Source organism: Flavobacterium hibisci (genome assembly GCF_020026925.1).
Classification (GTDB): domain Bacteria; phylum Bacteroidota; class Bacteroidia; order Flavobacteriales; family Flavobacteriaceae; genus Flavobacterium; species Flavobacterium hibisci.
The window spans coordinates 57672-115342 of sequence record NZ_JAIQDW010000011.1; the positions used below are offsets into that span (position 1 = coordinate 57672).

A 57671-nucleotide genomic window follows, 5' to 3' on the forward strand; every position below is an offset into this window, starting at 1 on the left:
TTCGGCTGGTCCTGAATAATTTTCAATGGCTTTTTTAAGCAGGTTTTGTTTCTGAATTAATTTTTCATCCATAACGCCTGTTCCTTTTCCCACGCATTCTTCAATAGGAAAACCGGTTAAAATACTCATCAGGACTGAAGCTGTTGAGGTATTTCCAATTCCCATTTCACCAAAACCAATGCAGTTAGAACCGGTTTTTGTAATAGTTTCAACTATGGCTTTTCCTTTTTCAAAGCACAACCTCAGTTCGGTATCACTCATTGCCGGAGCATGTAAAAAAGATTGGGTTCCTTTGGCGATTTTAGCATCGATGAGGTTAGCATTCGTAGGGAAATCATAATTGACCCCCGAGTCTACAATGGAAAGTTTGATATCATGCTGATTGCAAAAAACATTAATCGCCGCACCGCCTTCCAGAAAGTTATTGACCATTTGTCTGGTGACATCCTGCGGATAAGCGCTGACACCATGATTTGCAATTCCGTGATCAGCTGCGAAAACAACAATATTCGGATTTATTATTTTCGGATTTAAAGATTTAAAAACCGTTCCGATTTGAAAAGCCAGCGTTTCTAAAGTCCCTAAAGCACCAACAGGTTTGGTCTTCGAATCTATCTTTTCCTGTAAAAGACTGCTGAAATTTGTTTCGTCCTCAGCTTCAAGTTGCAGTTTTAAAATAAAATCTGAAACAGAATTTTCAATAACATTTTTAATTTCAGTACAATTGGGGGCTTCCGATTTTTGTTTCCAGTTCAATTGCTGCAGCATGGGCTGATTGTTGTAATTGGTTGCCGGTTTCCCAATGCAGAAATAACCCAGAGGCTCAATGTTTTCAGGTAAATCAAGTATTTTTTTGAACTGATAATAATTCAAAATCGAAACCCAGCCCATTCCATAGCCTTGTTCTGTCAGCGAAAGCCAAATATTTTGAGCCGCACAAACTGAGCTGAATTTCACAGCTTCGTTACTGCCAACAGTTCCAATCGTAAATTGATTTAGTACAGATCGGTCATACGCAATGATAAGTCCAATTGGAGCTTCTTCAATCGCTTCCAGTTTCAGGGATTTATAAAGTTCTTTTTGTTCGGGATTGTCAGTAAGTTCTTCAGCCTTTTTATTATAATCCAAAAACAGGTTTTTAACAGCGCTTTTTACTTCTGCCGATTTTATGATGTAATATCTCGTTGCATCCGTTAGTCCTACAGAAGGTGCCCAGTGACCCGCCTGCAAAGCTTTTTCAATCACCTCATCAGGAACTTCATCGGCTGTAAAATGTCGGGTATCACGGCGTGATTTTAATATATCGTCAAGATTTATCATCTTTTAAATTCCAATTTTTTAAATTCCAAATTTCAATATAAGCAGCAATATTGATCTTTACGTAAAGATACTTCGTCTTATTTGAATTTTGACTTTAATATTGAATTTTACTTAAAGATTTGAATTTGGACCCGAGCGACAGCGAACAGGCGAAGCAATTTAATATTTAGAATTTGTTTTTAATTGACTTTTGCCATTGATTTTTGTCATTGCTTATCCTTTTATTTTAACCGGAATCCCAGAAACCATCAGTACAACCTCATCGGCATTTGACGCCAGAAACTGATTCATCCAACCTTGCAGTTCGGTAAATTTTCTGCCAATGTGAGTATCGGCATGAACTCCCATCCCAATTTCGTTTGTTACAATAATCAGGTTCGTATTAGGTTGAAGCGCTATTTTTTTAAATTCAGTCTTTGCTTCTTCAAGTGATAATGAAACATCATTTTTGGTGTCAACAAAAAAATTGGTCAGCCAAAGTGTTACGCAGTCAATCAAAGCTGTTTTTCCAGAGAAATCAATCTCACTCAAATATTTTTCTTTCTCAATATTGGTCCATCGCTCGTCGCGTTCCTGTTGATGACGGTCAATTCGGTTCTGGAAATCATCATCCCATTTTCTGGCCGTAGCGACATATATTGGAGCATTGGAAAGCTGTAAAGCCAGATTTTGAGCATAGCTGCTTTTGCCTGATCGTTCGCCTCCGGTAATTAAGTAAATCATTTATTAATGTTTTGGGCGTTCCCTCCGGTCGGGCTATTCGTTTCAAGTCCTTGTCCCGTCAAAAGACGGGCCTGTGGGCTTTTCACTACTATCCCTAACGCAATCGGCGCCTTGTTAATTTCTGCTAATGTAGGAAGATTTATTTTTTTCAGGAAATTAGTAAGGGCAATGGCGGCACGCATTTCCGCAGCAGCTTCCCCTTTTTAAATGAAACCATGATTTAAAAACATAATTGCCATTTTCTATATAATAGTCAATGTCTTCAATTATTTTTTCGGTTTTTGGCAGAGATATCGCTTTGTTTTGAAGGGCTTTTTTAGGCGTAATTGTTTCTATATAAGCATCTATTTTGTCTATACATGCTTCTTTAAAACATTCCGGACAAAGACAATCTCCTCCTTCTGCAAGATTGAAAATAGGAGGAAAATCATTGCACCAGCAAGTATTTTCAGCAGCAATATTTCCGCACCCAAAAGAGGATTCACAGCTCGAACAAACTTTTGTTTTTATACTATTCATAATATGTAAAAAAGGGTTTGTTTGAATTTGTAAGAATAAAGGTAAATAAAAAAAATATATAAATTGCGTTACCTTTGTGCTTATTGATAAAGGCAGCAATGATAACGAACAAGAACGATGCCATATTAATTGAAGTAATATAACAATCTATGAAACATTTATTTCCCAAATTTATTTTTATAATCTCTTTTTTTCTTCTGGCGGGATGTAAAAAAAATGAAAATACAGCAATTACAACCTCTGAAATTCCTCAAAACAATATCGAATATGCTTCTGGACTTTCTATCGTAAAACATGAAGGATATTCTGTGGTTACGGTTTCAAATCCCTGGCCAAATGCAGATAAAAGTTTCAAATACATTTTAAAGGAAAAAGATGCTGAAGTACCTGACAGTCTAAACAATTATACTACGATTAAAGTACCGTTGGAGTCTATTGTGGTAACTTCAACAACCAATATTCCATTTCTTGAAATGCTTGATGTAGAAAATAAACTGACAGGTTTTCCGCATACAGATTATATTTCTTCTGAAAAAACAAGAGCTTTAATTGACAAAGGTTCCGTTAAAAATGTTGGGCAGAATGAAAAATTAAACATGGAACAATTAATAGATTTAGCACCGGATTTAATTGTGACTTTTGGCGTAGACAACAATAATCCGATGCTCGATAATTTGAAAAAAAGTGGATTAAATGTGTTGATTCAGGCAGACTGGATGGAACAGTCCCCACTTGGGAAAGCCGAATGGATAAAACTCTACGGCGCTTTGTTTGGTAAAGAAGACAAAGCCAAAGAATTATTCGACAAGATCGTAACCAGTTACAATCAGGCTTTGAAATTAGTGACTGAAAAGCCGGCAGTATCAACAGTTCTATATGGTTCAATGTATGAAGATGTGTGGTATGTTGCCAAAGGAAACAGCTGGGTTGCCAAATTTATGAAAGATGCCCAGGCCAATTATTTATGGTCAGATTTAAAAGGGACGGGAAGTGAAGGTTTGTCATTTGAGAAAGTTCTCGATAAAGCCAAAACCGCCAATTTTTGGATTGTTTCAGGCTCCTTTACGACCTTAGATCAATTGCAGAAAGCGAATCCGCATTATAGTGAATTTGATGCTTTTAAAAATAAGTCGGTTTATTGTCTGGAAAGTAAGTTTGGTGCTACAGGCGGAACCATTTATTATGAAGTATCACCAAGCCGACCTGATTTGGTGCTTAAAGATTATATCAAAATTTTCCATCCGGATTTACTGCCGGGTTATGAGTTTACTTTTGCAACAAAACTGAATTAAATTGGTCAACAAAAAACGAAATACAATTTTATTTGCCCTGTTGGCTTTAGGTTTGCTTCTGATGTTCTTTGCCAGCATTAGTTTAGGTTCTGTAAATATTCCTTTTAGAGATGTTTATACAAGTTTAACAGGCGGACAGGCCAGTAAATCAACCTGGGAGTATATTATAATTAATTACCGTTTGCCAAAAGCTATAACAGCGGTTTTAGTTGGTACAGGACTTTCAATAAGTGGTTTATTGATGCAGACATTATTCAGGAATCCGCTGGCAGGGCCTTATGTTTTAGGATTGAGCTCAGGTGCAAGTTTAGGAGTGGCTTTTGTCATTTTGGGTGCTGGATTTTTACCCGCTTTTTTGAAAATAATTGCATTATCATCATACGGAATTGTTTTGGCCTCTACTTTAGGAAGTACACTCGTATTGCTATTAGTTTTATTAGTCTCACAGCGATTGAGGGATACAATGGCAATTTTGATCGTAGGTTTAATGTTTGGAAGTTTTACCACGGCAATCGTTAGTGTTTTAACCTATTTTAGTACTGCAGAACAGCTTCAGAAATTTACTTTCTGGTCATTAGGGAATCTTGGAAACCTTTCCTGGAAATCCATTACAGTTTTAGCTGTCAGTGTTGTTTTTGGTTTAGTTTTGAGCGCGGGCAGTATCAAGCCTTTAAATGCTTTGCTTTTGGGCGAAAATTATGCAAAAAGTATGGGTTTGAATTTCAAAAAGGCTCGATTGATCATTATTTTTGCAACGAGTATTTTGGCCGGAAGCATAACTGCTTTCGCAGGCCCGATTGCTTTTATTGGTCTTGCGGTTCCACACATTGCAAAACTAACTTTTCAAACCAGTAATCATATGATTTTGTTTTGGAGTACATTGCTTTTTGGTGCTATTATCGTGTTGTTCTGCGATATCGTTTCTCAAATGCCGGGATTTGATGTTACGCTTCCTATAAATGCCATTACGTCTATAATTGGTGCGCCGGTTGTAATTTGGTTATTGGTACGAAAAAATAATTTTAAGTAATTAGTTTAATCAATGACAGAGAATAAAACTATACTTTCAACTTCAAATTTAACGATTGGGTATACCTCCAGGAAAGGAACTGTGCCTATTGCACAGAAGTTAAATCTGACTTTAGACTCGGGAAAACTAATTGCTTTGATCGGCGCAAATGGAATAGGTAAATCGACTTTACTAAGAACGATTACCGGTATTCAAAAGCCTTTGTCAGGAAGTGTTTTTTTGAACGATAAAAATATAAATACCTACAAGCCATTAGATTTAGCACAAAACTTAAGTTTGGTTTTAACCGAAAAACTGCCACCAAGTAATCTTTCCGTATTTGAATTGGTTGCTTTGGGCCGTCAGCCTTATACCAATTGGGTGGGAACTTTAACTCCCGAGGATATCGTAAAAGTAAATGAAGCTTTAGCATTAACGCAAATTGAACATTTAGCCTCAAAAAGGCATTTTGAAATCAGCGACGGGCAATTGCAGAAAGTTTTAATTGCAAGGGCACTGGCACAAGACACACCATTGATTATTTTAGATGAACCCACAACACATCTCGATTTGCTGCACAAAGTTTCACTATTAAAATTGCTGAAAAAGCTAACAGAGGAAACCCAAAAATGCATTTTGTTTTCGACCCATGATATCGATCTGTCCATTCAGCTAAGTGACGAAATGATTATCATGACACCGGAAATGATAATGCAGGATGAACCGTGTAATTTAATTTCAAAAGGAAGCTTTAATGCTTTGTTCAAAGATGAGCATATTGTTTTTGATGCTGAGAAAGGGAAGTTTATTGTGAGTTGATTTCGATTCTTCCTGCAAGGTTTTTAAAACCTTGTAGGTTTAAAAATTTATATTTAGGCGAGAAATAATATACCTACAAGGTTTTAAAAACCTTGTAGGAGGGTAGTTGACTATTTCTTCAATTCAATCTGTCTTTTAGCTTCCCCAACTACAAAAGCCACAGAATTCGCAATATTAAAACTGCGAATCAGAGGAGACATCGGAATAGTCAGGTGGTTTTCGAACCTGGCCATAAATTCCTTGCTCAACCCAACACTTTCTTTTCCGAAAACGAGCCAGTCACCATCCAGAAATTCTGTTTCCAGATACGATTTTTCAGCATTTGAACTCATTAAAAACACTCGCGATTGATCAGGAATCTGCTGAATCCATTCCTCAATATTTTGATATTCAGTTACGTCAAGATGTACCCAGTAATCCAGTCCGGAACGCTTCAGGTTTTTATCATTAATCACAAATCCGAACGGATGAATTAAATGCAATCTGCTTTCGGTGCCTACACATAAGCGTCCTATATTTCCGGTATTATTTGGTATTTCTGGCTCTACGAGAACAACGTTTAGCATTTTTTTTAAAGTTAAATGTTAGAGGTTAAAAGTTAGAAGTTTTCAAAAATAATTATCTAATGCTCAAATTGACTCATTATCTAATTGAAAAGAGGGAACTTCTAAAACCTCACCAGCTTTTAAGTTTTGCAAATATACATTTCCTATTCGAACCCTCACAAGTCTTAAAGTAGGAAAACCAACTGCTGCAGTCATTTTTCGAACCTGTCGAAACTTTCCTTCATTAATGGTTATTGAAGCCCATGATGTCGGACCGTGACGTTCATCCCTGATTTTTTTGGCACGCGGACCAAAATCAGGAATTTCAGTAATAATGAAAGCTTTACAGGGTTTCGTTTTATATTTTCCGCCTTCAAAACCTATTTCTACGCCTTTTTGTAGTTGCTCAATGGCTTCGGGAGTTATGATTCCGTCAACCTGAACATAATATTCTTTTTCGACTTTTTTACTTCTGATCATTTCGCTTACCATTCCGTCAGTAGTGAGTAAAAGCAGTCCTTCAGAGTCTTCATCAAGTCTTCCTATCGCCATTGTTCCTTCGGGGAAATCGTATAATTCTCCTAAAAGCTTTTTCTTTCTTTTCAATTCATAAATAAACTGGCTGAGGTAACCATAAGGTTTAAAAAGAAGGAAGTGTCTGTGCATTTTTAATTTTTTGTAAAGATAGTTTGTTTCATCTTCATTGAAAATTAATCAGCGAATAAACCCAAAGCAATGTTAAACCCTTTAGTTTTAAAATTTAGAATTCGTAATATTATATATGAAGAATATTAAAATTAAAGACTATGGAAACTAATAATTTAGGCTCTAAAAAAATAAACGGAGTACAAAAAAATATAGACGAACAAAAAGGGAAAAATATTTCACACGACGGAAAAACCGATGATGCAAATTTAAAAAAAGAAGTAGTTGCCGATGCCAGTGGTAATGAAAAAGTTGTTGAAAGAGCAAGAAATGAAAACGAGGATATTAGAAAAGTTAAAGGTGATATAAATCCTGATAATCCAAATTCGAACAGAGGAGTTTCTACGGAAGAAGAGGCAAAAAAAACGGTCGAAAACAAAGACCATAATTCGGATATTACAGCAAACCGTTATTCGAATTCAAATCCTGAAAGTCATGAAGACAGAGGGAACATGAAATTAGATGAAGATAAATAATAATGAAAAAATGACAGATTTCACAGGCTTTTTTGGAAAATAACATTTGATTAGCATATGTGGTTAATGTTATGATAAACTCAGGTTTTGTGGAGGTAACTAAAGAATGACTTCGTAAATTTAAAAGACAATTTTAAAATTTATGAATATGGCACTTTTAGAAAATAAGGTAGCTTTTGTTTCAGGAGGTGGTTCAGGAATCGGACGCGCAGTTGCAGAAGCCTACGCTCGAGAAGGAGCAAAAGTAGTAGTTTCAGATATTAATGTTGAGCATGGTGAAGAAACTGTGAAAATTATAAAGGATAACGGAGGAGAAGCTTTTTTCGTAAAAGGAGATTCTTCGAGTGCCGCAGATAATAAGCACATGGTTGAAGTGACAGTTTCAAAATACGGCCGATTGGATATTGCCTGTAACAATGCCGGAATGGGCGGTCCCGCAAAACCAACTGGGGAATATGAACCGGATGCGTGGGATAAGGTAATTGCCCTTAATTTGAGCGGTGTATTTTATGCCTGTCGTTATCAACTGGAACAGATGGAGAAAAACGGAGGAGGCAGCATTGTTAACATTGCTTCGATTCACGGACAAGTTGCAGCTCCAAATAGTCCTGCCTATACAGCTTCAAAACATGGCGTTGTAGGATTAACAAAAAACATAGCGGCAGAATACGCTCAAAAAAATATTCGCTGTAATGCAGTTGGGCCCGGTTATATCGAAACCGCTCTGTTAAAAGACAATTTAGATAAAAGTATGATGGATGCTGTGGCTGCAAAAGCACCAATGAATCGTTTAGGTACATCAGAAGAAATTGCAGAACTGGTTGTATTTCTGAGTTCTGAAAAATCTTCTTTTACTACCGGAAGTTATATAATTGCCGACGGAGGTTATACTGCGGTTTAAGAATTTTGAAAGAAATTATTTAAGGCTGTCTGTTTTTTCAGATGGCCTTTTTTTGTACTGTTTTGTTAAAAAGAAATAGTATTGAAAATGCAGATTTAGCTACTTAATTGTTGTTTTGTTAAAATTATTAAATATAAATTCTTTAAAAATAGTGTTTTGTTGTGAAATCTTCATAAATTTAATGTGTTTAATTTTATAGTTTTATAATATTCGCTTAACTTTAAAGGGTATAAATTTGACTTCTAAAAACTCTATTTTTTTGAATATGAAAAAGATCTACTCGGTACGCCATTTAATGGCTTTTTTAAGTTTTTTTTATTGCTTTTCTTTAAGTGTAAATGCACAGACAATGCCGGAAGCACAGAAACTTCCTTACAAACAGGATTTTAAAGATTTAGGAACAACTTTTCCTTCAGGAATTCAAGGCTGGTCTGCCAGTACTCCTTCAAGCTTACCAACTCCATCAAATTTTACAACCTCGGGTACTATAGTAGGAAATAAAGGTCTAACTGCAGGTTCCGCTAGTTCTACTTCTGGAGATGTTTACAATTTTAATGAAAAAATGGGGATTTTAAATGCAGGAAACTTTCTTGATCAGGCAATTGGTCTTGCAGTAGAAACTACTAATTTGTACGGAATTCAAGTGCAATATGATGCGATGGTGATTCGTAATCCAACAGGAGTAGGAAGCCCGGCAACCACTAGAATTAATGAATTTGTATTACAATACAGAGTCGGGACAACAGCGGCGTTCACAACTTTGCCCACTACGGTTTATGTCAATAATTCAACTCAAAAAATAGGAGCTGGAGATACTTCGGCACAAAATCCTCAAGTAATAAAAGTAACATTGCCTTCAGACTGTGATAATCAGCCGATCGTGCAGCTTAGATGGATTGCAAGACAACTTTCAGGTTCAGGTTCTCGTCCTTCTTTCGCGATTGACAATATTGATGTAAATAGTGATCACACGGCACCGGTAAATGAAACCGGATTTCCACAATCTGCCAATATATCCTCAACCCATTTTGATTTTTCTGATAAGTTGAATGAAATTGGAAAAACTTATTATGTTTTGCTTACTGGCGGAAGCACAACACCAACTCCTGTTCAGGTAAAATCAGGATTGGATGCTAACGGAAATGCTGCTTTACAAGCAGGATTTTTAACTATAGCAGATGCTTCATCGGCTTATACGAAAAATATTGCTGGTTTAACGCTATCAACTGCCTACAGCGTATTTTCTGTTTCTGAGGATGAATATGGAAATTTACAAACAGCAGTAAATAAAGTAGATGTTACAACAGCAGCAACAGCACTACCAGTAGTAACAACTTCTGTAAGTGCCTTAGATTTGGGTGCTAATGAATTAAACTTCGAATCAGCATCTAAAAGTTATCAAATTCAGGCAACAGATCTTCTAAGTGATTTAACGGTTAGTGTTACACCAAATTTTTCAATCTCAAAAGATAATGTAACGTTTGTTTCAACACTTATTTATACTGCGGCTGATTTTGCTTCAAATGCTTCACAGACGGTTTATGTAAGATTTAATCCAAATTTGGCGGGTGCTTTTACAGGTCAGATTACACATGAATCTACTTCTGTTATTAAAAATTTATCTTTAGCAGGAAGAGGATTCAATCCATACGTTCAAAATTTTGATGATCCAAATGTCTTAAGCAACAGTGGCTGGACACAATACGATGTAGCTGGAACTTCCAATAAATGGGCATACACTACAACAGCAAGAAATGTAAATTCTGGAACGGGAGCGGTTCTTATGAATGGCTATTCGGATAGCGGTGCGAGTAAAGACTGGTTGATTTCGCCAAAATTACGTTTAGATACTTTTGACAAATTACCATTGTTATCTTTTTATTCCCGTAAGTACTTTCAGGGACCTGCTTTAAAATTAATGGTTTCTACCAATTATGATGGAGTAAGCAGTCCGGAAACAGCAACATGGACAGAAATCAATGGCAATTTTCCAACTGCAACAGATTCGTATGTTAAATCTCAATATATTGATTTATCAGCATTTAAAACTAATCATACTTATGTAGCCTGGGTTTATGAAACTGCAATTGGAGGTGGTTCAGGAAATGCTGCAGAATGGTCATTTGATGATTATGCCATTACAAACGAATCTGGTTATGTGGCTTCAAACCCTGTTTTAGATTTTGGAACTGTAGATCAAAACGCGATTTCGACTTCACAATCTTTTGCTTTTAAAGCCAAAGGATATGGAGATGTAACGATTATTGCACCTGCAGGTTATCAGATATCCGTAGATAATAGTACATTCCAAAACAGCATTATTTTGACAGAAGCCGATGCTTTTGCTGGAAAAACTTTGTATGCGAGATTCGCGCCGACTGCAAAAGAATTTAAAATTGCCGGTCCGCTAACAGTTACAGGAACTTCTTTAAACAAGCAAGTCGGTTCTTTAACGGGATCTTCACTTCCAAAAGCAGATACTTTTGATGTTGTAACTTATAATTTAGAGTTTTTTGGTGCTCCTACCTCAGCTTACGGACCGAGTAACAAAGCATTACAGCTCGATAACATAGCAACAGTAATGAACAAACTAGATGCGGACGTTTATGTAGTTCAGGAAGTTTCAAGCGATGCTCAAATTGATAATTTGATTCAAAAACTAAATGTAAACGGAAAAACATTCGATAAAGCCATTTCAACATCATGGTCGTATTCTTGGGATCCAAACCCTTCAGATCCAACTTTTCCGCCTCAGAAATTGGTTGTAATTTATAATACTCAAACTACTACGATTAAAAAGACTCGTGTAATGTTTAAAGATTTTTATGATGAATTACGTGCCGGAACCAAAACTTTGGCTAATTATCCAGGAGGTTCTAACAGCAGTTTCTTTTCTTCTGGCCGCCTGCCTTATATGGTGACTTTAGAAACGAATCTTAATGGCGTTAAAAACGAAATCAATTTTATAGATCTTCACGCTCGTGCAAACAGCGGATCAGATCTCTCACGTTACAACATGCGTAAATACGACACACAGGTACTAAAAGACAGCTTAGATGCACATTATGCAAATGCTAATTTGATTCTTTTAGGAGATTATAATGACGATGTAAAAGCATCTGTTATTGCGGGACAGCCATCTTCTTACGAAGCTTTTGTAACAGATACCAATAATTATAAAGCACTAACTTTAGAAATTAGCCAGGCGGGTGCCTATAGCTTTTTAAGTTCAGGCGGATTTTTAGATCATATCACGATTTCAAATGAGTTAGTTAATCAATATATTCAAGGTTCTACGGCAGTTTATGATCCTCGTAATGAAATTGCAGATTATACTGAAACAACTTCAGATCACGGACCTGTAGTTGCTCGTTTTCAGTTGAAGCAGGATTTATTATCAACGCCAGATTTTGCTAAAAACAATTTTTATGTAAAAGCATATCCAAATCCAGTGACCGATGTTGTTCGTTTTGATTTGAAGAATTCAGATAAAAACCTGAAATTGAGATTTTATGATATCAATGGGCATTTGACTGGAAATTCAATTGATGTAAAAGCAACCCAGGATATAAGTACGACCGAAATTCCGGTGAGTCATCTGCAATCGGGAATTTATATTTATACTTTGACAGAAAATAACAAAGTTGTGTTTAAAGGAAAGATTATAAAAAAATAAAGGATACTCATATAAACTAAAGCAGGCAGCTCATTTGGGGCTGCCTGTTTTTTTATTAGGATTATTAAATGTCAAATAATTTTTGTGCTTTTGAAATAATAGATTCATTTTCTGATATTTCTAAAAAATAATCCAGTTGCCATTGCTGCGTTTTTTGAGCTTGTTTGCTGCTAGTAAGATCCCATGGAGGATAGACTCTCATGGCTCTTTTACCTTCTTTGGTTGAGGTAGAGAAAATCCCTTTTTCTAACAGAACAGTTTTTGGAAATATAAATTGCCCAAAATTATTTTCTTTTCGTACACTAATAACGACAAAATCTATCAGGTCCAAATAATCAAATGGTTCAATCGTTCCGGAGCTATTACGTTTCCATAAAGTTACAAATTGCCCTGTTTTTGTTGGCGTAATTTTAGCTTTTCTGTAGCAGATTTTTTTATTGTTGATCTCAAAATGATAAGCGCTATATTCTGCACTTTCGGCTTCTGGGTGCGGTTCAGTGCATGTTAAGTCACAAAGGTCAAAAAACTGTTCTTTTGCACGAATTAAATCATCTGATATTGATGCTGAATTAGTCCATGGATTATGATCTGCCATTAGCTATAACTTAAAAAGAAACATTCAGACCAAAATTGAATGACCATTGAAATTGGTTAAAAGTTTGATTATTCAGCGGATTGATGTAGTAATTCATCCCCGGTTCAACAAAAACATGTGTTTTTTTGTATAATTGGTATTGAAAAGTACTGCTTAACAAAGAACCGTAAATAAAATCATTTGCATTTAAATTTCCTCCTATAGAATTTCCGTTTAAAGTCACATTGTTTGAAATCAGTTTTCCAACAAAACCTCCTGTATTCAGACTAATATTTGTTTTGTTTTTATTGAGTATGGAATAGGAAACTTCAAGAGGCATTTCAATATATTTTAGACTTTGATCCATATTACCAGTTTCTAAATTATCGCTTTTTAATGCGGCTTGCGTATTTTTTGAAACAAAAACATAATTAGAATTACTTGTAATTTGTGGTGCAATTACTGAAGGACTATCGTATGAATAGCTGTTTGTTAATGGGTATGCTGATGTTTCATAATGATTGTAATAAGAAACATTAGCAATACTTTGTCCTAATTCGTTAATTTTTAGACCAGAACTAACAGCCCATTTTTTATTGAGTTTATAGTTGGCTTTTACACCGTATGAATTTGTTTGCTTTGATTCATTAACATTTCCGAGTGTTTTTTGATTATTGTAGTTTTCAGAATTTGCTATTCCTGCAAAAACATCCAAAGACCATTTTTCAGAATCATTGACATTATTGATATCTTTTTCTTTTTCTGTTTTAACTTCGGCAATGCCTTTTTCTAAATTTTGTAATTCTGCTAGTTGAACAGAATCTTTACTGCTTAATGAATTGGCAGATATAGAGCTGTTTTTTTGAAAATTATCAGCAATAATTGATTTATTTGCTGCTGTTGTTGTATGGTCAGTATCTTTTTGAGTATTTTTTGAAGTTACATTGGAAGCATTTAAAGCAACACCAGTATTGTTTATAGAACTCGCTTTATCTTCTAAAACTGAATTTGGTATTTCATTATTTGAAAAAGAACTGAACGAATTTTGTTTTCCCGGAGCAGAAGTTTCTTCAGCCACAGTCTGATTCATATTTGCTTTTTCAGTTGGTATTGAATTATTTAAAAGAGAACTAGGTGAGTGCTGTTTTTCTGGAGAGAAAGTTTTCTCAGCTATATTCTGGTTTATGTTTGTTTTTTTAGTTGGTATTGAATTATTTGAAAGAGAACTGGATGAGTGCTGTTTTTCTGCATCGAAAGTTTTGTCAGCTATATACTGATTTTCATTTGTTTTTTCAGTTGGTATAGAATTGTTTGAAAGAGAATTAAATGAGTTTTGCTTTCCTCCAAGATATGTTTTTTCGGCTACAGCCTTATTCAGATTTTCTGTATCAATGTTGGGATTTTGTTTAGTAATTCCGGAATTAATTTTCTTTTTAGTGTCGATATGAGTAATTGATGTTCTATGCGTATTGGTTATTGGCGCATTATTAAGTGGATTTTCTCCATTTTCTACAGATGGATTTTCAATAATAGCAGGTTTAATTTCGATGTTATTTTTTTCAATAGATCTTGTCTGGTTGTTTAGGTTATTGTTGTTTTCATCAATAACAACACTTTTTTCAGTAGCTCCGTTATTTATTTTTTCAATTCCTGAATTTGAATTAAAATTAGAAATGGTAGGAAGTAGTAATCCTAATAACAGGCATGCAGCAGCTGACCACCAAAGAATTGCTCTTTTTTTCTTTTTAGGTTTATCAAGTTCTTCTTCAATTTTATTCCATAATTCGGGTGGTGGTACACTCGAGAAATTTTCGATTGATGAAAAAATATCTTCTATTTTTTGCTTTTTCATGCCGTTTTAAAATTTTTAATACTCAAAATTCTTTTTTGTAAAATTCTTTTCGCCCTGTTTAAATTGGATTTCGAAGTTCCTTCTGAAATTTTGAGTTTATCCGCGATTTCTCTGTGTTTCATTTTTTCAAAAACATATAAGTTAAAAACCATGCGGTACTGATCTGGTAATTCCCTAATATATTCGAGTAATTTTTCCTGGGGTATCGGAATAATATCTAATTCCTCTTCTTCTACAAAATCAGTATCGGGATCAAAAACATCCAAAAAGAAACTTTCTTTCTTCTTCTTATTTAATGTTTCGATTAATTTATTGATAAAGATTCGTTTTAGCCAGCCTTCAAAGCTGCCTTCAAATTTATACTGATGGATTTTTTGAAAAACAATGACAAACGCTTCCTGAAAAACATCCTTGGCATCGTCTTCGTTTTTCATATATTTTAAGCAAATACCATATAAAACAGGCGAGAACAACTGATAAATTTTCAGTTGTCCTGCTCTGTCATTTTGGATACATTGTTTAATATATATGTCTAAATCGTCTTTCAAAAATGGGGTGGTTGGTTTTGGCAAAAATAACTTTTTTTATACTCTTAACCTATTTTTTATAGATAGGATATGTTTCTTTGGTTATTTTTAGTTTTTGATTATCAAGGTTTTAAGTGATGCGTGTTTGCCTTGATTCGTTTAGACTTTTAAAAGTAAAATTTTGTCTTTAATGGCCTTCTTAAACGCTTTCACTTCTGTACTCTGATCTGCTGTATCAACATTGTCGATATAGATTTTTGTTGTACTGGCACCTTGATGTAGTTCAAAATAAACACCGCCCTGATTTGCCGGGTCAGGAGTTCCGTAGGTTTTGGTCTGACCTTTTAAGCTTAAGATTTCAGTTGGTACACTTTTCAGGAACAGCGTATATTCACCTCTTTTTATTGTAGCAGTATTTTTATACTTACCAAATTCATAATTTCCGGTAGTAACATTTAAGAATTTAAGAATATTATAATCGTTTAACTGGAAAAAGTCATTTGCTGATCCAAAAGTTCCAATTACAATATTGTCTTTGTTTTCTGTAGTTTTGTTAAAATAGATAGGTTTTGTCGTTTTAGGAATCAAAACATAATCAGAAGGATAGTTAGCACCTGGAGTAGTTGTCTCTCCTGTTTGCGGTCCGTACTCATAAAAATTGACAACAATCTGGCAATTGTTTTCTACAATCGAAGTAACCTTTATACCAAAACCAGTGCTTGTTTTTTGCCCTGAGTAAATACCAATCAGAAAATTATTGCTGAAGTTAATAGCCGGATCACTTCCTGGGCATGGATTAGTAGTATTTTGTGTAAAATACTGATTTAATTTTTCCTGTGTGTTTATAATTAAAGCGGCAGGATTAGGAAATTGTTCTTTAAGGTTATAATTACAAGCAAGAGGATAGCCGGTAAAGGAAACATTCGTATATACGCCACAAGTGTCCTGAGGTAAATCATCATTCAGCGAGCAGGCACTGAATCCAAAAGCTATAAATAAGCTTAATATTAACTTTTTCATCATTTTATTTTTAGGTTTATAAATAGTAGATGTAATGATTTTAAAAAGGTTGCGTCGAAAATGTTTTTTTTAAAGTAGCTGAATTGTTTATTTAATTTAGAATGGTTACTAATTCGTGAAATTTTATTTCGAAAGACTAAAACTACGTATTATTGCGTACTTTTACGTAAAAATTAACGTAGTTATGTTGGATATTCTTCCGCTTTTATTAGTTTTTGTAGTGGCTGTATTCTTAGGTGTTTATTTAGGAAGAACAGTGTCTTCGGCTAAATTTGAATCACAAAAAGTAAGTTTGAATGAAAAACTTAATGCAGCAAATTCGCAGCTTTTGCTTCAAAAAGAACAATTTTTAAGTGAAAAAAACAGTTTCGAAAAGCAGCTTCATTTATTAAATTCTGAGAAAGAAAATATCCGAAACGAAAAAGACAGCCTGGCAATCCAGCTTTCTAAAAAAGAAGTTGATTTTGAAAATTTGTGGGAGCGCCATAAAGAACAGAAAGCAGAAATAACGGCACTACAGGAAAAATTTACCAAAGAATTTGAAAATCTTGCCAATAAAATCCTTGAAGAAAAGTCGGCAAAATTTACCGAACAAAATTCTGTGAATATGAAAAATATCCTGCTTCCTTTACAGGATAAAATTCAGGGTTTTGAGCAAAAAGTAGAACAAACCCATAAAGAAAGCATTGATTACCATGCAGCCCTTCGTCAGCAGATTTTAGGTTTAAGCGAAATGAACATGCAAATGAGCAAAGAAACTTTGAATTTGACAAAAGCACTGAAAGGTGACAGTAAAATGCAGGGAAACTGGGGCGAACTGGTCCTGGAACGCGTGCTCGAAAAATCGGGGCTTGAAAAAGGAAGAGAATACGAAGTGCAGCAAAGTTTTATAAATGCAGATGGAAATCGGGTATTTCCGGATGTGGTAATTAATCTGCCTGATGGTAAAAAAATGATTGTGGATTCAAAAGTGTCTTTAACGGCTTACGAAAAATGGTCGAATGAAGAAGATGAAATCTTTAAAAATGAATTCTTAAAAGAACATGTAAGTTCTTTAAAAAGACACGTGGAACAGCTTGGAAGCAAAAACTACCACGATTTGTACCAGATTGAAAGCCCGGATTTTGTTTTATTGTTTGTTCCAATAGAACCTGCCTTTGCTATAGCGCTAAACCAAGATCCGGAATTGTACAATAAAGCTTTTGCACGAAATATCGTGATTGTGACACCAACGACTTTACTGGCTACTTTACGTACCATCGACAGTATGTGGGCCAATCAGAAACAACAGGAAAATGCTTTTGAAATTGCACGTCAGGCTGGCGCATTGTATGATAAATTCGAAGGTTTTGTAACGGATTTGGTAAGAATCGGGAACAAAATAAAAGATACCAAAACAGAATATGAAAATGCGATGAATAAACTGTTTGAAGGAAGAGGAAACCTGATTTCCAGTGTTGAAAAACTAAGAAAAATGGGAGCCAAGGCTAAAAAGACACTTCCGGAAAATATTATTGCCAGAGCTTCTAATTCGGATGAAAACCAATTAGTAAATTAATTTTCATTTTAAATAAAACGAACCAAAACCATAAATTAGAATAGTAAATGACTACAGATTTTAAACCCGTTTCTTCATCAAAGATTAGTATTTCCGAATTAATGCTTCCGTCGCATACCAATTTTAGCGGAAAAATTCATGGAGGCTATATCTTGCAGTTGCTGGATCAGATTGCTTTTGCCTGTGCCTCTAAATTTTGCGGCAATTATTGTGTAACGGCTTCAGTAGATACGGTAAACTTTTTAAAACCTATTGAAGTAGGAGAACTCGTTACCATGAAAGCCTCGGTAAATTATGTCGGAAGAAGCTCTATGGTAGTAGGTATTAGAGTAGAGGCAGAGCATATTCAGACCGGTGTTGTCAAACATTGCAATTCTTCTTATTTTACGATGGTCGCCAAAGATACTGATGGGAAAAGTGTTCAGGTTCCCGGATTAATTTTAACCAATCTGGATGAAGTGCGTCGTTTCAGAAAATGCATCAAACAAATTGAAACTAAAAAAGAAATAGAAGAACATGCAAAAGAAGCCAAAGTAAATTCAATTGAAGATTTGGCAAATTTAGACAAGTACAATGTATTGGTAGAGATTGGATAATAAATAAATAAAAATAAGATGGTAAAGTTTGGCTATACAATTTTATATGTAGAAGATGTGGAGATATCCCTTTCATTTTACGAAAACGCTTTTGGGTTTTCAAGAAAATTTATAACTCCTGAAAATGATTATGGTGAATTAAGCACAGGAGAAACTACAATTTCATTTGCTTCCAAAAAACTGGCCTCTCAAAATTTACCTGAAGGTTTTGTTGAAAGCAGCTTAGAAGATAAACCTTTTGCAATAGAATTAGGTTTTATAACCGATGATGTTGGTGAATTGGTACAAAAGGCAACTTCATTAGGAGCTGTTTTAGTTTCAGAGCCTAAACAGAAACCATGGGGGCAAATTGTGGCTTATGTACGGGATCTGAATGGGTTTTTAATTGAAATCTGTACGGCAGTTGAAAATTAAGCTTTGATTCAATCGTTTTCGTTTTAATTTCACAAAATTTTAGCATAAAATCATCAGACATGCTCCTGAATATTTCGTAAATTTAAGTGTATAATCACTGAATTACACTATTTTTTACGGAGTACGCCATTCGATTTTTAATCTTAGTTTTCTTTCTTAAAAATCAAATGACATAATTGTTTAAATGATGACGATTATGAAAAGAACTATATTTTTTATTTTAATGTTTACCGCCTGCTCAATAATGGGGCAGGAAAAAATTTCAACAAATAAGGCAATAATCAATTTTGAAGCTACTGTACCTTGTTTTGAAGAAATTAAAGCGGTAAACAAATCGGTTATGATTATTTTAGATCCTAAAGCGAGTACTTTTTTATGTACTGTTCCTATGCGTGATTTTCATTTTAAGCTGGATTTGATGGAACAGCATTTTAATGAAAATTATCTTGAAAGTGATCGGTATCCAAAAGCTGTTTTTAAGGGCAAAATCGCAAAATTTGACTTAAAAGATATTGATGAAACCGAAAAAGAATACGTAATCAAAGGAAGGCTGATGATTCGCGGTAAATACAAAGAGATTGAGGTAAAAGCTTTTCTGAAAAAAGTATATGGAGGAATACAAATCAAATCTGATTTCCCAATTGCTGTTGCCGATTTTGATATTGCTATCCCGGATAGGATTTCTTCTAAAATTGCGAAAACAGTCAATACCGAGCTAAACGGTATTATAGGAAATGATGAAACGATGCTGCTGACTTTAAAATAAACATTTTCAGGAAACACAGTTTGATAGTGCCGTTTTCAGATCTTCAAACTGAAAATGGAAACCTTTTTGCTTTATTTTTTCAGCTGATACCCTTTTTCCTGTCAGTACAGCAATGCTCATTTCGCCAAGGACTATTTTAAGTACAAAAGCCGGAACCTTTGGAAGCCAGATAGCATAACCAAGTATGTTTGCAAGTGTTTTAGATAATATCTCATTTGTAGTGTTATCTAAAACAGTTGCATTATATGGACCATTTAATTCTTTATCCTGAATGGCTTTTAAATAGATACCACACAAATCTTCAATGTGGATCCAGGGCAAATATTGTTTCCCTGTTCCTAATATGGTTCCGAAACCCATTTTAAAACCAGGCAGCAGTTTTTTAAGGAAACCTTCGTTTCTCCCTAAAACAATTCCGGTCCTGATTTTTACAGATCTGATGCCTAAAGATTCGATTTTAGTTACTGCATCTTCCCATTTTTGGCAGGTAGTACCTAAAAAGTCATTGGCAAGAGGGCTGTCTTCCGTACAAATTTCATCCGATGTTTCAGCTCCGTAAATCCCAACTGCCGAAGCAGATACAAAAGCTTCAAGGGATTTATTGTGTTTTTGCAAAACCGAATAAATAAGTTCGACAGGTTTTACACGGCTTTCTAAAATGTCTTTTTTACGCTTTTCTGTCCAGCGTTTTTCCACAATTCCTTCTCCTGCAAGGTGAATAATGAAATCTGCATTCAAAACCGCATTTTCGTCAATATAATTTCGGTTAATGTCCCATTGGTAATAGGTAATAAAATCAGTATTGTTTCGTGGGCTTCTGCTTAAAATGGATACCGAAAAATCATTCGCTATCAGTACACTGGTAAGATGTTTACCAATGAATCCGGTTCCTCCTGTCAGTAATACGTTTTTAGCCATAACAGTTTATCATTTATTTAACAGCAGTTATTGTTTAAGTATTCGTAAAGATAGTTAAACATTTCTTACCTTTAAGGCAAATTCTAAATTTAAAAGAAATGGCTCCTAAAAATAAGATAATCAGTAAAGAAGATATTGTTTCAATATACATGAATGAAGTGCTGGAAAAAGGCGAAAAACCAAAATCCGTTTATCATTTTGTTAAAGATAAGGATTTTACAGAGGCCGAATTTTATTCTTTTTTTGGAACGCTCGAAGGTTTGGAAAAAGAAATTTTCAGATTGTTTTTTGATAACACTGTGAAGTTATTGCACCAACACGAGGAATATCCGCAATATGATATGAAAAACAAAATGCTGAGTTTTTATTTTACCTTCTTCGAAATCCTGACAGCCAACAGAAGTTATGTACTGCAATCACTGAAAATAGACAGAAATCCACTGAAAAACTTAACGCAGCTTACTTCGCTCAGGGATAGTTTTAAAGCATATGTTGCTGAAATCCTGACGGATGATTACAGGCTTGAAGTTGAAAAACTGCAGAAGTTTCAGGAGAAAACCATTCAGGAAAGCGCCTGGCTGCAATTGATGCTGACCATAAAATTCTGGAAAGATGATGCATCTCCAGCTTTTGAAAAAACAGATATTTTTATTGAAAAATCGGTTAATGCTTCCTTCGAATTAATGAATGTTGCGCCAATGAACCATCTGATAGATTTAGGGAAATTTCTCTTCAAAGAAAAAATATACAGCAAACAATGAAAACAATCGATTATATCCCAACGTCAAAAATAGAACGAGCGGGAAAACTCGTTCAAACAGGGGCTAAAATTGGCGTAAACTACGTAAAGCATTATGCGGAAAAAATAGTAAATCCCGATTTGACGCGCGATAAACTCAATGAAAATAATGCCGAAGACATTTACGACGGACTAAAAAGCCTGAAAGGAAGTGCCCTTAAAGTTGCTCAGATGCTGAGCATGGACAAAAACTTTCTGCCTCAGGCGTATGTAGAGAAATTTTCGTTATCACAATTTTCTGTTCCGCCGCTTTCGGCTCCGTTGGTTTTAAAGACTTTCAAGAGCAATTTTGGCAAAACACCTTATGAAATTTTTGATGAATTCAATGCGAATTCTGTTAATGCTGCGAGTATCGGGCAAGTGCATCTCGCCAAAAAAGATGGTAAAAAACTCGCGGTTAAAATTCAGTATCCGGGTGTTGCCAATAGCATTTCATCCGATTTGGCTTTGGTAAAACCAATTGCGATCCGAATGTTTAACCTACAGGGGAAAGATTCTGATAAATATTTTAAGGAAGTTGAAGACAAACTCATCGAAGAAACCAATTATTTGCTGGAATTAAAACAAAGCCAGGAAGTGGTTAAAGCCTGCAGTAAAATCGAAAACATTCTTTTTCCGAATTACTATCCGGAATTTTCCTCAGAGAAAATTATTACGATGGACTGGATGACCGGAATTCACCTTTCGGAGTTTACGGCCAAAGATTTTGATCGTGAAACCGGAAATAAAATTGGTCAGGCGCTTTGGGATTTTTATATGTATCAAATTCATGTTTTGCGAAAAGTGCACGCCGATCCGCATCCCGGAAACTTTTTGGTTGACGATCAAAACCGACTGATTGCGTTGGATTTTGGCTGTATGAAACAAATTCCGAATGACTTTTATATTCCGTATTTCGAACTGATCAATAAAAATGTTATTACTGATAAAGATCTTTTCAACGATAAATTATTCGAATTAGAAATCCTTCGCACAGACGATACTCCTGCTGAAATCGAATATTTTACAACAATGTTTCATGATTTGTTATCATTGTTTACGAAACCTTTTCAAAACGAAACTTTCGATTTTGCTGATGAGGAATTTTTCAACGCTATTGCCGAATTAGGAAAACGTTTCTCAGAAGATACCAACTTAAAAAAAATGAACGGAAACCGTGGATCCAAACATTTTATTTACATGAACCGTACGTTCTTTGGGCTGTATAATTTAATGTTTGATCTGAAAGCAAAAATTGTAGTTGACGAATTTCAAAAATACAAATGATAAAAGAAATGACAGATCTGGAAAAAGACAGAATCATAGAAATGGCTTGGGAAGACAGGACTACTTTTGAGGCTATCTTTATGCAATTTGGTTTAAAAGAACAGGAGGTTATCGATTTAATGCGAACCGAAATGAAAGCTTCAAGTTTTAAAATGTGGCGGGAACGTGTTCAGGGTAGGAAAACCAAGCATGCAAAATTGAGGGATTTTAAAGAAGGTCGTTTTAAATGTTCCAGACAAAGAGCTCTAACTCATAATAAAATTTCGAAAAGATGAGAAACATTCTAATGGTTGGTGGAAGCAAAGGTATTGGAAGAACTATTTTAATGCAGCAGTTAGAAAATAACAAAGTATTAAATATCAGTCGGACAGAACCCGATTTTTTCCATTCAAACCTGACTCATTTTAGTCTGGATGTTTTGAAGGACGAACTTCCTCCTGTCGAAAATATAGATACACTAATTTATTGTCCCGGATCGATTACTTTAAAACCTATCTCAGGTCTTAGTGTTGATGATTTCAGAAATGACTTCGAAATTAATGTGATAGGTGCCGTAAAAGCAATCCAGAAATATTTGCCTGTTTTAAAAAAAGGCAACCAGCCTTCAATCGTTTTATTTAGCACCGTTGCGGCTAAATTAGGAATGCCTTTTCACGCTAGTATTGCAACTGCAAAAGCAGGAGTTGAGGGTTTGGTGAAATCACTAGGAGCAGAATTGGCTCCCACAATACGTGTCAATGCAATTGCACCCACAATCACCGAAACTTCACTTTCAGCTTCCATACTCCGAAACGATCGCATGAAAGAAAATATGATCGAACGACATCCGATGAAAAGTTATTTAAAGCCTGATGAAGTGGCGAACATGGTCGATTTCCTGATTTCAGAAAAAGCAAATTCTATTTCAGGTCAGATTTTCGAAATGGATTACGGTCTGGTGACTTTTAAAATCTAAGGGAGATGAAAATTCTGCTAACCGGCGCTACAGGTTATATAGGCAAACGGATTTTGCCTGTTTTGTTAGCACAAGGTCATGACGTAGTTTGCTGTGTCAGGGATAAAAACAGATTTTATGTACCGGAAGATTTTCAGGAAAAAATACAGGTAATCGAAGTCGATTTTTTAGATAAATCAACCCTGGTAAATATTCCGGCAGATATTGATGCTGCATTTTATCTTATTCATTCTATGTCCGGTTCTGATACTAATTATGATGAACTCGAAAGCATTTCGGCAACGAATTTTTCAGAGAGGATCAATCAAACCCAGGCGCAGCAAATTTTATATTTAAGCGGAATCGTAAATGATAAATCACTGTCAAAACATCTGTCTTCCCGAAAAAATGTCGAAAGCATTTTAGCAAAATCAACAGTTCCGCTGACGACTTTAAGAGCAGGAATTATAGTAGGATCCGGAAGTGCTTCTTTCGAAATTATCCGTGATCTCGTCAACAAACTTCCGGTCATGATTACACCCAAATGGCTCAATACAAAATGCCAGCCTATTGCCATCAATGATGTATTGGAATTCCTTTCAAAATCACTTTTTAATCCGCTAACCTATAATCAGAGTTTTGATATTGGAGGTCCTGATATTCTAACCTACAAACAAATGCTGCTGGCTTTCGCCGAAGCAAAAAATCTAAAAAGATATATTTTTACCATTCCGGTAATGACACCCAAACTGTCATCGTACTGGCTGTATTTTGTGACCTCGACTTCCTATAAACTGGCAACCGCTTTGGTCAGCAGCATGAAAGTAGAGGTAATTTGCAGGGATCACCGAATTAATGAACTTTTAGGTGTAAAGCCCATCACTTACAAAGAAGCACTTTCAAGAGCCTTGTTAAAAGTGGATGAAGATAAAGTGGCTTCAAGCTGGAAGGATTCACTCATCAGCGGCAGGTTCAGCCAAAGTCTTTCTTCGCATATAAAAGTGCCTAAAAAAGGCTGTTACATTGACCGGCGAAAAAAAGAAATTCTGGATCGCGATTATACCATTAATCAAATTTGGTCTATTGGAGGTGATACCGGCTGGTATTATGGTGACTGGCTCTGGAGCTTGAGAGGTTTTATCGATAAGCTGTTTGGAGGCGTTGGTTCCCGTCGCGGCAGGACCAATAAACACAATATTTATCCCGGAGACGCACTCGATTTTTGGCGCGTTCTTTACGCCAATAAAAAAGAAGGAAAACTGATTTTATACGCCGAAATGAAACTGCCAGGCGAAGCATGGCTCGAATTCAAAATCATTCACAATACATTATATCAGGCGGCAACTTTTAAGCCCAAAGGAATCTTGGGAAAATTATATTGGTATTCCGTTCTGCCTTTTCACGGCTTTATCTTCAACGGAATGCTCAATAAACTCATTAAGTAGTTTTAGGAGCGTACTCCAGCTGTACACTGTATCTTTTGTGGCGAACCCCGCCACAAAAGGATGCCGTTTCCATCTGGGCTATGGCATTTAGGTTTCATAAGAGCCATCAATAGAATTACATCACATGATTTGTAAATATTTATTTCTATATTCGTAAATAAATATTGTATGTAGTTGTCAGACATAGCCACCCAATTTCAGGTAGATAAGTCGGATATTCGTTAGACATATACGAGTTAGTAAACATTTTGAAAACTGCAATGAAAGAAATATATCCTGAATTAATTGACTATATTTTTCAATACTGTTGGGAATATTATTCCGAGGAAGAAAGAAAAGCTAAAGACCATTATATTGGAGTCTTAAAATTTGGAAAGTATCCAGAAAATATACATCCAAAAATTGATCAAGCAAAACAAAGATTCTTAACGAAAGATGTTGAAGCACTAAAATTGTTAGAAAATGGATATCCAGAATTCATTAAAAATACTTCTACTAGAATTTACAATGAACACAGAAAAGAACTAGAATTAAATTTATGCGCAAAATGCGGCAAAATAGCAAGAACTCCTGAAGCCAGACAATGTAGATTTTGTGGAAATGATTGGCACTGAATAAAAAAACGTTTGTTAATAGCTGTTTCTCACAATTGCGAATTTTGTTATAAGTTCAAGTTCACGTTTCGCAAGAATTTTTATCTTTAATAGAAAATAATTCTTTCCGAAGCTCGTAACTGACCAGAAGTGGCGGGATGTTAGCTTGAAATGTGGTCACAAAGAAAATCAACAGACATGAAGCATATAAAAAGAAAATTTTTGTTAACTCACAATGTTGAGGAAGACGGCTACCAATTTTTGGTTGAACAAATGAGTAAACGGGTCGCTAAAAAAAACATTAATATTAAAAATCATGTTCCGCATATAATAACCTCCCTCTGGTGCTCGTTTGCAACGAGTACCCACTTCCTTGATTAACGAAAATAAAGCGTTTGCAACGCGGCTAATTAAGACAGACTACCATAACGGCTCAATCTCTACGCTGCAAAACATTGTATTATCCTGCTCGTAATTTCTATAGCTGCTATTTACATAATCTCTTTCATGAAAAACGATTTCAGCCTCAACAGGATTATAATGTATGTAGTTTACACGTTGTTCCATTTTCTCTAAATTGTCTAATATAACAGGATGAAAGCCATCTTGCCATAATTTGTAATTCTTGGCTCTTCCTGTTTTCTGAGCTTCAAAACTAAATTTCCGTAATAGCCATTCACGTCTGCTTTCAGGATGCTCTTTTATGGCTTCTATTAATTTTTTGGAAGTATATTTTTTAAAATCACGAACAACATTTTGCAGCTCCCCATCAAAAGCTGTAACAATTAAATGTATATGGCTGCTCATATATACATAGGCGTGTACAGTCAATGCTTTTTCTTTGATACAATAATTTAGCGACTCGTTTAAGATATTACAATAGATGGGGCGCACAAACAAATCTACCCAATCTACAATTGTAATGGTAATAAAAGTTGGAACAGTACTATCAATAACTTTATATTTCTCAGACATTCTTTTTCTCTAAATATATAATTTATAAGAAAATTACGAAATAAAAAAGCAGAAGTATTTGTTTTAAGAATGCTTCTGTTTAGTGATCCGCGTTGCAAACGCTATGATTTGTTTTCATAATTTAAGTAGGTACTCGTTGCAAACGAGCACCAGAGTGAGCGAAAGAAAAAAAACTTTAGCATGCCTGAAATACTGTTGTCATAACGCCATTCTACTTTTGTGCTATTATTAATTTAAAACAAAAGAAAGATGCGTAAAGTAAATCTAGTATCATTGAGAATTATTACCGCTGACATAAAGAAATTAGTTAAGTTTTATGAGGGTGCAACAGGAACAACAGCTAAATGGGCAACAGATGACTTCGCAGAGGTAATATTGGAATCTTTTACCTTAGCAATTGCAAGTACACGAACATTGGCTTTTTTCGGAGATGACGTTGCAGAACCTGCAACTAACAAAAGCATTATCATTGAGTTCCTTGTTGAGAATGTAGATGATAATTACGAAATGATTAAAGGGATGACTAGTGAAATTGTTCAGAAGCCGACGACAATGCCCTGGGGTAATCGTTCTTTACTCTTTCGTGATCCAGATGGGAATTTGATAAACTTTTTTACTCCTGTAAGTGGCGAAGCAAAAAAGAAATTTCAATAAAGAATAAGCCCAGCTGGAAGGGGCTTTGCTATATGGAGAAGAAATAAGAATTTAGAATTAGCATTTATAGCAAGTTTTATACTAAACAGGGACTGACCATTTGCAGATGATTCGCGTCTTTAGTTATCAATTACTATTGTGACGGATTAACTAAAGCGTGAAATAATAAATAACCTCTATGTTAAGAAATTATATTCAATTATTTAAAATCATTATTTTGTAAATATTTATTTATATATTAGTAATAAATAGTACATGTGCTTATAAGACATGCTACCCAAAATATCGTGCTTTTATGGCTTAAATATAGATCTTACAACACAATTCCAATATAAATAAACTAATTTCAAGAACATGAATTATCTTATATTAGGCATACATTATCCCAAAGAGGGTTGTTTTTAAAATATATTGAAAGTAGCAGAAAAAGTTTGTGAAGTAGCAAAAACTTGTGAAGGATTAGTTGATGCGGGTTCGTGGTATGATGAGAAAAATGACAGGATTATTATGATGTCATTATGGGAGAATGCAGAATCGGCTATGAAAGCAAGTGAAAATTACGTACAATAATTGCAGAAGCGCCGTTTTCAGATTGGGAAAGAAAACCAAGCGATAATATGACAGAACTTAATCGATTGGTGTAAATCTGAATAATCTGAAGTCAGATTTCGCAAAATGGTTAATTAAAAATGCACAATCTTAATGGCAAAGTTGTTGAGAGTTTCGCAATAGCCAATAATGAAGTCTATTTTATAATCCCCGCCTTATAAGTCGCAATCGCCCTATCCCTCGCAAAAGCATGATCAATAATAGGCTCATTGTAACCCAAATCAAATTCAGGAATCCATTTGCGGATGTAGGTTCCTTTTTCGTCGAATTTCTTTTGCTGGATTTCCGGATTAAAAACCCTGAAATACGGAGCAGCATCACAGCCCGTTCCGGCTGCCCATTGCCAGTTTCCAACATTGGAAGCTAATTCAAAATCCAAAAGTTTTTCAGCAAAATAAGCTTCGCCCCATTGCCAGTTGATCAGTAAATGTTTGCACAAAAAACTGGCGACAACCATACGAACACGATTGTGCATATATCCGGTTTCATTAAGCTGTCGCATTCCGGCATCGACCATGGGATAACCTGTTGTTCCGGAACACCAGCGTTTGAAATCGTCTTCGTTATTGCGCCACTGGATTCCGTCATAAGCTGATTTGAAATTGTGGTTAACACATTTCGGAAAGCTAAACAGAATCTGAATAAAGAATTCCCTCCAGATCAGTTCGCTTAAAAAAGTCTGGTTTTTTCGGTTTGCCCAATTCACTAATTTCCGAATACTAACGGTTCCAAAACGTAAATGTGGTGAAAGGTACGAAGTGCTGTCTAAAGCCGGAAAATCACGGTTTTCATTATAATTTCCAATCTGAGTTAAGTTGTGTGGCTGAACTTTTATCGAGCTTCTTTCAAAACCAATTTCAGATAATGCAGGAAATGAATATGAAGTTTTTGCGAAGTTGCTGAATAATGGTTTGGTATCAAATTCAGGAGCTTGTCCTGCCATTTTATATTTCTCCAGCCATTTGTTTTTGTACGGCGTGTAAACTGTGTACGGAAGTCCGTCAGCTTTTGTGATTTCCTTTTCTTCAAAAATCACGTGATCTTTATAAGACAAAGATTCAATATTGTTTTCTTTTAATAATTCGGTAATGGCTAAATCACGCTTAATGGCATAAGGTTCGTAATCTTTGTTGAAGAAAACAGTTTGAATATCAAATTCTTCAATAAGTGACTGCCAGACGTTTTTGGTATTTCCTTTTTTGATTAAGATTGAAGATTGTATAGCATTCAATTCCGTGTTTATCTTTTCAATTGAATCATAAATGAAATTCACTCTGGCATCATTTTTTGGAAGGCTTTCCAGAATCGCGTCATCAAAAATGAAAAGCGGAATTACAGGAAAATTAGATTGTAAAGCATGAAATAATCCAGTATTGTCTTCTAAACGTAAATCGCGTCGGAACCAGAAAAAAGTAACTTTTTGTTTTGCCATTGTATGTAATCCGTTTAGCGAATTTTAATGATTATAATTTTACACAATTTTGTCATTCCGTAGGAATCTAAAATAAAGGCCGAAAGATTCCTACGGAATGACAAACGTTACGCTTGAATTTTATTTCGAATTGAACAATTTGTCGATTTTGGTTCGACGAAAATCAAAGATTCCCCTGATCTTTTTATTTACCACTAACGTATTCATCATTCGTCCCAGAAATCCAAAAGGAATGGCATAATGTACAATGTCGGTCATTTTTGTTCCGCCATTTTCTGCCGGTTCAAAAAAGTGTTTGTGGTGCCATAAAGCGTAGGGACCAAAACGCTGTTCGTCTATGAAATACTGGTTTTCCTGAGAAACGGTAATGATGGTTACCCAATTCATTTTAATTCCGAACAAAGGTTTTAACGTATAGGTTATGATTTGTCCGGGATACATGCGCTTTCCATCAAAATCCTGGATTTCGAAGCTCATATCATTGGGTGTGATGGTTTGAAGGTTTTCGGGGCTTGAGAAAAAGTCCCAGCATTCTTCAATAGTGGCGTTAAGATGCTGAACGGTTTCTATTTTATATATCTTCATGACAATATCATTACGAATAGTTCTTGGGTTACGTTTGCGTTAGGGATTGTAGCGGAGCTCTCCCGATTTTTTATCGGGAAGCGGGAGTGAAAAGCCCGACCCTTGGGTAACGCCCAAATTTTGCTACATTTTATAATATTTGAAAGGGACGAATAACATTCCGAAACATTCTCCGTGTTCTTTTCCTAAGTGTTTATGGTGAATTTTATGTGCTTTCCGGAGACCGATAAGATATCTGTTTTTGGTGTTTTTAAACCATTTAAAGCGCTGATGGATCAATACATCGTGAATCAGAAAATAACATATTCCGTAAGTGGTAATGCCACATGCTACAAAAAACAAATAATTGAAACCGCCCTGGACTCCAAAGTAAAAAAGAATGATGCTTGGAATGGCGAAAATGACAAAAAAGATATCATTACGCTCAAAAGTATGTTCGTATTTTGGCTGGTGATGATCTGCGTGGAAATACCACATCAGCCCATGCATAATGTACTTGTGCGTAAGCCAGGTAACGCATTCCATGAACAGAAAAACCCCTAAAAAGATTAAAAAAGAAATCATTTTGTATTTTTTTGATTGAGTCCTTAGACTAATTTTAATTTGTAAGTTACAAAAGACTGGGCCAAAAGACCTGCTTTAGTATAATTTGAAACACGGATTCTTGAATTTCCAATTTCGGAGCAGGGTGTGTTTTTAAGCTTTTTTAGTAATTTTTTATAATAGATAAAAGCAGTGTAAACCCCAAATTTAGCTTCAATTGGCAGTTTTACGATTCCCTGATAGGCCACTCTGAAATCTTCTTCAATTTCGTTGATGATAGCAGTTTTTGCATTTTCATCGAATGAATTCAAATTGACACCCGGGAAATAATTTCGGTTTAAAACCAGATTGTCATCTTTTAAATCCCGCAGGAAATTCACTTTTTGAAAAGCAGATCCCAATCGCATCGCTTCATTTTTAAGCTGCTCGTATTTTTGATTATTTCCCTTTACGAAAACCTTCAGGCACATTAAGCCCACCACATCCGCTGATCCATAAATGTAATCTTCATATTCAGTCTGGGTGTTATAATTTGATTTGATGAGGTCCAGTTTCATGCTTTTTAAAAATGCCTGAACCAGATCGTCTGTGATATTATATTCTTTGACAGTATGCTGAAAAGAATTAAGAATAGGGTTGAGGCTGATTCCTAATTGCATGGCTTTGTAATATTCTTTTTCGAAATCATCAATAAGGTATTCTTTTTCATAATCATGAAAAGAATCTACAATTTCATCAGCAAAGCGCACAAAGCCATAAATGCTGTAAATGGCATCGCGAATGCCTGGTGCCAGCATGTGTACGGCAAGCGAAAAAGAAGTGCTGTAGTTTTTGGTAACCAGCTTACTGCATTTGAAAGAAACGGTGTCGAATAATGATTTCATTTTTTAAGATCTAAAGTGATTTTTGAATTAACTCAGCAACCAGTTTTCCTGAAATTAAAGCAGGCGGAACCCCTGGGCCAGGAACTGTTAATTGTCCTGTAAAATATAAATTACGTACTTTTTTGCTTTTTAGTTTTGGCCTTAAAAAAGCGGTTTGTAATAAGGTATTTGCCATTCCGTAAGCATTTCCTTTGTAAGCATTATAATCCGCTACAAAATCGTTTTTACAGAATGATTTCTTAAATATAATATTATTTTTTATTTTTTGTTGTGTAATCTGCTCAAAGCGAGTGACGATTTTTTCAAAATATTTTTCCCTAAGTGCTTCACTGTCATTTATTCCCGGTGCTAGCGGAATTAAGAAAAAGCCGGTTTCCATTCCTTCAGGTGCTGCTGTCGGATCTGTTTTTGATGGAAAGTTAGCATAAAACAATGGGGCATCAGGCCATTTTGGGTCATCGTAAATATCAGCTGCATGCTGATTGAAATCGACATCAAAGAATAAGGCATGATGCGTTATGTTTTCTATTTTTTTATCAAAACCTACAAAAAACAGGAGGGAAGAAGGTGCAAAAACACGGCTCTCCCAATAGTTGTCAGAATAGGCGCGATATTCTTTTTCGAGTAAAGTTTCGGTATGCTGGTAATCGGCACCACTTAAAATAATGTCAGACTGGATTGTTTTTCCGTTAATTACAATTCCGGTTGCAGTTTTATTTTCTACCATTATTTTGTCAATTCCGAAGTTGGTTTTAATTGTCACGCCTAATTCTAAAGCCAGCTTTTCGATCCCGCGAACCACATCAAACATTCCGGTTTTAGGATGCCAGGTGCCTAAACCAAAATCGGCGTAATTCATGAAATTGTAAAACGAAGGGGTTTTGGAAGGCTTCGCACCCAGAAACAAAACCGGGAATTCCAGAATCTGGATCAGTCTTTCATTTTTGAATTCTTTCCGGATATCAGAGCTAACGTTGCTAAGGAACTGATTAAGTTTTAAAACAGTTTTTGGTGTTATTAATTCCAAAGCAGAAACTCCGGGACGATATACCAGATCTTTTATGGCAATATCGTAATTGCTTTTAGCCTGACTGATGAAATTCTGGAGTTTTTGGCCGCTTCCTTTTTCGATGTTTTCGAAAGTAGCTTTTATTGCTTCAAGATTGTCGTAGATATTGATAAAATCATCAATGCCAAAATAAACCCGATAAGCAGGATTTAATTTGATAAGCTCATAATAATCCGATTGTTTTTTGTCGAAATCATGAAAGAATCGTTCAAAAACATCCGGCATCCAGTACCAGCTTGGCCCCATATCAAAGGTAAAACCGTTGCTTTTAAATTGCCTTGCCCTGCCCCCAATTGAATCATTTTTTTCGTAAATTGTGACAGTATGGCCTTGTTTTGCCAGATAGCAGGAAGCTGCTAAGGCAGAAAATCCGGAACCTATTATGGAGATAGTTTTTTTCATTTGTTTAACAAATGTACAAAAACTTTAAACAAAATTATATTTTTTGAAGTGTTTCTTCCATGGTATCAAAAACAAAAGTTCTTTCAGAAAGTTTTTTGCGATCAATATGTTCTGTCATTTTACCTATCAGCCAAATTTCATTGCTTTTTAAAAGTAATTTTTGTTCCATTGTTTTTACATACTGATTCACAATTCCGCGGTCAGGCTGCACAGTCATAAAAGTTACAAATGTGATGGTATTGAAATGTTTGGTAAGGTCTTCGAGGTTTTCTATTGGCATACTTTCGCCCAGATAAATACTTTTGTAACCCTGAAGTAAGATTTCGTATTGAAGATACAGTAATCCTATTTGATGAATTTCATTCAATGGTAATGAAAGTACAAATACTTTATCTGTTTTGGTGGGTTTCAGAATTTGAAGTTCTTCGGTATAAATTAATATTTTTTGTTTGATCAGATGGCTCATGAAATGTTCATTTGCCGGGCTGATGGTTTGTGATTGCCATAAAAGTCCTAATTCTTTCAGCAGAGGAAGAAAATGCTCTTTAAAAACCTGCTGAAATGATTTTTCAGAAATCAGCCAGTCGAAGGTGTTAAAAAAAAGCTCCTGATCGAAATTCATCATAGCCATCTTAAACGAGTTGATGGCATAGTTTTGCGAATTTTTCATAGAAATAATTTCACGAACTAATTGAGGAATTTTTTCTTCAGGAAAAGTGGCTATTTTAGATATTTTGTAACCGTACTCATGCAGCAGTGTAATGTTGAGCAGTTTTTGCAGACTAACCAAATTATAAAGCCTGATATTGGTATCTGTTCGCATTGGTTCCAGAATATTATATCTTTTCTCCCATATGCGGATAGTATGTGCTTTAATGCCGGATAAGTTTTCCAGATCTTTTATGCTGAAAACGGTTTTGATATTGTTTGTCATTTTTTGTTATTGGATGAACAAAAATAAAATAAAATATGATAACATTTGAAACCGGATTGAAATGAAAGATTTTTAAAAAATTAAGGTTTAAAAAGACGATTTTCCAGCCGTAACAGATTTGAGTTTATATAAAAAAGCAATCTGTAAAAATTCTACAGATTGCTTGGTTATGTTGCTATGATATTTATTTACAGAAAGTAGCCCTGTTTTTAATAGCGCTCTGGCTGCCTAATTCTATTGCTTTAGAGAAGTCTTTACAGCAATTTTTTTTGTCGCCTGATTTGTTATAGGCTAATGCCCTAAGGTTATAAGACACATAATCTTTTGGATTTAGCATAATGGAATAAGAACAATCTTTAATAACATCAGGATAATTTAATAGTTTGTAATTCACATTTGCTCTTCCTGTATAGGCATCAGCATTCATGTTATCTAACTCGATGGTTTTGTTAAAATCAGCCAAAGCACCAGTGAAATCGTTTAGCTTGAATTTGGCTACACCACGGTTCTGATAGGCTTCTACAAATTTTGAATTCATACTGATTGCCTTTGTGTAGTCTGCAATGGCGCCTTTTGTGTTACCGGCTTCAGCTTTCTTCATTGCTTTATCGAAATAACCAGTTGCTGATTGTGACCATACTGAACAGGTCGCCATAAAAAATAAAGTAAGTAATACGTGTTTCATAAAAACTAATTTGGGGTTAATTGATATTTGTTAAACGAATATAGAAATATTTATTTGTAAGAGAAGTTCTTTTACCCAAAAATAGACTGAATTGAAGAAATAATTTTGTGTTTTTGAGTTATTTAAATGATAACCAGTAGTTAAAAAATGAAAAAGGATTTATTTGATAATGAAAAAAGTCTTCTATTTTTTACAAATTAAATCTGAAAATTAATTTGTTAAATTTTTAATGAGCGAAAGAAAACGTTTTAGTTCGTTTATAGTTGTTAAACCTTATTAAAATTTATTTTTTTGTTTCAATTCTTTCCTTACTTTCGCAACCAATATGAGAAGAATAATTATATTTCTGGTATTCATGAATTTCCTTCTGCTGGGCGGAGGGCAATATATCAATGCCGGTACCCATCAAAATTCTTCATCTCACAATTATGAGCATAAACACCGTGTAAAATATATCACTCACGAACAGGGAACTTCTATAATTGAAGAAGCCGACCTTGATTTGGATGAGGAATTTCTGGGAGGCGATGCTCTTAAAAATGATTTAGGAGGCAAAATTTTTGCTGCAAATTATAGTCTGCTTGATAATTGGTATCTGACATTCTCAGATCAGATTACTGTAAATTATCACCATTATTTCAAATTCTTTGTGCCATTCTGTGGCTATTCAAATCCTATTTACATTACGCAGCGCGTTTTAAGAATCTGATAAATACTTATACATCGGTTGCCTGAGTTATGAGCATTCATATCTCGTGATGTATATTTTTACTTCTTCACATGGGACAGTTTTGTTCTGACTATGGTTACTGATGCTTTTTACCTTTAAAGGAATTTTTTATTCCAAGCATTCAATCGCTTAATTTCCATACTTAAATCATGAAAAGAATTGTTTTCACAGGCTTAATTGCCTTAGTGTGCCTAACCAGTTGTACATCTAAAAAAGAAGAAAAAGAGGAAGCAGAAAAATTTACAGTAACCAATCCTGTAAAAATAGACACTTCATTTACAAAAGAGTATGTTTCGCAGATTCGTTCTGTACGCAACATCGAAATCCGTGCCCAGGAAAAAGGGTTTTTACAAAATATTTATGTTGATGAAGGCCAGTTTGTAAAAGCAGGTCAGTTATTGTTCAGAATTATGCCAAATATGTATCAGGCAGAATTACTGAAAGCGCAGGCAGAACAAAAATCTGCAGAAATAGAAGTTTTAAACGCCAAAACCCTGGCAGATAAAAATGTAGTTTCTAAAAATGAACTAAGTGTTGCACAGGCAAAACTGCAATCTGCAAAAGCAGAGGTGGCACTGGCAAAACTTCATTTGTCATTTACGGAAATCAAAGCTCCGTTTGACGGAACGATTGACCGTATTCCGTTAAAATTAGGAAGTCTTATTGATGAAGGAGAATTGATGACCAGTCTTTCTGACAACTCTCAGATGTTTGCTTATTTTAATGTCTCTGAACCGGAATACCTGCAATATCAAACCGATGTAAAAGACCGTGCAGAAACAAAAGTAGGGCTGCTTTTGGCCAACGGGGAACCTTTTAAGTACAAAGGAAATGTTGAGGTTATCGAAAGTGAATTTAATAACGAAACCGGAAATATTGCTTTTAGGGCAAGGTTCGCTAATAATTCAAAATTACTTAGAAACGGAGAAACCGGGAAAGTTCAGATGCTGGTTCCTTTAAAAAATGCTATTGTGATTCCACAAAAAGCGACTTACGAAATTCAGGATAAAAAATACGTGTTTATTGTCGATAAGAACAATAAGGTAAGCGCAAAAGAAATCACGATTACTGGTGAAATTCCGGATTTATATGTTGTAAGCAGCGGACTGACAGAAAATGATAAGATTTTACTTGAAGGTGTTCAGAAAGTAAAAGAAGGGGATAAAATCAATTACACTTATATCGCTCCTCAAAAGGTAATCAACAATTTAAGACTAAAAGCAGAATAGTTTTTTGTTTTTGTTGTGTAAAGTATCAGGTTTCAAGTTGAGTTTAACCTGAAACTTTAAACCTGAAACAATTTTAAACTTTTTTTTAGTTCAATCATAAAAAAAATAAACAGATGTTTAATAAATTTATTCAAAGACCTGTTCTTTCGATAGTAATATCGTTGATAATTGTCTTTTTAGGGGTCTTATCGGTATTGAGTTTGCCAATTACCCAATTCCCTACCATTTCACCTCCGATGGTAAATGTTACTGCAGACTATCCTGGGTCTAACGGAGAATTGATGGTTAAGGCGGTTGTTATTCCTTTGGAAAGAGCCTTAAACGGAGTTCCCGGAATGAAGTATATGGCTTCAGATGCCGGAAACGATGGTGAAGCAACAATAAAAGTAGTTTTTAACTTAGGTACAGATCCTAACCAGGCGGCAATTAACGTTCAGAACCGTGTGGCTTCTGTTACCAATAAACTTCCTCCTTTGGTAATTCGTGAAGGTATCAAAATTACCAGAGAAGTACCAAGTATGCTGATGTACGTGAACCTTTATAGTACAGACCCAAATACCGACATGAAGTTTTTATACAACTATGCCGATATTAACGTACTTTCTGAATTAAAAAGGGTAAACGGTATTGGTTCCGGAGATATCTTAGGAACACGTGAATATGCCATGCGTATCTGGCTGAAACCAGATCGTATGCTGGCTTATAAAATTTCTGCAGATGAGGTAATGGAAGCTTTATCAAGTCAGAGTCTGGAGGCTTCTCCGGGTAAAACAGGGGAAAGTTCAGGAAAACGTTCTCAGGCATTTGAATATGTATTAAAATATTCCGGACGTTTTACTACAAAAGAACAATATGAGAATATTGTCGTAAAATCAAATCCAAACGGAGAGCTTTTACGTTTGAAAGATATTGCTAAAGTAGAGTTTGGAAGCTCGATGTATGATATTTATTCGAATTTGAACGGAAAACCATCTGCTGCGATTGTATTGAAACAATCTTTTGGAAGTAATGCCAATCAGGTTATCGAAGAAGTAAAAGCCAAGCTGGAAAAAATAAAGCAAAGATTTCCAAAAGGAATGGATTATGAAATTTCATATGACGTTTCTAAATTCCTTGATGCTTCTATCGAAAAGGTAATTCACACGTTGGTTGAAGCTTTTATTCTGGTAGGATTAGTTGTTTTCCTTTTCTTAGGAGACTGGCGTTCAACGGTTATTCCGGCCATTGCGGTTCCGGTATCGCTTGTAGGAACCTTTGTGTTTATGACATTTTTTGATATTTCGCTGAACTTAATTACGTTATTCGCTTTGGTATTAGCAATCGGGGTCGTCGTCGATGATGCGATTGTGGTTATCGAAGCCGTTCACGCCAAGATGGAAGAAGAACATCTGTCGCCATTTAAGGCTACTAAAAAAGCAATGCACGAAATTGCGGGGGCAATCATTGCAATTACTTTTCTTATGGCGGCAGTATTTATTCCGGTGGCCTTTATGTCAGGACCAGTTGGGGTATTTTACAGACAATTTTCAGTTACCATGGCCACAGCAATTATTCTTTCGGGTATTGTGGCATTGACTCTGACTCCGGCACTGTGTGCGATGATGTTAAAAAACAATCATGGTAAACCTAAGAAAAAAACTCTTGCTGACCGGTTTATCGATGGTTTCAACAACAAGTTTAATCTGGCGCAGGGCAAGTACCAAAATTTATTAGGTAAAATTGTCAACAGAAGAGTGGTTACCATTGTGGCGCTTTTAGGATTTTGTGCCGGAACATGGCTAATAAGCAGTAACGTGCCTTCCGGATTTATTCCAAATGAGGACCAGGGAATGTTTTATGCGGTTATCCAGACACCACCAGGATCTTCACTAGAAAGAACCAACAATATTGCAGAGCGAGTTCAAAAAATTGCAGAACATATTGATGGAGTGAAATCTGTTTCTTCATTAGCAGGTTATGAAATCCTCTCAGAAGGTACAGGAGCAAACTCAGGTACTTGTTTGGTGAATCTAAAAGACTGGAGTGAAAGAAAAGAATCTGTTCTGGAGATTATGCATGAAATGGAGGAAGAATGCAAAGATATCGCAGGAGCTAATATCGAGTTTTTCCAACCGCCAGCTGTACCTGGTTATGGAGCTGCCGGAGGATTCGAGCTTCGTTTGTTAGATAAAACAGGTTCTGGAGATTACAAGAGAATGGAGCAGGTAAACAACGATTTTGTGGCTGAATTAAACAAACAGCCTGAATTATCCAATGTGTTTAGTTTTTACAGTGCCAGTTTCCCACAATTTATGATGAAAGTAGATAATGACCTCGCACAGCAGAAGGGGGTTTCAATCGAAAACGCCATGAATTCCCTGTCAACTCTTGTAGGTAGTAATTATGAAATCAGTTTTATCAAATTTGGAATTAACTATAAAGTAATCGTTCAGGCTTCGCCGGAATATCGTGCACAGCCAGATGATATTTTGAAGTTGTATGTAAAAAACAATCGTGATGAGATGGTGCCGTATTCTGCTTTTATGAAACTGGAAAAAGTATATGGACTTTCAGAAATCACACGTCACAATATGTACACTTCTACGCAGATCAGTGGTTCTCCGGCTGCAGGTTACAGTTCCGGTACTGCGATTAAGGTGATTCAGGAAGTGGCTGCAAAAAAATTACCAAGGGGATATGATATTGACTGGGCGGGAATCTCTGCCGATGAGGTAGCACAAGGTAATCAGGCAATCTGGGTATTCTTAATTTGTTTAGGATTCGTATATCTGGTCCTTGCAGCTCAGTACGAAAGTTTTATTCTGCCATTATCAGTAATTCTTTCTCTTCCTGCCGGTATTTTTGGTGCTTTCCTTTTATTGCAGATTGCAGGATTAGAAAACAACATTTATGCGCAGGTAGCCATGGTAATGCTTATCGGATTATTAGGTAAAAATGCCGTATTGATTGTAGAGTTTGCCATCCAGAGACATGCTGCAGGCAAAACGGTTTTAGAAGCTGCTATGGAAGGTGCAAAGGCAAGGTTCCGTCCTATTTTGATGACTTCATTCGCATTTATTGCCGGATTAATACCGCTTGTTTTTGCCACCGGTCCGGGAAAAATTGGTAACCGAACTATTGGTACTGCAGCAGCAGGAGGTATGTTAATCGGGACGATTTGCGGAGTATTCGTAATTCCGGGCTTGTATTACATCTTTGCTAAAATTGCCGAGAAACATAAACTGGTAAAACATGAAGAAGAGAATCCATTAACTGAAGAAATTGACAACAATCATGTATAAATTCAAAGCATATCAATATAGTATTGCATTAGGTCTTTGTCTTGCTGTAGTGGGCTGTAAAGCCCCTGTAGCCGAGACTGCAACGGCAAGTGCCCCTGTACCCGAATCATTTGGAGCAGTCAAAAATCTGGACACAGTCAATACCGGTTCTATGAAATGGAGAACATTTTTTAAGGATCAAAATCTAATTGACTTAATTGATGCAGCCTTAAAGAACAATCAGGAACTAAATATTACACTGCAGGAAATCGAAATTGCAAAAAATGATATCCGGGTTAAAAAAGGACTTTTACTGCCGTCTGTAGGCGTACGTGCCGGAGCAGGAGTAGAAAAAGTAGGGCGATACACCAGTCAGGGTGCGGGTGATGCCACTACAGAAATTAAACCAGGTGTAGAAATGCCGGATCCTTTAGGAGATTTTACTATTGCTGCTTATGCCAATTGGGAAGTAGATATATGGAAAAAATTGCGCAATTCTAAAAAAGCGGCATTAAACCGCTATCTGGCAACTGTGGAAGGCAAAAACTTTGTGATCACCAATCTGATTGCTGAGGTAGCCGATTCGTATTACGAATTATTAGCTTTAGACAGTCAGCTGGATATTGTAAAACAAACTATCGAATTGCAAACCAATGCCTTAGAAATTGTAAAAATTCAAAAACAGGCTTCGAGAGCTACAGAACTTGGCGTGCAGAAGTTTCAGGCTGAGGTTTTGACTTCTAAAAGTTTAGAGTTTGATATTCTTCAGAAAATTAAAGAAAACGAGAATAAAATCAATTTCTTATTGGGAAGATATCCGCAGGAAGTAAAGAGAACCAATACTAACTTTTTAACGTTATTGCCTGCAGAAGTAAAATCCGGAATTCCATCTCAGTTATTGATGAACCGTCCGGATGTAAAGCAAGCCGAATTAGAATTGGTGGCAGCCAAATTAGATGTAAAAGTAGCCCGTGCCGAGTTTTATCCTTCGCTTGATATTTCGGCAGCATTTGGCGTGCAGGCTTTTAAACCGTCTTATTTGTTTACGTTTCCGGAATCTATTTTGTACTCGCTGGCAGGAGATTTAGCAGCACCACTGATTAACAGAAACGCTATCAAAGCGGAGTTTTCAAGTGCCAATGCAAGACAGCTTCAGGCATTGTACAATTACGACCGTACCATTTTGAATGCGTATCTGGAAGTTTCGAATCAGCTTTCTAAAATTGATAATTTACAAAAAAGCTACGATTTAAAATCACAGCAGGTTGAGGCCTTAAACAAATCGATCGAGGTTTCGAATGACTTGTTTAAATCGGCAAGAGTAGATTATTTCGAAGTTTTGATGACCCAGCGTGATGCTTTAGAATCAAAATTAGAATTGATAGACACCAAAAAAGAACAGCTTAATGCAGCAGTTTATGTCTATAAAGACTTAGGCGGAGGCTGGAAATAATATCATTTTTTTATTAATAGTTGTAGGATTGAACCTCCCGGAAAAGTTAGAATTTTCGGGAGGTTTTTTTGTGGATGATTTTATGAGTGAGATGATTAGATTGTTATATTAGCTGAAATAATACCTTATGATACCAAAACCATAAGAAATGGTTTTAGTCGGTGTTATTTACTGTATAACTTATAGAATATTTATGGACTATTGTGCTCACATCCAAGAAGCAAAAACTCGATTTCCTGAATTAAAATTACACTTACTTGATAAGTCAGAATTTAATGTATTTAAAAACGAAGAATTTGCTACGAAATGTATTGATATATGTATTGAGTTATGTAACAAAGCATCTAAAAAACTAAATATCAATTTAAACTTCGCAATCAATTACAATTATACTTTTAATGGAAGTGCGAAGGTAAAAGAACAACATTCTATAATTACACTAAACATTGGACTTATTGAAAAATTAGAAGATATTATCAATGACTCAATTGAACTTTTTATTCACGAAAATATTGCAAGTTTAACTATTGAAGAAGATGAAAAAGAAAAATTAAAACAAATCTCAAATGTATGTTGTATTGATTATCTGTTCTATCATGAACTTGCGCATATTATACAATTATACGAAGCAAATGAAAGTAATGGATATGATTTGCAAGAACAATATTCATTAGAACAGGTATTTGAAATTAAAAAACATATCTATGAGTTTGATGCTGATTTATTTGGTTCTATAATGAGCACGTCAAGATTACTTGAAGAAGTTAAAAACACTAATAACCAATTTGATACAATCCCTTTACTTAATTCTTTAACTGGCTTATTATTTACAGCAGCTAATATGATAATCATTTTTTCTGGGAATTTATTTCAGAACATCTATTACAAAGAAAATAGTCATCCTCATCCGATAATCAGAATAGTAAAATGCTACGAACAAATTTTGTCTTTTGCTTCTAAAAATCTGTCGATGCAAAAAGAATTCTTCTATGTAATTCTGCAACGAACTACTACTATGATAAGTCAAGTTGAATATTTTGATAAATTTCGAGTAAGTTATTCTGAATTATATAAAAATAATGAAAATGAAATTGGGAATTATATTGATGAAATTGAAGTTCCAAATGAAAATTATAAAGAATTAGTAAGATTCAAAGCCCAAGAAATTTTTAATATTTTAAGCAATTAGATAACATTTGATCTAGGCTCGTTTGCACCCTGAATCTGCATGTTTATATATAAAAAAACGAATTAAAATCATTATAAAATGACACTTAACACAACAATAAGTATAAAACCTTTTCTTACTGTAAATGATGGTAAAAAAGCTCTTAATTTTTATGTCTCTGCTTTTGCTGCAACCGTAAAAGCAAAGTATGAATTGCCAAACGGAAAATTAAGTGCTGAATTACTCCTTGAAAATGCCTCCTTTTTTATTGGAGATGAAGAGCCGGAGTTTGGTAACATAAGTCCTGATATCGAATCTAATTGTGCTGTCAGATTGATACTTACAACTCAAAATGCAGATGAGTTATTTGAACAAGCTTTAAAATATGGTGCTACAGCAATATGTCCCATGACTACAGAAGAAGACTGGCGAATTGGAAAATTAAAGGACCCTTTTGGTCACATTTGGGAAATTGGGTATGTCTTATAAGTAATACGAGAGAGTTTAAAAATATTATGAATCTAAAATTTGAAGCATGAACTAACAGAACGCTTCTTAATTAAAACCTTCTGAAGCTATTTTAGAAGCTATTTTAAAAGGTTTTTTTGTTTAATTCTTACTATAATTACACTAAAATCATCTTTTTATTACTCAAATATCAATTATGTAAGTTATTTTAAAAATTATGAAACAAATTTGAATTGTACCGAATGTAAATTCGTAAAATAAAATCAAATTATAATTTTTAAAACAAAAAACATGAAAACTAGAAATTTTTTATACGTATTAGCCTTAAGTTTTGGATTATTCGCAACAACATCTTGCAGCAATGAAGACAATGACGGAGAAACAATAGTACCAATCCAAGGAAAATATGAGTTAAGCCAAACTGGAATAATAGTTAATGGGAAAGAGGTTTTAACTGATGTAGAACAAGATTGCGCTACAGAAAAAGATTATTTAGAGCTAAGATTGAGCAATGTTGCAGTTATGGGCGATTATAATGATAATTGTGACAAAACTGAAACAAATGGAACTTATGTAAGATCGCATAATGATTTGACTCTAACTTTTGATGGTGTAAGTACAACTTCTGATATTATGAACCTTACTAATAAAGAGTTGAAATTAAAAGAAAAAGTGACTGGCGTGATTACAGTTTATAAAAGATAATCTTAGATCAAAAACATTCATTTGAATTAGTATTAAAACGGGAATAACAGCTATGTGTTATTTCCGTTTTTTTTTGTTTATAAAACGGAATTAAAATTAAGCAGTTTAGATAAGATTTTTGTTTTTAAATAAACTAATATATAATTGATTTTGATTATATTAGTTGAGATTTTGACTAACTCAAAACGATAAATATGGAAGATCAAAAAAGTAATGCAGATAATTTAATACCTAAGGTCAAAGGAATTGGCGGGATTTTTTTCTTTTCAGATGATCCGCAGAAAACTAAAGACTGGTATGCGAAAAATTTAGGTTTTGAAATCAGTGACTGGGGTACTTCCAGTTTTGAATCCCGGGATCTCAATAAGCCAGAGGAAATAAACTCGCTTCAATGGAGTCCTTTTAAAAAAGGAGATGACTATTTTTCTCCGTCGAAAAAAGATTTTATGATTAATTATCGCGTTCAGAACATTGAAGGATTAGTAGCTCAGCTTACAGAAAATGGGGTAACTATACTGGATGATATTGCAACTTACGATTACGGGAAATTTGTGCATATTATGGATGCTGAAGGAAATAAAATTGAACTTTGGGAACCAGCTTAGTATTCTATTAGCTATAAACCTCTCAGATATATTCTGGGAGGTTCTTGTTTTTAATCTTCCCAACCGCAAAGTGTGAGCCCATAACCCTGTGCCTGTTTCAGCGAGGTTTTTATAATTTCATGCCTGCAGGCAGTAAGTCCGCGGCAATTTTCAGAATAGTGATATTTTTTAGCACCTCTTGGCCCGCATATAAAAACACTGCTCTCGACAGGTTGAAAAGAAGAAAGTAAAACAACCATGAGAATTAATAATAAGTTATATTTCATGTGAAGTGTTTGTTTATTTGACCATTAAATAATATTCGTTTCTTTTTTTATCATAACCTTTTAGCTTTCCGTAAGAAATCCACTCTGTATTAATTTCGATATCTCCAATGCTGTCGTTTATTAAAATTCCGGCACCGTATTTTCCTTCGACATTAATATTCCCAAAAACCGATTCGCCTTTACTATTAACTCCTTTTACATCATAATTATACTCATAATGTCCTGAATATCCGGTTCTGTATTCGTATTGATACGTTTTGTCAACATGAAACGTTTTGGCTTCTTCGGGTGTTATTGTTTTGCGGTCATCTGCCGAGATTACTTTTTTGTAAAAAGAATTGATTTGCGGAGATGGAGGAGCATCAGCTTTTTTGCAGGAAAATATTAATAATACCAAGGACAGGATGGAGTAGTTTTTCAGCATGGGCGACGTGGTTTTACACTTCGTCAATGGAATAAATTTAAATATAATTTGGTATTTTAAAATGAGTATTTATACTTGATTTATTCCTTTTGTTTTCAATGAGTTAACCTTTCCGACATTTCTTCTTTTTCAACTATAATCTGAGAGGGAAGAATTATTTGGATTTTACCATTTACTGGATCTTTAAAAACCTGGCAACCAGCTCTGCAATTTTGGAATCGGAATCGGAATGCTTTTAAACCGCTTATAAAACCTTCTTTTTGAGTGGTTTCAAAAACATAATTTGAGCAGGATTTTTTGAAAATGCATTTTTTTCTTTTAGAAGCAGGTATGACTTTCCAGTATATTTGAATTACGAACAGTATTAGATATTTCATTTTTTCTGAAAAACAACCATTTGATTATTTGTTGTGAAACCTGGCTGAGCTCCAATTCCAAAACACCCTGATTCTGGATGTACAAATGTTGATACACTTTCTAAACGTACATATTCCCAACCCTGATTGGTGAAATTTTTTATTAAACTTTCTAATTGTTCGGCTACATGATTTGTGGTTCCTCTTTTGGGATCAATTGAGGCGACAAACGGTACTACTTTATATTCCATTTTTGATTTATTAAATTAAAAATTTGATTTAAATTCACTTTTTAAATGATATTCACATCTGAGCCTGACCATCATAAATTTCCACAGTATCCAGTAATTCTTTTTCAAAATGGTAAATATCTTCGATGGCTAAAATGGCAGTTTTTGACTCTGTTTTGTTATCATTAAAAAGACTGATGTATTTTTTTCCTCCGTTAAGATGTAATCTACAAAGCGGTTTACGGTTATTATCGTCTAAAAGGATTCCGAAATAGGATTGCGTGTCCCGGTGAACGATTCTTTTAATTGGAATTTTTCTTCTCAAAATCGCCACAACAATTCGGTACGCTTCCAGTTCTTCCTCAGTGGTGACTATTTTGCCTTCTTCTTCAACAGGAGCTATTTCTTCATCCTGCTGTTTAATTGTTTCTTTTGTAAGTGCAGCGTTGAGACGATCATTAATCCGGTCGTTTATGTATTGACTCACTGATTTCTGAACTAAATCTTTAAACTCGTCCACTACTTTTTCAGTTAATCTTCCGGTATAAACTTTACTGGCGAAAAGTTTGGTGAAATCATTGGATGGATTTTCAAGTTCTGCATTGATCTGCTTTTTGATTTCCTTAATATATTTTAAGGAACTCGCATTGCTCACAATATTATCGACATTAAAATTCGATTTGTGAAATTTGGTGATTTCATTAATTGTATTTTCTTTAAGATTCGTGATGTCAAATTCCAGAAATGGTTTTTCATCCATTTTATTCGGAGCATCTAAGTCGGTAAAAAACTGATAATTGATTCCGTTTGTCAAAAGAGCGAATCTGGTTTTAGTCACATGGAAATAGCGGAATAACTGTGAATTATGAATGGTCAGTTTTTCTTTCCAGCTTTTGCATTCTACTATGATGATTGGCTCTCCATTTTGAAAAATAGCATAATCTACTTTTTCTCCTTTTTTCAAGCCAAGATCAGCTGTAAACTCAGGCACCACTTCAAGCGGATTAAAAGCATCGTATCCGAGAACGTGTATAAAAGGCAGTACAAAAGCATGTTTGGTAGATTCTTCGGTATCAATTTTGTTTTTTAACTGATTGATTTTATCTGCTAATGATTTTAGTTGAATATTGATTTCCATTGGTTGGTGGTTTAAATTAATTATTCAAATGTAGAATCAATCATAATCAGTATTTTATGGAAATCCGTAAAAGCTGATTTTTTGTTTAGATATAAAATGAAATTGTAAAATTTTTAAAGAGAATTTCTTTAGGATTTCTTTTCTAAATGAAATCTTTGATGATTTTTTCCATGTTTGAAGGCAGATCGGCATTTTTGATTTCAAAATGTTTAATCTTCATTTCGGTAAACCATTTTGTCCAATAGGCTTTAATTACTTTTTCTTCATAAGGATTATTCTGATTCGGATTAATTCCTAAAACCAAAACTTCCAGATTAGATAAATTATCGCCGGCTTTAATAAAACCAAAATTCTTAGCATTAAAATCGGTCTCCCAGTCTTTAGTATTTAAACCATTTTTTCGAATCCATTCAGGAGTAAGATAAGAGGTTCGGTTTTCTTCCTTCATTATGGTATTATCATAAAACATATAGCCATCTGTCAGTATAACCAGAATATTTCGGTCATCGATTTCTATGCATTGATCTTTTACTTTAGTATCAAAAAAGCTCCAGATGTCAGAGCCGATATAATGGTTGTCTTTTATAGCTGATTCGTATATTTTTGAGGTTTGTGAAGCGTAATTTGCATTGATTGAATTCAGTAAATCTTTCGAAGCATTATTTTTATCAATAACAATTTTTAACTTCTGTGAAATTGAATTGATCTCTGGATCTTTGGGTTCGGGATTAAAAAATAACTGCATTTTATCATCAATCTGCCTGATTCTTTTTGATTTTAAATGTGCTGTAAAAGCTTCTAAGACCGATTTTATATAGCCTAAATCTCTCTGGTAGTATTCCATCGTTGGGTTAGGATTTTTTTGGATACTTATTCTGTCCGATAAATCAAGAAGTATACTAATATTGTAATTTTCGGATTTAGTATTTTTAGAGCTCACTTCTTTTTTGTCTTTTTCAGGTTGCTGTTTGCATGAAAATGCCAGAACAAAAAATAATAATAGGGTGAAAATTTTTATAATATTGTTCATAGGATTAGTTTTTAGAATATACTAAATGTTGAAAATCAGGATCGACCAGATTTAATTTGCTCAGATGTTCTTCAGAGTGAAGTTCGCAGCTTTCCAAAAGTTCTGTTTTTTCTTTATGTGCCAAAGCAATTTCTGTATTTATGGCCTGAAACCATCCTTCTTTATATTGATGATGATAGTGCAGGTATTCTTTTACCGGAAAAACAAATCCGTCAATTTTAGACTGGAGTTCTGAAATTCTTCCGTTTACCGTTACAATCTGCTGTTTGAAATCATTTATCTTATTGATATATTCTATTTTCTGTTTTTCCAGATCCATCAGATTTTCTTTTTTGCCTCTTATAAAAGCTCTGATTTTGTCAATGTTTTCAAATTCTTTCATTACAAAATCAAAAACAAGTCCCCAAATAATATAGACAACAAAACCTGCAAAAATAATCATCCAGAATTCGGCTTCGCCCAAAGCGATATTTAAGTTATAAGGAGCAGAATCTGTAGTTTTATTAAACTCATAAATCTTTTTTTCGATTTGATAAGCCAATAGCGCATCAAATAAAAAGGTGGTGACAAAAAGGGCAATCATTCTGAAAATATTTTTGATCCCTTTTCCTTTTTGTACCATATGAATTACATAGCCTAATCCCATAAATACAAACGGAATTGTTACGACTAAAACTCCTTCAAGCCAGCTAGCTTTAAAAGAATTTGTAAAGGCATCGGCATCAAAAATGGCTGCCGTTAAACTGTCATTTGAGAATTCTTTGAAAAATGCAGAATACGAAGCCGAAATATAAAAAACCAAAACATAAAGTGTAATAGGAAGGAGTAAAAACAAGCCGATATAAAACTGTGCCTTTAAGCCTTTACCGTCTTCAATTCCGAATTTATCAGGATTCCGTTTTACTTCGATGATTTCATTTTTTATCTCATCAGCAGACTCGTTGATATCCTGCTCTTTCTTTTCGTAAATTCCTATTGCTGCTTCACACTTTTTGAGTTCTGTGCGATTCTTTTCCTGCTCTTCGCGATAAGGCTGTTTTAATCTGTCCTGTTCTAATTTTTGTTTTCGGCACTGATCTTCAAAACTCATGTATAAGTTTTGTAAACATGCTTTTAGCACAATTGGTTTGCCTGTTGCTTTTATCGAAGCAGCGAAACCGCTCTGATAATAGGTAATTCTGATTTGTTCTCTGTCTTCTTCATTTTCTTCGAGAAGGTTAGAAGCAGCATCTGTGGATTTTTTTAAACTAAATAATTGTGAAAGTGTTTTCATAACTTAAGCGTTTAGTTGACTAATAATTTCTTCTTTACCAATGTTTTTCTGTACGCAATGGATTAGATAGTCAGATAAATCATTGATATTTTCTTCAACGAAATCAAATTTTCTGCAATATTTTCTAAGCATATTCAATTCGTCATCCGTAACTTTTCCATCAGCCCAGATAATTCGGGTAAGATCATACAGATATTCAATTTTTGTGTTTAAAGATTCGGGTACAATAAACTCTGTATTTACAGGATTTAGAAAAAGCTTATCAAGCTCTTCTTTAGGAATTCCTCTTTCATCTGCAAAATGATACAGCATTTGAAGTTCCAAAACATCAAACTGATCATCTGATAATGCCATTTGATATAATCTTAAAAAATGACTTTTTAGTTCTAGTGTTATCATGTTTATTTCTTTAAGTTTTCGCAGGCAATACCATCACCGTCAGAATCTAAGTTTTTGTAGCAGCTTTTATTATTGTCATATGCAGATTGTGCTTGTGCCTGATTTGCAAAATCGCCACAAGTTTTGGTTGGACAATCTGAATCTGAAGAACAAGAGATTGAAAATGCTATTACTGTAAAAACTGCAAGTAGAATTATTATAAGTTTATTATGTTTCATTTTATTTGATAAATTAAAAATGTTAAAAGTCCTGTGAATATGAATAGTACAAAACATCCGCTATTTTGGTATTTTAATCCAGGGATGCCTGTTTTTACAGAATAGCCGGATTTACTAAATGTGCCTATTTTAGTTCTTAAACTTGGAGAAATTCCCGATTTGCTAATATTTAGTCCGAGTCCGCCTCCAAGCTTAATTCTTTTTTGAAATCGAAAGCCCATGGTTATTTACATTCAGGCAATTCTAATAAATTGTTTTTCTCGGTTGTGTCAGCCTCAGTTTTCAAGTATTTGTTTCCCAATACAGTTTTTGCAATTATTACGTTTACTTTTTGGCCATAGACATTATTGACATAAAAAGTCCATTCACCACCTTCTATACCTTTTATAGCATCTGCTAAAGATAATTTCCAATGTGTTCCATTATTATTTATTCCCCCAATACTTAAAATACGCTCATGTATATTATATCTATCAGATTTATTTATACATTTAATTTCATGTGATGTTGCCATTTTGTTTTTTATTTAGTTAATAAATATTTAATTGGTTTTGATATTTCAAAAGTAAAACCAATAAAAACCAGTATTTTACGGAAAACCATAATCCGGGAAATTTTAATTCCAGGAATAAAAAAAGCCCCCGAAGGAGCTTAAAAAGTAAAATGATGAGTAATTAAATTATCCCCATATCTTTTGTAATCGAAACCAGATGAACGGTATTATTTGCCTTAAAAAAGTCTTTGAGTTTTGAAAGTCTTTTTTCAACAGCGCTTTTACTGTTGGGCTTAATATCTGAATTTTTAAAAATCTCTATGATTTCATCCTGAGAAGTGCCCGAAGACAAATGTTTTAGAATCTGAATATCAACATCATCTATTTCGTAGTTGTTTTTTTCCTGAAGGGCAGATGCTACTTCCGGAGAGATGAACTTTTGGTCTGAAGTCGAAATGATGTTGATTGCTTTTTTAAGTTCTTCGATACTGTTTCGTCCTTTTAATACAAAAGCATCAATTTCAGCATTTTCAAAAAGTGATTTGATGCGAATTCCTTTGTCTTCGATTGAGTAAACGATGATTTTGATATTGGGCTGTATCTCCCGGACTTTCTGAATTAGTTCATCTCCGCTGATTATTTTTACCTCGCGATGGTCTTTTTTAAACGAAAGATCACTAATTAATAAATCGTAAGGTTCATTATCCTGAATAGCTTTTCTTATTTTTAGAAAAGCATCATCACAATATTTCGCATGTTGAAAATTGACAATGTTGAAATCAATTAAAGTTTGTTTGACTGCTAAATTGAATTCTTCAAAATCTTCTGCTATTATTACTTTTTTAAACATAGGCTTTTATTTAGGCATTGTTATTTTTACTTTGAAACCTTTATCGGGTTCAGTATCAAAAGTAATAGTTCCTTTTATGGCCAGAATACGGTTTTCCATATTTTGCAAACCATTTTTTATGATTGTTGATTTTTCGCAGCCATTTCCGTTATCACTATATTTGATAGTTACCAAATTCGATTTGCTGTCAAACGTAATGGCTACTAAAGGAGCTTCGCTATGTTTTTTCATGTTGACCATTAATTCCTGAAGTACTCTATGGATGGTAACCTTTTTTTCATCATCCAGGTTCTCCCAGTTTATCTTTTCAATGTTTGTAATAATAACATTTGTACTGCTGCTATTATAAGTCGAAAGCATTTCTTTTAAGTTAACAGCATAATTAGGACCGGTATCAACATTACTATTTTCTCTGGAAATTCCGCGAACCCGTGAATAAATATGATCGAGGTTCTGTAATAAGGTTTCTTTATTGTTCCCGGAAGTTAAAGACTGTGTTTGTGTGTAAGTGATAGCGTAAAAAACATCATTGGCCAGTTCGTCATGGATATCTTTAGCAATTCTGGTTTCGGTATCGTAAGCTGTTTTTATTTTTTCAATTCGATTTCGGTTTTCATAACGTTTTTTTAGATAAGCCAATAAACAGAACAGGGAAATAATCCCAATTATGAAGAAGATTCTTTGGTATTTTGCTTCCTGAAGTGCCAATAAATTTTCTGCTTTTTCTAACCGGAGTTTCTGGTTTTCGTCTTTTTCTTTTTTTGAGTCGTATTTGATTTTGGCAAATTTATTTTTGTAGTTGTTTCTTATTTTAGTTATGCTATCGTTTAGTGTGATATATTTTTGCGCATATTCAATGTTTTTTTTGCTAAAATCATTTAAGATCAAAAATTGTAATGCTCTTAATCGTTCATCAATACTATTAAGTTTTGTCGCTGATCTGTATGCTTCCAGAGCATGTTGGTTTGATTTCTTTAAATCTGTTTTGATGTAAAATTCAGATAGATGCAAATGGCTTTCGATACTTCCGTAAGGATCATTATTTTGAGTTCTAATATTGAAACCTTCAGTCATTAGTACAAAACCTTTCTTTGCAAAACCTTTCTTAAAATAGGTATAACCTAAATTGTCTATGACCCGTGCTTTAGTCTCTAAATTACTTAATTTTTTGTTTCGAATGGACTCCAGTATGTTGATAGCTTTGTCATATTTTTTTTGAAGAATGTAAACAACCGCAATATTATTTAAAGGAGATTGTTTTGATATAGAATCTGTGCAATCTTTTATTGCTTCGTTATAATAGTAAATAGCATCGTTGTACAATGAAAGTTCTTTATCTGCTATACCAAAATAGTTATTAATTGAAGCGCTGTAAATATCTTTTTTTTTGATGTAAGGTAATGCTTCAGTTAGTGTTTGCTTACTTCCATAATAATCACCATTTATTTGCTGTATTGAGGCCATCTGAATAAGAATGTATACAACATTAGCAGTATCCTTTAAACTTTCATAAGTTATTTTTGATTTATTGAAGTTGTAAAAAGAAACGTTAAAGTTTTTTTTCTCAAAATTGACTATTGCTTTTTCCCGAAAACGTGTTGCTTCTTTTTTAGGAGATGTTGTATTTGTAGTAATAGCATTCGGGACCTTTTCCTTGCAAGAAAGAATAACGAGAAAAAAAAATAAATATAAAAACGGGGATCGTAGCATAACACATACTTTCCCCGAAATTAATGATTAATTGTATACTTATTAATTTAATATATTATTATTTTGGTGGTGGAGGTGGTACTCTAATTGGATCATCTCCAGGACCATCAGCATAAGTTGGTGCTATTTCTTTTTTTGTTTCAGTTTCATATTCGTCAGCTGTGCAGGAAAATAATGTAGTAGTCAATAGCGCAAACGCTCCCATTAAAAATAAAGTTTTCATGTTTTTTGATTTAAAAATTAGACATGGGTATTGCTGTCCGGATTCTGTCCGGATCTTGTTTGGCAATACCAAATTTTGGTTGGGAAGTGAAGTGCGTAGAACAGTAAAATTTTATTTATACTTCCCGGATAAAGTCCGTCTTACGGTTTTCCGCACTTTTAATTGAACTAGTTTTGTACTTTTGTTTTGTGCTGCAGATCAAAACGTTAACTTGATTCTGAGGCAAAGTAACAACCATTGCAAACCTGAATTGATACGGAATTCCAGGACGCCTTGAAAAGTCGATTTAAATCTGATAAAGGTTTGAGATGTCCTGAAAAATCCGATGTTGTCCGGAAAAAAATAGTATAAAAAGTGATGCCTATGTATAACAATACTTTAAATGAAGATGATTATAAAGAAGCAGTTAGAAGTAAATTTGAAAAAGAAAAAGATGGGATTTATTCTAATTATTTGAATAATCCGTCTCAAGCTAACTTGAGGGATTTGTGTTGGAAGATTTTTAAATCAAATGAAAACACAGATGACTTAAATGCATACAGTGATTTTTTTAAATTTAAATTTGATTCAAATAATGAAAATACTTCAACTACTTATACCGATAAGTTTAAAAAAGTTGGAAGATTTTTTAAAGGAGAAACAAAACCAGCAAAAATTGATACTATAAATTTCGCTGCAGTTTTAGTTGATTTTGAATTTAGACCTTTTGGGAAGTTTAAAAAGCATTATACCAATGGTCAGAAAAATGCTGAAGGAGAAAATAATTTGATGGATGAAACTGAAACAGTTCAAGAGTTTGAAATTGAAAGCGAAGTTAAAAATGAAGATTCGATTCAAATAGAAAAATTAAATGAAGAGAGAAATTCATCGGAACAAGAAAATTTAGATAAAACAGCATTGCCTAAGAAAGAAGAAAGCGTAATCATAGATCATGGAATTCCAAAAGAGGAAAATATTTTAAAAAAAGTTAAAACAACAGAAGTTCTTAAGCCAGTAGAATTATTTTTGGGCATTGAAAGTGAACCAGGCCCAGAAAAGGATTATTGGATAAAACGAAATAAATGGGTCGGAATAGGAATACTTTTTTTTCTAGGTCTTTTAGTTTATTATTACTGCGCACAAAAAAACGAATGTATGCAATGGTCAGGAGATCATTATGAAGAAGTAAGCTGTGATTTAGAAATACAGGGAATAGGAACCTACAATGTTGTCGAACCTTTTGATGAAAGAATAATTAACCTTCGAAAAATTAAGGTATGTGATACCACTACTTTTTTTAAAAACGGAGAAGCAATTATCTGGTATGCGAAAGTAGGAGATGGGGTGGAATTTTTTAATACGCATGGAAGACATCCTGAAAATAAAAAACCATTAAGACCCGTGACGAAATATATTATTGATAAATACGTGATAAATAAATAGCTGAAATTAAAAAACCTCCCAAATTATTTCTGAGAGGTTTTTATTTATGACGTAAAGGGAGAATTTATTGTTAATTATCCCCATAATTAGGGCATCCAAAGCATTTGCGTGACAAATCAAACTGATAGGTTAATGAAAGTTCATAAACGCCTCCTGTTCTTCCTATTTTGGTAGTATTAAGGTCATATGAAAGTCCTAATCGTAAATGTTCGTATTGCAGTCCTGTGAAAAAATTGACTGAGGTTAGTAATTCATTGTTCATTCCATTTTTAGCAGGATTGGTAACGAAGGTTGTTCCAAAAAACATTTTTTCGAATAAGATAGAAGCGCCTAAATCAAATCGGTTATATCTACCTTGCTGCATGTAGTTTGAAGTAAAAAACATTTTTGTCTCATACGGAAAAAACAATACATCAATATAATCTGCTACCAGAAATTCATATCCGCTGCTTAGCGAGAAAAAAGTATTTAATGGTAGGTTTCCATTTGCACTCAGGGCAATATTTGGTCGGTTGAGGTGTTTCATCGAAAGACCGATCCAAAGATCATCGGTATTGAAAACCATTCCAGCGGATACATCAAAAAAAGTAACCCTGTCATTAGCTAGCAATGGATCGATAGAAGTTGCATTGTTTGAACCGCCTATATTGATCTGATCTTCCAATAGTAAATTCCCAAAGGCAAATGACTTTAGACCAAAACCAGCTTCAATACCCGGTCTGAAAGTCCAGGTATCATTAATTCTTACCCTGTAGGCATAATTGGCATTGATTTGTGTAAAATTATATTTGGAAGCATTTTCTCTCTGGTTTAAAATGTTTAAGCCAATTCCGCTGTTAAGTTTATCACTCCAGGTATTTACAAAGGCATAATCTGTGTCCACGCTTAAATCTAATTCTGGCCATTGTTCACGATGAATAATTCCTGCGTAAGTAGTTTCCATAAAACCGGTAAAACCAGCATTTAGGGTTTCGGGAACTAAAAAATATTGTGTAAAAATAGGATCCTGCGCTCTTGTTTTGGTATAAAAACAACATGTTATCAGTATAACAACTAGTAATTTTAATCTCATTTTCTTAATCTGTTGCTTTTATTTAATTAATGTTAATGATCCTTTTTCTGTTATGGTGTGGTTGTAAAAAGTTTTGGCCGTTATACTGTAATAGTAATTGCCGTTTTCAGCGTCCAGATCTTTAATTTTTCCTTTCCAGCCATGAATGTTAACCCCGCTTTCTGTATAAATAATACCTCCCCAAGTATCATAAATATCCAGGGTTACATTGTTGAGCCCCTGAAATACAGGCGCAAATGAATCGTTGATTCCGTCATTATTAGGTGTAAAAGCGTTCGGCATAACGAGCTTATATCCTTTTTCTACAAGAATACTGGTTTCATAAGAATACTGACACCCAAAAGGATAGTTCACAACTTGTTTGATGGTATAGGTGCCTTCTCTGGTATAAATATGCTCCGGATTGGTTTCTGTTGAGAAATTACCGTCTCCAAAATCCCATGATGTACTTGTGAAGTCTCCTGTAGCCTGATTTGTAAATTTAACCGGATCGTAAACAGAATAAAGATCAAACATCTCTTTTCCGTAAGAACTTGTAGAAAAATTTGCGACACCTAAAACAGGTTTTTTGACATTATGATTTACATCGGCAGTACAGCCAAAACTATCGGTAACGGTAAAAATGATTAGCCCTTTATTATCGGTTTTCATTATTTCGCCATTAGCACCAGAAACAACACCGTCTGACCATTTTAAAGTATAAGGCGGAATACCTCCTTTAACGTGTCCTACAAATGTCTGATCTACAAATCTCGTATCGCAATTAAAATCAGTTAAAATTTCAATTGTAGGTGTAAGTTGTTCGAATCGTATAATTTTAAAGGTATCTGATTTTTTACAGCCTCTTGAATCTGTTACTGTAACCGTATAGTTATCAGGCGTAAGCTGACTCAAATCTTCAGTTCGTGCTCCGTTAGACCAGGCATAAGTATAAGGGGCTGTACCACCTGTAACAACAAGGTCAATAACACCAGTATTTGCTTTAACGCAGTCAAGCGGGTTTGACACATCTCCTCTTATTTCTAATTCGAGCGGGTCAACAACGATATATTCTGCCTCGATTACACATAATTTAGCATCGGTAATTTTTACCTTATAGCTTCCTGGACCAAGATTATTTCTTTCAATCCCGGCTGTAGAACCATCACTCCATTCCAGTTTAAGAGGCGCCTGCCCGCCAACAAGATTAAGTCGGATGTGTGCATCATTTGCTCCATGGCAGGAAATATTTTGAAAGTCCGGATTAATCATAAATACCGGCGCATTGTTAATCGTTATTAGAAAATCTTTCGGACATCCCAAAGCATCAGTAATGGTAATTAGATAGTTTCCTGCAGACAAATTAGACTGTTCCATGCCCGTTCCTAAATTGCTCCATTTTATAATATATGGATCACCGGTTGTAAAAGGAACACCGCCGGTAATCCCATTAATTTTTATAACTCCATCCCTTACACTGTAACAAGTTAAATGAGTAACAGAGTAGTTTAATTTAATTTCAGGGTTTTGCAGTATTTCTACTTTTAGAGAAACTGTACAACCTGAATTGTCCGTAACCGTTAAATTGTAAGTACCTGCATACAGGTTCTTTAAATTTTGAAGATTACTTCTAAACCCATTTGGCCCTGTCCAGCTGTAACGATGGCTAGGTCTTCCTCCTGATGAACTTACATTAATTTCACCGGTATTATATCCGTAGCATAAGATATCAACCTGGCTTTCCCATTTTACTTCCAGTAATGGTGGTTCAATAACGGTAAAACTGGTTCCTGTAAGTACACCACAATTATTAGCTTCTGTTATTTTAACCTGATATACTCCTTTTTCTAAATTATTTATGTTTCCGGAATTAACAGTATATGGATTTCCATCTTTTGTCCAGACAAAATTGTAAGGAGGTGTACCGCCGGTTACAGAAGTATTGATAGTTCCGTTTTTTAATCCAAAACACGTAATGTCGTTTTTACTTTCGCCTGTAATTCTAAATTCTCCCGGCTCTGAGACATAATATGAAGTAGTAAAAGGACAGCCCCCATTATCTCTGATTGATAAATAATAGGTACCTGCTTTTAAATTAGAAATATCCTGATCTGAACTCGTAAATCCGTTAGGACTTGTCCAGGATATTATGTAGGGGGTTCCTGTTGCATAAGGTGTTCCTCCACTTACAACTATGTTGATACTCCCGTCATTTGATCCATAACATTTGCCATTTTTTATAGTCTGAACTACTTTTATTATTGGTTCTACCGTAACGGTAACAGTAAAATCAGGCCCAGGACATGAAGTCGATATTGGAGATACAGTATAGGTTACCGTTGCAGGACTGGCAGTATTATTTATCAAGGTCTGGCTAATACTTGTTCTAGGACTTGACTGCGCACTTGCACCGCTTACCGCACCCGGTGGAGAAACTACTGGATTAGACCATATATAAGTAGTTCCTGAAGGGACATTATCTGTTGTTCCGTTACTGATAGGTGTAATCTGAAAAGTATTGCCACTGCATATTTTTGCTGTTTTAGGAGTTATAACAGGAGAAAGAACCATGTCAACAGAAAAATTTCTTGATACTGTTGAGGTTCCACAGCTGTTTGTAACACTAAATGTTGCTACATAATTTCCGGTAGTCGTATAATTAATAGCCCCAGGATTAGGTAGTGTAGAAGTTGACGGTGTACCTCCCGGGAAACTCCATAAGTATGTAATTTCTGAAGCAGGGGAACAGGTTTCTTCTACTAATCCTTCAGGGTAGATTGTTGCCGATTTACAAAAATCTGAAATTGGTTTCAAAGAAATAACAGGTTTCTTTTTTACATGGATTGCCTGAGTGGTTTCACGCTCTATTCCACAAGAATTCCATGTTCTAAGTCTTAGATAATAAATTCCTGGGGTTGTAAAATTAAAAGCAGGATCTTTAGAAGAGGAAT

The 57671-nt window shown here is 34.6% G+C and carries 61 protein-coding genes (2 of these 61 cut by a window edge); 27 read left to right on the forward strand and 34 right to left on the reverse strand.

All coding sequences use genetic code 11. The annotated features are described in order from the left end of the window. The 3 genes from cobT to K8B81_RS12625 form a co-directional block, all read right to left on the reverse strand. A protein-coding gene (gene cobT, locus K8B81_RS12615; RefSeq protein WP_223681934.1) for a nicotinate-nucleotide--dimethylbenzimidazole phosphoribosyltransferase crosses the window boundary here: on the reverse strand, positions 1 to 1320 show its 5' portion. It extends 360 nt beyond the left edge of the window; 1320 of the gene's 1680 nt are visible here — the first part of the coding sequence; its start codon is at positions 1318 to 1320; the stop codon falls past the left edge of the window. Between the two features lie 213 nt (positions 1321 to 1533). Further along, the gene (gene cobU, locus K8B81_RS12620) at positions 1534 to 2043 is read right to left on the reverse strand and encodes a bifunctional adenosylcobinamide kinase/adenosylcobinamide-phosphate guanylyltransferase (RefSeq protein WP_223681935.1); all 510 of its coding nucleotides are present in this window, start codon (positions 2041 to 2043) and stop codon (positions 1534 to 1536) included. Positions 2044 to 2199: 156 nt separating this feature from the next. Then, positions 2200 to 2562 (reverse strand): DUF5522 domain-containing protein, encoded by a 363-nt coding sequence (locus K8B81_RS12625; protein WP_223681936.1) that lies wholly within the window; start codon positions 2560 to 2562, stop codon positions 2200 to 2202. Positions 2563 to 2711: 149 nt separating this feature from the next. On the opposite strand from K8B81_RS12625, the gene K8B81_RS12630 reads away from it, so the two are divergent. Genes K8B81_RS12630 through K8B81_RS12640 form a run of 3 tightly spaced genes read left to right on the forward strand, consistent with a single transcriptional unit; the run spans position 2712 to position 5682 of the window. Further along, entirely contained in the window at positions 2712 to 3854 is a 1143-nt protein-coding gene (locus K8B81_RS12630; protein WP_223681937.1) for an ABC transporter substrate-binding protein, read from the forward strand. 1 nt (position 3855) lies between these two features. Beyond that, on the forward strand, positions 3856 to 4884 hold the full coding sequence (locus tag K8B81_RS12635) for an iron ABC transporter permease (protein WP_223681939.1): 1029 nt from the start codon (positions 3856 to 3858) through the stop codon (positions 4882 to 4884). 12 nt (positions 4885 to 4896) lie between these two features. After that, complete coding sequence (locus K8B81_RS12640) at positions 4897 to 5682, forward strand: ABC transporter ATP-binding protein (RefSeq protein ID WP_223681941.1); 786 nt, start codon at positions 4897 to 4899, stop codon at positions 5680 to 5682. 110 nt (positions 5683 to 5792) lie between these two features. Here the strand turns inward: K8B81_RS12640 and K8B81_RS12645 are convergent, their stop codons facing one another. Next, the gene (locus K8B81_RS12645) at positions 5793 to 6248 is read right to left on the reverse strand and encodes a tRNA (cytidine(34)-2'-O)-methyltransferase (protein ID WP_223681943.1); all 456 of its coding nucleotides are present in this window, start codon (positions 6246 to 6248) and stop codon (positions 5793 to 5795) included. 63 nt (positions 6249 to 6311) lie between these two features. Beyond that, the gene (locus K8B81_RS12650) at positions 6312 to 6893 is read right to left on the reverse strand and encodes a pseudouridine synthase (protein ID WP_223681944.1); all 582 of its coding nucleotides are present in this window, start codon (positions 6891 to 6893) and stop codon (positions 6312 to 6314) included. Positions 6894 to 7033: 140 nt separating this feature from the next. Between K8B81_RS12650 and K8B81_RS12655 the strand changes: the two genes are divergently transcribed. From K8B81_RS12655 to K8B81_RS12665, 3 genes are all read left to right on the forward strand, one after another. After that, positions 7034 to 7408, forward strand: coding sequence for a hypothetical protein (locus tag K8B81_RS12655; protein ID WP_223681945.1), 375 nt, complete (start codon positions 7034 to 7036; stop codon positions 7406 to 7408). Between the two features lie 148 nt (positions 7409 to 7556). Further along, a complete protein-coding gene (locus tag K8B81_RS12660) occupies positions 7557 to 8309 on the forward strand; it encodes an SDR family NAD(P)-dependent oxidoreductase (RefSeq protein ID WP_223681946.1) in 753 nt (250 codons plus the stop codon). 265 nt (positions 8310 to 8574) lie between these two features. Then, the gene (locus K8B81_RS12665; RefSeq protein ID WP_223681947.1) at positions 8575 to 11985 is read left to right on the forward strand and encodes a T9SS-dependent choice-of-anchor J family protein; all 3411 of its coding nucleotides are present in this window, start codon (positions 8575 to 8577) and stop codon (positions 11983 to 11985) included. A 64-nt stretch (positions 11986 to 12049) separates the two neighbouring features. Here K8B81_RS12665 and K8B81_RS12670 read toward each other — a convergent pair whose 3' ends face one another. From K8B81_RS12670 to K8B81_RS12685, 4 genes are all read right to left on the reverse strand, one after another. Then, positions 12050 to 12580 carry a MepB family protein gene (locus K8B81_RS12670; protein WP_223681948.1) on the reverse strand — a complete coding sequence of 177 codons (531 nt, stop codon included), beginning with the start codon at positions 12578 to 12580 and terminating at the stop codon, positions 12050 to 12052. 10 nt (positions 12581 to 12590) lie between these two features. Continuing rightward, a complete protein-coding gene (locus K8B81_RS12675; RefSeq protein WP_223681950.1) occupies positions 12591 to 14411 on the reverse strand; it encodes a hypothetical protein in 1821 nt (606 codons plus the stop codon). After that, positions 14408 to 14959, reverse strand: a complete 552-nt coding sequence (locus K8B81_RS12680; protein WP_317196961.1) for an RNA polymerase sigma factor — start codon at positions 14957 to 14959, stop codon at positions 14408 to 14410. Before K8B81_RS12680 ends, K8B81_RS12675 begins: the two co-directional genes overlap by 4 nt. A gap of 138 nt (positions 14960 to 15097) precedes the next feature. Next, positions 15098 to 15958 carry a protease complex subunit PrcB family protein gene (locus K8B81_RS12685; RefSeq protein WP_223681954.1) on the reverse strand — a complete coding sequence of 287 codons (861 nt, stop codon included), beginning with the start codon at positions 15956 to 15958 and terminating at the stop codon, positions 15098 to 15100. Between the two features lie 184 nt (positions 15959 to 16142). On the opposite strand from K8B81_RS12685, the gene rmuC reads away from it, so the two are divergent. From rmuC to K8B81_RS12705, 4 genes are all read left to right on the forward strand, one after another. Beyond that, positions 16143 to 17516 (forward strand): DNA recombination protein RmuC, encoded by a 1374-nt coding sequence (gene rmuC, locus K8B81_RS12690; RefSeq protein WP_223681956.1) that lies wholly within the window; start codon positions 16143 to 16145, stop codon positions 17514 to 17516. Positions 17517 to 17563: 47 nt separating this feature from the next. Next, positions 17564 to 18112 carry an acyl-CoA thioesterase gene (locus K8B81_RS12695; protein WP_223681958.1) on the forward strand — a complete coding sequence of 183 codons (549 nt, stop codon included), beginning with the start codon at positions 17564 to 17566 and terminating at the stop codon, positions 18110 to 18112. Between the two features lie 18 nt (positions 18113 to 18130). Continuing rightward, complete coding sequence (locus K8B81_RS12700) at positions 18131 to 18526, forward strand: VOC family protein (protein ID WP_223681960.1); 396 nt, start codon at positions 18131 to 18133, stop codon at positions 18524 to 18526. A 196-nt stretch (positions 18527 to 18722) separates the two neighbouring features. Further along, positions 18723 to 19292, forward strand: coding sequence for a YceI family protein (locus tag K8B81_RS12705; RefSeq protein WP_223681969.1), 570 nt, complete (start codon positions 18723 to 18725; stop codon positions 19290 to 19292). 6 nt (positions 19293 to 19298) lie between these two features. Here the strand turns inward: K8B81_RS12705 and K8B81_RS12710 are convergent, their stop codons facing one another. Beyond that, positions 19299 to 20210 carry a TIGR01777 family oxidoreductase gene (locus tag K8B81_RS12710; RefSeq protein ID WP_223681971.1) on the reverse strand — a complete coding sequence of 304 codons (912 nt, stop codon included), beginning with the start codon at positions 20208 to 20210 and terminating at the stop codon, positions 19299 to 19301. A gap of 98 nt (positions 20211 to 20308) precedes the next feature. Here K8B81_RS12710 and K8B81_RS12715 point away from each other — a divergent pair, with 98 nt between their 5' ends. The 6 genes from K8B81_RS12715 to K8B81_RS12740 all read left to right on the forward strand — a co-directional run bounded on the left by K8B81_RS12715 (position 20309) and on the right by K8B81_RS12740 (position 25268). Next, positions 20309 to 20971, forward strand: coding sequence for a TetR family transcriptional regulator C-terminal domain-containing protein (locus tag K8B81_RS12715; protein ID WP_223681973.1), 663 nt, complete (start codon positions 20309 to 20311; stop codon positions 20969 to 20971). Beyond that, positions 20968 to 22275 carry an ABC1 kinase family protein gene (locus tag K8B81_RS12720; RefSeq protein WP_223681975.1) on the forward strand — a complete coding sequence of 436 codons (1308 nt, stop codon included), beginning with the start codon at positions 20968 to 20970 and terminating at the stop codon, positions 22273 to 22275. Before K8B81_RS12715 ends, K8B81_RS12720 begins: the two co-directional genes overlap by 4 nt. Then, positions 22272 to 22550, forward strand: a complete 279-nt coding sequence (locus K8B81_RS12725; protein ID WP_223681977.1) for a TIGR03643 family protein — start codon at positions 22272 to 22274, stop codon at positions 22548 to 22550. The genes K8B81_RS12720 and K8B81_RS12725 overlap by 4 nt, the downstream gene beginning before the upstream one ends. Next, positions 22547 to 23230 carry an SDR family NAD(P)-dependent oxidoreductase gene (locus K8B81_RS12730; protein WP_025572292.1) on the forward strand — a complete coding sequence of 228 codons (684 nt, stop codon included), beginning with the start codon at positions 22547 to 22549 and terminating at the stop codon, positions 23228 to 23230. Before K8B81_RS12725 ends, K8B81_RS12730 begins: the two co-directional genes overlap by 4 nt. Before the next feature lie 5 nt (positions 23231 to 23235). Beyond that, a complete protein-coding gene (locus tag K8B81_RS12735) occupies positions 23236 to 24654 on the forward strand; it encodes an SDR family oxidoreductase (protein ID WP_223681978.1) in 1419 nt (472 codons plus the stop codon). A gap of 260 nt (positions 24655 to 24914) precedes the next feature. Continuing rightward, a complete protein-coding gene (locus K8B81_RS12740; RefSeq protein WP_223681979.1) occupies positions 24915 to 25268 on the forward strand; it encodes a hypothetical protein in 354 nt (117 codons plus the stop codon). Positions 25269 to 25667: 399 nt separating this feature from the next. On the opposite strand, the gene K8B81_RS12745 is transcribed toward K8B81_RS12740, so the two are convergent. Then, positions 25668 to 26222, reverse strand: a complete 555-nt coding sequence (locus tag K8B81_RS12745) for an REP-associated tyrosine transposase (RefSeq protein WP_223681980.1) — start codon at positions 26220 to 26222, stop codon at positions 25668 to 25670. A gap of 249 nt (positions 26223 to 26471) precedes the next feature. Between K8B81_RS12745 and K8B81_RS12750 the strand changes: the two genes are divergently transcribed. Both K8B81_RS12750 and K8B81_RS12755 read left to right on the forward strand, forming a co-directional pair. Beyond that, positions 26472 to 26876: a VOC family protein gene (locus K8B81_RS12750; RefSeq protein ID WP_223681981.1), complete on the forward strand. Its 405-nt coding sequence runs from the start codon at positions 26472 to 26474 to the stop codon at positions 26874 to 26876. Between the two features lie 411 nt (positions 26877 to 27287). Continuing rightward, positions 27288 to 27446, forward strand: a complete 159-nt coding sequence (locus tag K8B81_RS12755) for a hypothetical protein (RefSeq protein WP_223681982.1) — start codon at positions 27288 to 27290, stop codon at positions 27444 to 27446. Positions 27447 to 27621: 175 nt separating this feature from the next. Here the strand turns inward: K8B81_RS12755 and K8B81_RS12760 are convergent, their stop codons facing one another. The 7 genes from K8B81_RS12760 to K8B81_RS12790 all read right to left on the reverse strand — a co-directional run bounded on the left by K8B81_RS12760 (position 27622) and on the right by K8B81_RS12790 (position 34019). Further along, entirely contained in the window at positions 27622 to 28917 is a 1296-nt protein-coding gene (locus K8B81_RS12760) for a cryptochrome/photolyase family protein (protein WP_223681983.1), read from the reverse strand. Positions 28918 to 29037: 120 nt separating this feature from the next. After that, positions 29038 to 29502, reverse strand: coding sequence for an SRPBCC family protein (locus K8B81_RS12765; protein WP_223681984.1), 465 nt, complete (start codon positions 29500 to 29502; stop codon positions 29038 to 29040). A gap of 123 nt (positions 29503 to 29625) precedes the next feature. Further along, positions 29626 to 30066 carry a sterol desaturase family protein gene (locus K8B81_RS12770; RefSeq protein WP_025572284.1) on the reverse strand — a complete coding sequence of 147 codons (441 nt, stop codon included), beginning with the start codon at positions 30064 to 30066 and terminating at the stop codon, positions 29626 to 29628. 23 nt (positions 30067 to 30089) lie between these two features. Continuing rightward, a complete protein-coding gene (locus K8B81_RS12775; RefSeq protein WP_223681985.1) occupies positions 30090 to 30929 on the reverse strand; it encodes a phytoene/squalene synthase family protein in 840 nt (279 codons plus the stop codon). Positions 30930 to 30939: 10 nt separating this feature from the next. Continuing rightward, positions 30940 to 32400 carry a phytoene desaturase family protein gene (locus tag K8B81_RS12780; RefSeq protein ID WP_223681986.1) on the reverse strand — a complete coding sequence of 487 codons (1461 nt, stop codon included), beginning with the start codon at positions 32398 to 32400 and terminating at the stop codon, positions 30940 to 30942. A gap of 34 nt (positions 32401 to 32434) precedes the next feature. After that, on the reverse strand, positions 32435 to 33334 hold the full coding sequence (locus K8B81_RS12785; RefSeq protein WP_223681987.1) for a MerR family transcriptional regulator: 900 nt from the start codon (positions 33332 to 33334) through the stop codon (positions 32435 to 32437). Between the two features lie 184 nt (positions 33335 to 33518). Further along, the gene (locus tag K8B81_RS12790; RefSeq protein ID WP_029762900.1) at positions 33519 to 34019 is read right to left on the reverse strand and encodes a tetratricopeptide repeat protein; all 501 of its coding nucleotides are present in this window, start codon (positions 34017 to 34019) and stop codon (positions 33519 to 33521) included. A 325-nt stretch (positions 34020 to 34344) separates the two neighbouring features. Here K8B81_RS12790 and K8B81_RS12795 point away from each other — a divergent pair, with 325 nt between their 5' ends. From K8B81_RS12795 to K8B81_RS12830, 8 genes are all read left to right on the forward strand, one after another. Then, entirely contained in the window at positions 34345 to 34728 is a 384-nt protein-coding gene (locus tag K8B81_RS12795) for a hypothetical protein (protein WP_223681988.1), read from the forward strand. 170 nt (positions 34729 to 34898) lie between these two features. After that, positions 34899 to 35978, forward strand: a complete 1080-nt coding sequence (locus K8B81_RS12800; protein ID WP_223681989.1) for an efflux RND transporter periplasmic adaptor subunit — start codon at positions 34899 to 34901, stop codon at positions 35976 to 35978. A 113-nt stretch (positions 35979 to 36091) separates the two neighbouring features. After that, a complete protein-coding gene (locus tag K8B81_RS12805) occupies positions 36092 to 39259 on the forward strand; it encodes an efflux RND transporter permease subunit (RefSeq protein ID WP_223681991.1) in 3168 nt (1055 codons plus the stop codon). Continuing rightward, entirely contained in the window at positions 39252 to 40691 is a 1440-nt protein-coding gene (locus K8B81_RS12810) for a TolC family protein (protein WP_223681993.1), read from the forward strand. Before K8B81_RS12805 ends, K8B81_RS12810 begins: the two co-directional genes overlap by 8 nt. Before the next feature lie 148 nt (positions 40692 to 40839). Next, entirely contained in the window at positions 40840 to 41880 is a 1041-nt protein-coding gene (locus K8B81_RS12815) for a hypothetical protein (protein WP_223681995.1), read from the forward strand. 78 nt (positions 41881 to 41958) lie between these two features. After that, positions 41959 to 42348, forward strand: a complete 390-nt coding sequence (locus K8B81_RS12820) for a VOC family protein (protein WP_223681996.1) — start codon at positions 41959 to 41961, stop codon at positions 42346 to 42348. A 270-nt stretch (positions 42349 to 42618) separates the two neighbouring features. Beyond that, entirely contained in the window at positions 42619 to 43032 is a 414-nt protein-coding gene (locus K8B81_RS12825) for a lipocalin family protein (protein ID WP_223681997.1), read from the forward strand. A 194-nt stretch (positions 43033 to 43226) separates the two neighbouring features. Beyond that, entirely contained in the window at positions 43227 to 43637 is a 411-nt protein-coding gene (locus K8B81_RS12830) for a VOC family protein (protein WP_223681998.1), read from the forward strand. A 50-nt stretch (positions 43638 to 43687) separates the two neighbouring features. On the opposite strand, the gene K8B81_RS12835 is transcribed toward K8B81_RS12830, so the two are convergent. From K8B81_RS12835 to K8B81_RS12900, 14 genes are all read right to left on the reverse strand, one after another. Continuing rightward, on the reverse strand, positions 43688 to 43903 hold the full coding sequence (locus tag K8B81_RS12835) for a hypothetical protein (RefSeq protein WP_223681999.1): 216 nt from the start codon (positions 43901 to 43903) through the stop codon (positions 43688 to 43690). Positions 43904 to 43916: 13 nt separating this feature from the next. Then, positions 43917 to 44327, reverse strand: coding sequence for a hypothetical protein (locus tag K8B81_RS12840; RefSeq protein WP_223682000.1), 411 nt, complete (start codon positions 44325 to 44327; stop codon positions 43917 to 43919). Positions 44328 to 44422: 95 nt separating this feature from the next. Continuing rightward, a complete protein-coding gene (gene yidD, locus K8B81_RS12845) occupies positions 44423 to 44704 on the reverse strand; it encodes a membrane protein insertion efficiency factor YidD (RefSeq protein WP_223682001.1) in 282 nt (93 codons plus the stop codon). Beyond that, on the reverse strand, positions 44701 to 44934 hold the full coding sequence (locus tag K8B81_RS12850; RefSeq protein ID WP_223682002.1) for a hypothetical protein: 234 nt from the start codon (positions 44932 to 44934) through the stop codon (positions 44701 to 44703). The genes yidD and K8B81_RS12850 overlap by 4 nt, the downstream gene beginning before the upstream one ends. A gap of 52 nt (positions 44935 to 44986) precedes the next feature. After that, entirely contained in the window at positions 44987 to 46051 is a 1065-nt protein-coding gene (locus tag K8B81_RS12855; protein ID WP_223682003.1) for a type I restriction endonuclease, read from the reverse strand. A gap of 142 nt (positions 46052 to 46193) precedes the next feature. Continuing rightward, a complete protein-coding gene (locus K8B81_RS12860) occupies positions 46194 to 47081 on the reverse strand; it encodes a hypothetical protein (protein ID WP_223682004.1) in 888 nt (295 codons plus the stop codon). A gap of 4 nt (positions 47082 to 47085) precedes the next feature. Then, positions 47086 to 48354: an ABC transporter permease gene (locus tag K8B81_RS12865; protein WP_223682005.1), complete on the reverse strand. Its 1269-nt coding sequence runs from the start codon at positions 48352 to 48354 to the stop codon at positions 47086 to 47088. Between the two features lie 3 nt (positions 48355 to 48357). Further along, the gene (locus K8B81_RS12870; protein ID WP_223682006.1) at positions 48358 to 48753 is read right to left on the reverse strand and encodes a tellurite resistance TerB family protein; all 396 of its coding nucleotides are present in this window, start codon (positions 48751 to 48753) and stop codon (positions 48358 to 48360) included. A 2-nt stretch (positions 48754 to 48755) separates the two neighbouring features. Then, the gene (locus K8B81_RS12875; protein ID WP_223682007.1) at positions 48756 to 48971 is read right to left on the reverse strand and encodes an excalibur calcium-binding domain-containing protein; all 216 of its coding nucleotides are present in this window, start codon (positions 48969 to 48971) and stop codon (positions 48756 to 48758) included. Then, positions 48968 to 49192, reverse strand: coding sequence for a DUF4236 domain-containing protein (locus K8B81_RS21090; protein WP_223682008.1), 225 nt, complete (start codon positions 49190 to 49192; stop codon positions 48968 to 48970). Before K8B81_RS21090 ends, K8B81_RS12875 begins: the two co-directional genes overlap by 4 nt. Positions 49193 to 49194: 2 nt before the next feature. Continuing rightward, on the reverse strand, positions 49195 to 49485 hold the full coding sequence (locus K8B81_RS12885) for a DUF3892 domain-containing protein (RefSeq protein WP_223682009.1): 291 nt from the start codon (positions 49483 to 49485) through the stop codon (positions 49195 to 49197). A gap of 160 nt (positions 49486 to 49645) precedes the next feature. After that, positions 49646 to 50314, reverse strand: a complete 669-nt coding sequence (locus K8B81_RS12890) for a response regulator (protein ID WP_223682010.1) — start codon at positions 50312 to 50314, stop codon at positions 49646 to 49648. 6 nt (positions 50315 to 50320) lie between these two features. After that, on the reverse strand, positions 50321 to 52024 hold the full coding sequence (locus tag K8B81_RS12895; RefSeq protein WP_223682011.1) for a tetratricopeptide repeat-containing sensor histidine kinase: 1704 nt from the start codon (positions 52022 to 52024) through the stop codon (positions 50321 to 50323). Between the two features lie 58 nt (positions 52025 to 52082). Next, on the reverse strand, positions 52083 to 52247 hold the full coding sequence (locus K8B81_RS12900) for a hypothetical protein (RefSeq protein WP_223682012.1): 165 nt from the start codon (positions 52245 to 52247) through the stop codon (positions 52083 to 52085). Between the two features lie 363 nt (positions 52248 to 52610). Between K8B81_RS12900 and K8B81_RS12905 the strand changes: the two genes are divergently transcribed. After that, positions 52611 to 53669: a hypothetical protein gene (locus K8B81_RS12905; RefSeq protein ID WP_223682013.1), complete on the forward strand. Its 1059-nt coding sequence runs from the start codon at positions 52611 to 52613 to the stop codon at positions 53667 to 53669. A gap of 70 nt (positions 53670 to 53739) precedes the next feature. Here the strand turns inward: K8B81_RS12905 and K8B81_RS12910 are convergent, their stop codons facing one another. Next, a complete protein-coding gene (locus tag K8B81_RS12910; protein ID WP_025572680.1) occupies positions 53740 to 54741 on the reverse strand; it encodes a PorP/SprF family type IX secretion system membrane protein in 1002 nt (333 codons plus the stop codon). A gap of 18 nt (positions 54742 to 54759) precedes the next feature. Beyond that, positions 54760 to 57671, reverse strand: partial view of a PKD domain-containing protein gene (locus K8B81_RS21055; protein ID WP_317196959.1) — the 3' portion only. Its footprint extends 1429 nt past the window's final position; only the last 2912 of its 4341 coding nucleotides appear in the window; the start codon falls outside the window, past its right edge — the gene reads right to left on this strand; its stop codon occupies positions 54760 to 54762.

Excerpts from the sequence above, each read along its gene's own strand:
- cobU (WP_223681935.1), bottom strand. The coding sequence starts at position 2,043 with ATGATTTACTTAATTACCGGAGGCGAACGATCAGGCAAAAGCAGCTAT.
- K8B81_RS12865 (WP_223682005.1), bottom strand. The coding sequence starts at position 48,354 with ATGAAAACACTTTCACAATTATTTAGTTTAAAAAAATCCACAGATGCT.
- K8B81_RS12705 (WP_223681969.1), top strand. The coding sequence starts at position 18,723 with ATGAAAAGAACTATATTTTTTATTTTAATGTTTACCGCCTGCTCAATA.
- K8B81_RS12805 (WP_223681991.1), top strand. The coding sequence starts at position 36,092 with ATGTTTAATAAATTTATTCAAAGACCTGTTCTTTCGATAGTAATATCG.
- K8B81_RS12740 (WP_223681979.1), top strand. The coding sequence starts at position 24,915 with ATGAAAGAAATATATCCTGAATTAATTGACTATATTTTTCAATACTGT.
- K8B81_RS12855 (WP_223682003.1), bottom strand. The coding sequence starts at position 46,051 with ATGGAAATCAATATTCAACTAAAATCATTAGCAGATAAAATCAATCAG.
- K8B81_RS12885 (WP_223682009.1), bottom strand. The coding sequence starts at position 49,485 with ATGGCAACATCACATGAAATTAAATGTATAAATAAATCTGATAGATAT.
- K8B81_RS12700 (WP_223681960.1), top strand. The coding sequence starts at position 18,131 with ATGGTAAAGTTTGGCTATACAATTTTATATGTAGAAGATGTGGAGATA.
- K8B81_RS12790 (WP_029762900.1), bottom strand. The coding sequence starts at position 34,019 with ATGAAACACGTATTACTTACTTTATTTTTTATGGCGACCTGTTCAGTA.
- K8B81_RS21090 (WP_223682008.1), bottom strand. The coding sequence starts at position 49,192 with ATGGGCTTTCGATTTCAAAAAAGAATTAAGCTTGGAGGCGGACTCGGA.
- K8B81_RS12750 (WP_223681981.1), top strand. The coding sequence starts at position 26,472 with ATGCGTAAAGTAAATCTAGTATCATTGAGAATTATTACCGCTGACATA.
- K8B81_RS12850 (WP_223682002.1), bottom strand. The coding sequence starts at position 44,934 with ATGGAATATAAAGTAGTACCGTTTGTCGCCTCAATTGATCCCAAAAGA.
- K8B81_RS12825 (WP_223681997.1), top strand. The coding sequence starts at position 42,619 with ATGAAAACTAGAAATTTTTTATACGTATTAGCCTTAAGTTTTGGATTA.
- K8B81_RS12630 (WP_223681937.1), top strand. The coding sequence starts at position 2,712 with ATGAAACATTTATTTCCCAAATTTATTTTTATAATCTCTTTTTTTCTT.
- K8B81_RS12665 (WP_223681947.1), top strand. The coding sequence starts at position 8,575 with ATGAAAAAGATCTACTCGGTACGCCATTTAATGGCTTTTTTAAGTTTT.
- K8B81_RS12835 (WP_223681999.1), bottom strand. The coding sequence starts at position 43,903 with ATGAAATATAACTTATTATTAATTCTCATGGTTGTTTTACTTTCTTCT.
- K8B81_RS12720 (WP_223681975.1), top strand. The coding sequence starts at position 20,968 with ATGAAAACAATCGATTATATCCCAACGTCAAAAATAGAACGAGCGGGA.
- K8B81_RS12900 (WP_223682012.1), bottom strand. The coding sequence starts at position 52,247 with ATGAAAACTTTATTTTTAATGGGAGCGTTTGCGCTATTGACTACTACA.
- K8B81_RS12800 (WP_223681989.1), top strand. The coding sequence starts at position 34,899 with ATGAAAAGAATTGTTTTCACAGGCTTAATTGCCTTAGTGTGCCTAACC.
- K8B81_RS12675 (WP_223681950.1), bottom strand. The coding sequence starts at position 14,411 with ATGAAAAAGCAAAAAATAGAAGATATTTTTTCATCAATCGAAAATTTC.
- K8B81_RS12695 (WP_223681958.1), top strand. The coding sequence starts at position 17,564 with ATGACTACAGATTTTAAACCCGTTTCTTCATCAAAGATTAGTATTTCC.
- K8B81_RS12910 (WP_025572680.1), bottom strand. The coding sequence starts at position 54,741 with ATGAGATTAAAATTACTAGTTGTTATACTGATAACATGTTGTTTTTAT.
- K8B81_RS12670 (WP_223681948.1), bottom strand. The coding sequence starts at position 12,580 with ATGGCAGATCATAATCCATGGACTAATTCAGCATCAATATCAGATGAT.
- K8B81_RS12780 (WP_223681986.1), bottom strand. The coding sequence starts at position 32,400 with ATGAAAAAAACTATCTCCATAATAGGTTCCGGATTTTCTGCCTTAGCA.
- K8B81_RS12710 (WP_223681971.1), bottom strand. The coding sequence starts at position 20,210 with ATGGCTAAAAACGTATTACTGACAGGAGGAACCGGATTCATTGGTAAA.
- K8B81_RS12655 (WP_223681945.1), top strand. The coding sequence starts at position 7,034 with ATGGAAACTAATAATTTAGGCTCTAAAAAAATAAACGGAGTACAAAAA.
- K8B81_RS12810 (WP_223681993.1), top strand. The coding sequence starts at position 39,252 with ATGTATAAATTCAAAGCATATCAATATAGTATTGCATTAGGTCTTTGT.
- K8B81_RS12725 (WP_223681977.1), top strand. The coding sequence starts at position 22,272 with ATGATAAAAGAAATGACAGATCTGGAAAAAGACAGAATCATAGAAATG.
- K8B81_RS12860 (WP_223682004.1), bottom strand. The coding sequence starts at position 47,081 with ATGAACAATATTATAAAAATTTTCACCCTATTATTATTTTTTGTTCTG.
- K8B81_RS12715 (WP_223681973.1), top strand. The coding sequence starts at position 20,309 with ATGGCTCCTAAAAATAAGATAATCAGTAAAGAAGATATTGTTTCAATA.
- K8B81_RS12765 (WP_223681984.1), bottom strand. The coding sequence starts at position 29,502 with ATGAAGATATATAAAATAGAAACCGTTCAGCATCTTAACGCCACTATT.
- K8B81_RS12870 (WP_223682006.1), bottom strand. The coding sequence starts at position 48,753 with ATGATAACACTAGAACTAAAAAGTCATTTTTTAAGATTATATCAAATG.
- K8B81_RS12730 (WP_025572292.1), top strand. The coding sequence starts at position 22,547 with ATGAGAAACATTCTAATGGTTGGTGGAAGCAAAGGTATTGGAAGAACT.
- K8B81_RS12820 (WP_223681996.1), top strand. The coding sequence starts at position 41,959 with ATGACACTTAACACAACAATAAGTATAAAACCTTTTCTTACTGTAAAT.
- K8B81_RS12775 (WP_223681985.1), bottom strand. The coding sequence starts at position 30,929 with ATGAAATCATTATTCGACACCGTTTCTTTCAAATGCAGTAAGCTGGTT.
- K8B81_RS12760 (WP_223681983.1), bottom strand. The coding sequence starts at position 28,917 with ATGGCAAAACAAAAAGTTACTTTTTTCTGGTTCCGACGCGATTTACGT.
- K8B81_RS12815 (WP_223681995.1), top strand. The coding sequence starts at position 40,840 with ATGGTTTTAGTCGGTGTTATTTACTGTATAACTTATAGAATATTTATG.
- K8B81_RS12785 (WP_223681987.1), bottom strand. The coding sequence starts at position 33,334 with ATGACAAACAATATCAAAACCGTTTTCAGCATAAAAGATCTGGAAAAC.
- yidD (WP_223682001.1), bottom strand. The coding sequence starts at position 44,704 with ATGAAATATCTAATACTGTTCGTAATTCAAATATACTGGAAAGTCATA.
- K8B81_RS12640 (WP_223681941.1), top strand. The coding sequence starts at position 4,897 with ATGACAGAGAATAAAACTATACTTTCAACTTCAAATTTAACGATTGGG.
- K8B81_RS12890 (WP_223682010.1), bottom strand. The coding sequence starts at position 50,314 with ATGTTTAAAAAAGTAATAATAGCAGAAGATTTTGAAGAATTCAATTTA.
- K8B81_RS12625 (WP_223681936.1), bottom strand. The coding sequence starts at position 2,562 with ATGAATAGTATAAAAACAAAAGTTTGTTCGAGCTGTGAATCCTCTTTT.
- K8B81_RS12875 (WP_223682007.1), bottom strand. The coding sequence starts at position 48,971 with ATGAAACATAATAAACTTATAATAATTCTACTTGCAGTTTTTACAGTA.
- K8B81_RS12685 (WP_223681954.1), bottom strand. The coding sequence starts at position 15,958 with ATGAAAAAGTTAATATTAAGCTTATTTATAGCTTTTGGATTCAGTGCC.
- K8B81_RS12645 (WP_223681943.1), bottom strand. The coding sequence starts at position 6,248 with ATGCTAAACGTTGTTCTCGTAGAGCCAGAAATACCAAATAATACCGGA.
- K8B81_RS12770 (WP_025572284.1), bottom strand. The coding sequence starts at position 30,066 with ATGATTTCTTTTTTAATCTTTTTAGGGGTTTTTCTGTTCATGGAATGC.
- K8B81_RS12650 (WP_223681944.1), bottom strand. The coding sequence starts at position 6,893 with ATGCACAGACACTTCCTTCTTTTTAAACCTTATGGTTACCTCAGCCAG.
- K8B81_RS12895 (WP_223682011.1), bottom strand. The coding sequence starts at position 52,024 with ATGCTACGATCCCCGTTTTTATATTTATTTTTTTTTCTCGTTATTCTT.
- K8B81_RS12745 (WP_223681980.1), bottom strand. The coding sequence starts at position 26,222 with ATGTCTGAGAAATATAAAGTTATTGATAGTACTGTTCCAACTTTTATT.
- K8B81_RS12830 (WP_223681998.1), top strand. The coding sequence starts at position 43,227 with ATGGAAGATCAAAAAAGTAATGCAGATAATTTAATACCTAAGGTCAAA.
- K8B81_RS12795 (WP_223681988.1), top strand. The coding sequence starts at position 34,345 with ATGAGAAGAATAATTATATTTCTGGTATTCATGAATTTCCTTCTGCTG.
- rmuC (WP_223681956.1), top strand. The coding sequence starts at position 16,143 with ATGTTGGATATTCTTCCGCTTTTATTAGTTTTTGTAGTGGCTGTATTC.
- K8B81_RS12660 (WP_223681946.1), top strand. The coding sequence starts at position 7,557 with ATGGCACTTTTAGAAAATAAGGTAGCTTTTGTTTCAGGAGGTGGTTCA.
- K8B81_RS12735 (WP_223681978.1), top strand. The coding sequence starts at position 23,236 with ATGAAAATTCTGCTAACCGGCGCTACAGGTTATATAGGCAAACGGATT.
- K8B81_RS12905 (WP_223682013.1), top strand. The coding sequence starts at position 52,611 with ATGTATAACAATACTTTAAATGAAGATGATTATAAAGAAGCAGTTAGA.
- K8B81_RS12840 (WP_223682000.1), bottom strand. The coding sequence starts at position 44,327 with ATGCTGAAAAACTACTCCATCCTGTCCTTGGTATTATTAATATTTTCC.